The sequence below is a fragment of the Ferruginibacter lapsinanis genome (assembly GCF_020783315.1).
In the GTDB taxonomy this organism is placed as follows: Bacteria; Bacteroidota; Bacteroidia; order Chitinophagales; family Chitinophagaceae; genus Ferruginibacter; species Ferruginibacter lapsinanis.
This window is the reverse complement of the sequence record NZ_CP086063.1, coordinates 2,642,913-2,700,583: the sequence shown is the minus strand read 5'-3', so window position 1 is coordinate 2,700,583 and position 57,671 is coordinate 2,642,913. Positions and strand designations below refer to the sequence as shown.

Annotated in this window: 55 protein-coding genes and 1 tRNA gene (2 of these 56 cut by a window edge); 32 read left to right on the top strand and 24 right to left on the bottom strand. The window is 37.1% G+C overall.

Features of this window, described 5'->3' with window-relative positions; all coding sequences use genetic code 11:
- Positions 1-643: the 5' portion of a cation diffusion facilitator family transporter gene (locus LK994_RS11400; RefSeq protein WP_229760208.1), read on the bottom strand. 341 nt of this gene lie to the left of the window's left edge; 643 of the gene's 984 nt are visible here — the first part of the coding sequence; its start codon is at positions 641-643; its stop codon lies beyond the left edge, outside the window.
- A 105-nt stretch (positions 644-748) separates the two neighbouring features.
- Here LK994_RS11400 and LK994_RS11395 point away from each other — a divergent pair, with 105 nt between their 5' ends.
- The 3 genes from LK994_RS11395 (at position 749) to LK994_RS11385 (ending at position 4,582) form a co-directional block, all read left to right on the top strand.
- Positions 749-3,454, top strand: coding sequence for a valine--tRNA ligase (locus tag LK994_RS11395; RefSeq protein ID WP_229760207.1), 2,706 nt, complete (start codon positions 749-751; stop codon positions 3,452-3,454).
- A gap of 130 nt (positions 3,455-3,584) precedes the next feature.
- Positions 3,585-4,076: a hypothetical protein gene (locus LK994_RS11390; RefSeq protein WP_229760206.1), complete on the top strand. Its 492-nt coding sequence runs from the start codon at positions 3,585-3,587 to the stop codon at positions 4,074-4,076.
- A 5-nt stretch (positions 4,077-4,081) separates the two neighbouring features.
- On the top strand, positions 4,082-4,582 hold the full coding sequence (locus LK994_RS11385; protein ID WP_229760205.1) for a GNAT family N-acetyltransferase: 501 nt from the start codon (positions 4,082-4,084) through the stop codon (positions 4,580-4,582).
- A gap of 189 nt (positions 4,583-4,771) precedes the next feature.
- Here the strand turns inward: LK994_RS11385 and LK994_RS11380 are convergent, their stop codons facing one another.
- Together LK994_RS11380 and LK994_RS11375 are read right to left on the bottom strand one after the other, a co-directional pair.
- Positions 4,772-5,503 (bottom strand): SIMPL domain-containing protein, encoded by a 732-nt coding sequence (locus LK994_RS11380; protein ID WP_229760204.1) that lies wholly within the window; start codon positions 5,501-5,503, stop codon positions 4,772-4,774.
- Positions 5,504-5,675: 172 nt separating this feature from the next.
- A complete protein-coding gene (locus tag LK994_RS11375; RefSeq protein WP_229760203.1) occupies positions 5,676-6,176 on the bottom strand; it encodes an Lrp/AsnC family transcriptional regulator in 501 nt (166 codons plus the stop codon).
- Between the two features lie 119 nt (positions 6,177-6,295).
- Here LK994_RS11375 and ahcY point away from each other — a divergent pair, with 119 nt between their 5' ends.
- The 4 genes from ahcY (at position 6,296) to LK994_RS11355 (ending at position 10,432) form a co-directional block, all read left to right on the top strand.
- On the top strand, positions 6,296-7,624 hold the full coding sequence (ahcY, locus tag LK994_RS11370; RefSeq protein ID WP_229760202.1) for an adenosylhomocysteinase: 1,329 nt from the start codon (positions 6,296-6,298) through the stop codon (positions 7,622-7,624).
- A gap of 219 nt (positions 7,625-7,843) precedes the next feature.
- Positions 7,844-7,981: a hypothetical protein gene (locus LK994_RS11365; RefSeq protein ID WP_229760201.1), complete on the top strand. Its 138-nt coding sequence runs from the start codon at positions 7,844-7,846 to the stop codon at positions 7,979-7,981.
- Between the two features lie 54 nt (positions 7,982-8,035).
- Positions 8,036-9,384, top strand: a protein-coding gene (locus LK994_RS11360; protein ID WP_229759599.1) for an IS3 family transposase whose coding sequence is annotated in 2 segments (ribosomal slippage) — positions 8,036-8,371 and positions 8,374-9,384 — 1,347 coding nt in all. Because the reading frame shifts where the segments join, the coding sequence is not laid out codon by codon here.
- Between the two features lie 253 nt (positions 9,385-9,637).
- Positions 9,638-10,432: a hypothetical protein gene (locus LK994_RS11355; RefSeq protein ID WP_229760200.1), complete on the top strand. Its 795-nt coding sequence runs from the start codon at positions 9,638-9,640 to the stop codon at positions 10,430-10,432.
- Between the two features lie 642 nt (positions 10,433-11,074).
- Here LK994_RS11355 and LK994_RS11350 read toward each other — a convergent pair.
- Positions 11,075-12,061 carry a GlxA family transcriptional regulator gene (locus LK994_RS11350; RefSeq protein ID WP_229760199.1) on the bottom strand — a complete coding sequence of 329 codons (987 nt, stop codon included), beginning with the start codon at positions 12,059-12,061 and terminating at the stop codon, positions 11,075-11,077.
- A gap of 121 nt (positions 12,062-12,182) precedes the next feature.
- Between LK994_RS11350 and LK994_RS11345 the strand changes: the two genes are divergently transcribed.
- The 3 genes from LK994_RS11345 (at position 12,183) to LK994_RS11335 (ending at position 15,075) form a co-directional block, all read left to right on the top strand.
- Positions 12,183-12,662, top strand: a complete 480-nt coding sequence (locus LK994_RS11345; RefSeq protein WP_229760198.1) for a DinB family protein — start codon at positions 12,183-12,185, stop codon at positions 12,660-12,662.
- 17 nt (positions 12,663-12,679) lie between these two features.
- Positions 12,680-13,114, top strand: a complete 435-nt coding sequence (locus LK994_RS11340) for an SRPBCC family protein (RefSeq protein ID WP_229760197.1) — start codon at positions 12,680-12,682, stop codon at positions 13,112-13,114.
- Positions 13,115-13,719: 605 nt separating this feature from the next.
- A complete protein-coding gene (locus LK994_RS11335; protein ID WP_229760196.1) occupies positions 13,720-15,075 on the top strand; it encodes an SBBP repeat-containing protein in 1,356 nt (451 codons plus the stop codon).
- Positions 15,076-15,285: 210 nt separating this feature from the next.
- Here the strand turns inward: LK994_RS11335 and LK994_RS11330 are convergent, their stop codons facing one another.
- Together LK994_RS11330 and LK994_RS11325 are read right to left on the bottom strand one after the other, a co-directional pair.
- On the bottom strand, positions 15,286-16,083 hold the full coding sequence (locus LK994_RS11330) for a DUF481 domain-containing protein (protein ID WP_229760195.1): 798 nt from the start codon (positions 16,081-16,083) through the stop codon (positions 15,286-15,288).
- 121 nt (positions 16,084-16,204) lie between these two features.
- Positions 16,205-17,083 carry a DMT family transporter gene (locus tag LK994_RS11325; RefSeq protein WP_229760194.1) on the bottom strand — a complete coding sequence of 293 codons (879 nt, stop codon included), beginning with the start codon at positions 17,081-17,083 and terminating at the stop codon, positions 16,205-16,207.
- Between the two features lie 369 nt (positions 17,084-17,452).
- Here LK994_RS11325 and LK994_RS11320 point away from each other — a divergent pair, with 369 nt between their 5' ends.
- Entirely contained in the window at positions 17,453-19,843 is a 2,391-nt protein-coding gene (locus tag LK994_RS11320) for a right-handed parallel beta-helix repeat-containing protein (protein WP_229760193.1), read from the top strand.
- A gap of 63 nt (positions 19,844-19,906) precedes the next feature.
- Here LK994_RS11320 and LK994_RS11315 read toward each other — a convergent pair whose 3' ends face one another.
- Complete coding sequence (locus tag LK994_RS11315; RefSeq protein ID WP_262907805.1) at positions 19,907-23,017, bottom strand: FG-GAP-like repeat-containing protein; 3,111 nt, start codon at positions 23,015-23,017, stop codon at positions 19,907-19,909.
- A gap of 188 nt (positions 23,018-23,205) precedes the next feature.
- Between LK994_RS11315 and LK994_RS11310 the strand changes: the two genes are divergently transcribed.
- The 3 genes from LK994_RS11310 to LK994_RS11305 all read left to right on the top strand — a co-directional run bounded on the left by LK994_RS11310 (position 23,206) and on the right by LK994_RS11305 (position 27,344).
- The gene (locus tag LK994_RS11310) at positions 23,206-26,169 is read left to right on the top strand and encodes a fibronectin type III domain-containing protein (RefSeq protein WP_229760191.1); all 2,964 of its coding nucleotides are present in this window, start codon (positions 23,206-23,208) and stop codon (positions 26,167-26,169) included.
- Between the two features lie 257 nt (positions 26,170-26,426).
- Positions 26,427-26,549 (top strand): hypothetical protein, encoded by a 123-nt coding sequence (locus LK994_RS14550; RefSeq protein WP_262907803.1) that lies wholly within the window; start codon positions 26,427-26,429, stop codon positions 26,547-26,549.
- A gap of 351 nt (positions 26,550-26,900) precedes the next feature.
- Entirely contained in the window at positions 26,901-27,344 is a 444-nt protein-coding gene (locus LK994_RS11305) for a lipocalin family protein (protein ID WP_229760190.1), read from the top strand.
- Between the two features lie 129 nt (positions 27,345-27,473).
- On the opposite strand, the gene LK994_RS11300 is transcribed toward LK994_RS11305, so the two are convergent.
- A complete protein-coding gene (locus LK994_RS11300) occupies positions 27,474-27,620 on the bottom strand; it encodes a hypothetical protein (protein ID WP_229760189.1) in 147 nt (48 codons plus the stop codon).
- A 63-nt stretch (positions 27,621-27,683) separates the two neighbouring features.
- On the opposite strand from LK994_RS11300, the gene LK994_RS11295 reads away from it, so the two are divergent.
- From LK994_RS11295 to LK994_RS11240, 12 genes are all read left to right on the top strand, one after another.
- On the top strand, positions 27,684-28,226 hold the full coding sequence (locus LK994_RS11295; RefSeq protein WP_229760188.1) for an ester cyclase: 543 nt from the start codon (positions 27,684-27,686) through the stop codon (positions 28,224-28,226).
- A 166-nt stretch (positions 28,227-28,392) separates the two neighbouring features.
- Positions 28,393-28,605 (top strand): YtxH domain-containing protein, encoded by a 213-nt coding sequence (locus tag LK994_RS11290; RefSeq protein WP_229760187.1) that lies wholly within the window; start codon positions 28,393-28,395, stop codon positions 28,603-28,605.
- Positions 28,606-28,651: 46 nt separating this feature from the next.
- Complete coding sequence (locus tag LK994_RS11285) at positions 28,652-29,008, top strand: phage holin family protein (protein ID WP_229760186.1); 357 nt, start codon at positions 28,652-28,654, stop codon at positions 29,006-29,008.
- Positions 28,995-29,297 (top strand): hypothetical protein, encoded by a 303-nt coding sequence (locus LK994_RS11280; protein ID WP_229760185.1) that lies wholly within the window; start codon positions 28,995-28,997, stop codon positions 29,295-29,297. Before LK994_RS11285 ends, LK994_RS11280 begins: the two co-directional genes overlap by 14 nt.
- Before the next feature lie 241 nt (positions 29,298-29,538).
- Complete coding sequence (locus LK994_RS11275; RefSeq protein ID WP_229760184.1) at positions 29,539-30,873, top strand: alpha-amylase family glycosyl hydrolase; 1,335 nt, start codon at positions 29,539-29,541, stop codon at positions 30,871-30,873.
- 79 nt (positions 30,874-30,952) lie between these two features.
- Complete coding sequence (locus LK994_RS11270) at positions 30,953-31,867, top strand: hypothetical protein (RefSeq protein ID WP_229760183.1); 915 nt, start codon at positions 30,953-30,955, stop codon at positions 31,865-31,867.
- 118 nt (positions 31,868-31,985) lie between these two features.
- Positions 31,986-32,750: an SGNH/GDSL hydrolase family protein gene (locus LK994_RS11265; RefSeq protein WP_229760182.1), complete on the top strand. Its 765-nt coding sequence runs from the start codon at positions 31,986-31,988 to the stop codon at positions 32,748-32,750.
- A gap of 139 nt (positions 32,751-32,889) precedes the next feature.
- On the top strand, positions 32,890-33,438 hold the full coding sequence (locus LK994_RS11260) for a hypothetical protein (RefSeq protein WP_229760181.1): 549 nt from the start codon (positions 32,890-32,892) through the stop codon (positions 33,436-33,438).
- 551 nt (positions 33,439-33,989) lie between these two features.
- Positions 33,990-34,451, top strand: coding sequence for a hypothetical protein (locus LK994_RS11255; protein ID WP_229760180.1), 462 nt, complete (start codon positions 33,990-33,992; stop codon positions 34,449-34,451).
- Between the two features lie 93 nt (positions 34,452-34,544).
- Positions 34,545-36,125, top strand: a complete 1,581-nt coding sequence (locus LK994_RS11250; RefSeq protein WP_229760179.1) for a T9SS type A sorting domain-containing protein — start codon at positions 34,545-34,547, stop codon at positions 36,123-36,125.
- 267 nt (positions 36,126-36,392) lie between these two features.
- Complete coding sequence (locus LK994_RS11245; protein ID WP_229760178.1) at positions 36,393-36,809, top strand: DsrE family protein; 417 nt, start codon at positions 36,393-36,395, stop codon at positions 36,807-36,809.
- 14 nt (positions 36,810-36,823) lie between these two features.
- Positions 36,824-37,798, top strand: a complete 975-nt coding sequence (locus tag LK994_RS11240) for a c-type cytochrome (RefSeq protein WP_229760177.1) — start codon at positions 36,824-36,826, stop codon at positions 37,796-37,798.
- A 35-nt stretch (positions 37,799-37,833) separates the two neighbouring features.
- Here LK994_RS11240 and LK994_RS11235 read toward each other — a convergent pair whose 3' ends face one another.
- The 8 genes from LK994_RS11235 to LK994_RS11200 all read right to left on the bottom strand — a co-directional run bounded on the left by LK994_RS11235 (position 37,834) and on the right by LK994_RS11200 (position 44,099).
- Positions 37,834-38,547: a hypothetical protein gene (locus tag LK994_RS11235; RefSeq protein WP_229760176.1), complete on the bottom strand. Its 714-nt coding sequence runs from the start codon at positions 38,545-38,547 to the stop codon at positions 37,834-37,836.
- A 286-nt stretch (positions 38,548-38,833) separates the two neighbouring features.
- Entirely contained in the window at positions 38,834-39,430 is a 597-nt protein-coding gene (locus LK994_RS11230) for a PepSY-like domain-containing protein (RefSeq protein WP_229760175.1), read from the bottom strand.
- Positions 39,431-40,068: 638 nt separating this feature from the next.
- Complete coding sequence (locus tag LK994_RS11225) at positions 40,069-40,950, bottom strand: carboxypeptidase-like regulatory domain-containing protein (protein ID WP_229760174.1); 882 nt, start codon at positions 40,948-40,950, stop codon at positions 40,069-40,071.
- A 42-nt stretch (positions 40,951-40,992) separates the two neighbouring features.
- The gene (locus LK994_RS11220; protein ID WP_229760173.1) at positions 40,993-41,211 is read right to left on the bottom strand and encodes a hypothetical protein; all 219 of its coding nucleotides are present in this window, start codon (positions 41,209-41,211) and stop codon (positions 40,993-40,995) included.
- 613 nt (positions 41,212-41,824) lie between these two features.
- A tRNA-Leu gene (locus LK994_RS11215) sits at positions 41,825-41,908 on the bottom strand.
- A gap of 122 nt (positions 41,909-42,030) precedes the next feature.
- The gene (locus LK994_RS11210) at positions 42,031-42,534 is read right to left on the bottom strand and encodes a YqgE/AlgH family protein (protein WP_229760172.1); all 504 of its coding nucleotides are present in this window, start codon (positions 42,532-42,534) and stop codon (positions 42,031-42,033) included.
- Positions 42,535-42,692: 158 nt separating this feature from the next.
- A complete protein-coding gene (locus LK994_RS11205) occupies positions 42,693-43,142 on the bottom strand; it encodes a GldM family protein (protein WP_229760171.1) in 450 nt (149 codons plus the stop codon).
- A gap of 375 nt (positions 43,143-43,517) precedes the next feature.
- Complete coding sequence (locus tag LK994_RS11200) at positions 43,518-44,099, bottom strand: hypothetical protein (protein ID WP_229760170.1); 582 nt, start codon at positions 44,097-44,099, stop codon at positions 43,518-43,520.
- Positions 44,100-44,284: 185 nt separating this feature from the next.
- Here LK994_RS11200 and LK994_RS11195 point away from each other — a divergent pair, with 185 nt between their 5' ends.
- The 5 genes from LK994_RS11195 (at position 44,285) to queD (ending at position 47,337) form a co-directional block, all read left to right on the top strand.
- Positions 44,285-44,755, top strand: a complete 471-nt coding sequence (locus LK994_RS11195) for a hypothetical protein (RefSeq protein ID WP_229760169.1) — start codon at positions 44,285-44,287, stop codon at positions 44,753-44,755.
- A gap of 61 nt (positions 44,756-44,816) precedes the next feature.
- Entirely contained in the window at positions 44,817-45,782 is a 966-nt protein-coding gene (locus LK994_RS11190) for a methylenetetrahydrofolate reductase (RefSeq protein WP_229760168.1), read from the top strand.
- Positions 45,783-45,959: 177 nt separating this feature from the next.
- On the top strand, positions 45,960-46,277 hold the full coding sequence (locus LK994_RS11185) for a hypothetical protein (protein ID WP_229760167.1): 318 nt from the start codon (positions 45,960-45,962) through the stop codon (positions 46,275-46,277).
- A gap of 229 nt (positions 46,278-46,506) precedes the next feature.
- Positions 46,507-46,938 (top strand): pyridoxamine 5'-phosphate oxidase family protein, encoded by a 432-nt coding sequence (locus LK994_RS11180; protein ID WP_229760166.1) that lies wholly within the window; start codon positions 46,507-46,509, stop codon positions 46,936-46,938.
- A gap of 45 nt (positions 46,939-46,983) precedes the next feature.
- Positions 46,984-47,337: a 6-carboxytetrahydropterin synthase QueD gene (gene queD, locus LK994_RS11175; RefSeq protein ID WP_229760165.1), complete on the top strand. Its 354-nt coding sequence runs from the start codon at positions 46,984-46,986 to the stop codon at positions 47,335-47,337.
- A gap of 5 nt (positions 47,338-47,342) precedes the next feature.
- Here queD and LK994_RS11170 read toward each other — a convergent pair whose 3' ends face one another.
- Positions 47,343-47,630, bottom strand: a complete 288-nt coding sequence (locus tag LK994_RS11170) for a DUF3817 domain-containing protein (protein ID WP_229760164.1) — start codon at positions 47,628-47,630, stop codon at positions 47,343-47,345.
- A 206-nt stretch (positions 47,631-47,836) separates the two neighbouring features.
- On the opposite strand from LK994_RS11170, the gene LK994_RS11165 reads away from it, so the two are divergent.
- Positions 47,837-49,588: a tetratricopeptide repeat-containing sensor histidine kinase gene (locus LK994_RS11165; protein WP_229760163.1), complete on the top strand. Its 1,752-nt coding sequence runs from the start codon at positions 47,837-47,839 to the stop codon at positions 49,586-49,588.
- Between the two features lie 54 nt (positions 49,589-49,642).
- Here the strand turns inward: LK994_RS11165 and LK994_RS11160 are convergent, their stop codons facing one another.
- The 7 genes from LK994_RS11160 to rnr all read right to left on the bottom strand — a co-directional run.
- Entirely contained in the window at positions 49,643-50,356 is a 714-nt protein-coding gene (locus LK994_RS11160) for a hypothetical protein (protein WP_229760162.1), read from the bottom strand.
- Between the two features lie 113 nt (positions 50,357-50,469).
- Positions 50,470-51,099, bottom strand: coding sequence for a response regulator transcription factor (locus LK994_RS11155; protein WP_229760161.1), 630 nt, complete (start codon positions 51,097-51,099; stop codon positions 50,470-50,472).
- A gap of 69 nt (positions 51,100-51,168) precedes the next feature.
- The gene (locus LK994_RS11150; protein ID WP_317206735.1) at positions 51,169-52,725 is read right to left on the bottom strand and encodes a hypothetical protein; all 1,557 of its coding nucleotides are present in this window, start codon (positions 52,723-52,725) and stop codon (positions 51,169-51,171) included.
- Positions 52,726-53,095: 370 nt separating this feature from the next.
- A complete protein-coding gene (locus LK994_RS11145; protein ID WP_229760160.1) occupies positions 53,096-54,109 on the bottom strand; it encodes a Smr/MutS family protein in 1,014 nt (337 codons plus the stop codon).
- A gap of 99 nt (positions 54,110-54,208) precedes the next feature.
- The gene (locus LK994_RS11140) at positions 54,209-56,116 is read right to left on the bottom strand and encodes an amino acid permease (RefSeq protein WP_229760159.1); all 1,908 of its coding nucleotides are present in this window, start codon (positions 56,114-56,116) and stop codon (positions 54,209-54,211) included.
- Between the two features lie 83 nt (positions 56,117-56,199).
- Positions 56,200-57,165, bottom strand: coding sequence for a polyprenyl synthetase family protein (locus tag LK994_RS11135; RefSeq protein WP_229760158.1), 966 nt, complete (start codon positions 57,163-57,165; stop codon positions 56,200-56,202).
- A protein-coding gene (rnr, locus tag LK994_RS11130) for a ribonuclease R (protein WP_229760157.1) crosses the window boundary here: on the bottom strand, positions 57,165-57,671 show its final stretch. The gene runs 1,497 nt beyond the window's last position; 507 of the gene's 2,004 nt are visible here — the last part of the coding sequence; its start codon lies off the right edge, out of view — the gene reads right to left on this strand; it ends in the stop codon at positions 57,165-57,167. The genes LK994_RS11135 and rnr overlap by 1 nt, the downstream gene beginning before the upstream one ends.

Below are 57,671 nucleotides of genomic sequence, written 5' to 3'. Positions count from 1 at the left end.
TTTCCATCAGTGCTTCATCTGCCTCATCCATAATACCGGCTATAGAACTTCTTACAATTCTGTACCCGGTGAACATAATAATGAAAGCAAATAAAATGGCGACAGCACTATCTATCCAGCTATATTTTAAAATATATAGTAATATTAAGCCAATGATAATCCCAATAGTAGAATACGTATCTGTCTGAAGATGTTTACCGCTGGCGATCAATGCCAATGAGTTATTTTTCTTACCTGTATTCACACAATAAACACCAGCCACATAATTGATAACAGCTGTAATCGCTACCAGTATAATCCCGTAATCTAATTTTTGGATCTTATGTGGATGAATAAAATTATTAATGGCTTCATAGATGATGATCAAACCGGCTACACTGATCAAAGTACCCTCTACAGCAGCTGAAATAAACTCTGCCTTACCATGGCCATATGGATGATCCAGATCCTTCGGCTTTGCACTTACATATAAACTGTATACTCCAATCAATCCGGCTATCACATTTACAGTACTTTCCAACGCATCGGTTAGTATTGCCACAGACCCGGTCAAATACCAGGCAACCAGCTTCATAATGAAAAGGACAATAGCAACTGTAGTCACTATTTTTTGAAGACGCAGGTTTTGTAAGACTTTTTGCAAATGATAAAATTGAGGCAGCAAATATAAGATTACATAGTAAAGATAAAATTTTTGAATTTGTCATAAAAGATAGGGGTATCAAAAAATGTAACGCAATTCGTACATTTGCACTCATTAATAGCGATAGAAGGCCGCAGTAACGGCATCAAAAAGGATAAAATGGAACTGACCAAAAATTACATACCCAACGAAGTAGAAGTTAAATGGTATCAGCATTGGCTGGATAAGAATTATTTTAGCAGCATCCCCGATGGCAGAGAACCTTATACCATTGTAATGCCACCTCCTAATGTGACCGGTGTATTGCACATGGGACATTGCCTTAATAATACTATCCAGGATATTCTGATCCGTCGTGCCAGGATGGAAGGCAAAAATGCCTGCTGGGTTCCGGGTACAGATCATGCCTCTATCGCAACAGAAGCAAAAGTGGTGCAAATGCTCAGAGAAAGAGGCATCACTAAATCTTCTTTAACCAGGGATGAATTTTTAGGCTATGCCTGGGAATGGAAAGAAAAATACGGAGGCATCATCTTACAACAATTAAAAAAATTAGGGTGTAGCCTGGATTGGAACAGAACATCCTTTACAATGGATAAAGACTATTACGAAAGCGTAATAAAAGTTTTTATTGCATTACATAAAAAAGGCGTGATCTATCGTGGCAAACGAATGATCAACTGGGATGTAAAAGCAAAAACTGCGTTGAGTGATGAAGAAGTGATCCACAAAGAAATACAAAGCAAATTATACTATATCAATTATTTGATTGATGATGACAGAGAGCATGAAGACAGCATGACAATTGCCGACTATATCACCATTGCTACTGTAAGACCCGAAACTATTTTAGGAGATACCGCTATTTGTGTAAATCCTAACGATAAAAGGTATACGCATTTGCATGGCAAATTTGCTTTTGTGCCTTTGATCAACAGACGCATCCCTATCATTGCTGATGAATATGTTGCTACAGATTTTGGTACAGGTGCACTAAAAGTAACGCCGGCGCATGACATCAATGATTATCAGTTAGGATTAAAATACAACCTGGAGATCATTGACACTATGAATGATGACGGTACCTTAAGTGAAGCCGCTCAATTGTTTGTAGGTGAAGACAGAATGGATGTTCGTAAAAAGATCATTCCTTTATTACAGGAAGCAGGACATATAGCTAAGATAGAAGATTATACCAACCAGGTTGGTTTTAGCGAAAGAACCGATGCTGTTGTTGAACCAAGATTGAGTTTGCAATGGTGGGTGAGCATGAAAGAATTAAGTACCCCTGCATTAAAAACTGTAATGGAGGAAGAAATAAAATTCTATCCGCCTAAGTTTAAAAATTTATATCGCCATTGGATGGAGAACATCAAAGACTGGTGTATCAGTCGCCAGCTTTGGTGGGGACATAGAATACCAGCCTGGTACGATGCGGAAGGGAATTATGTGGTGGCTGAAACAAAGGAAGCTGCGATTGAACAATTCAATATCCAACATCCAACTTCTAACAGTAAAGACATCAAACAAGATGAAGATTGTCTTGACACCTGGTTCTCTTCATGGTTGTGGCCTTTCGAAGTGTTTAAAGGATTTAGTAATCCCGGAAACAACGAAATAAAATACTACTACCCTACCAATACATTGGTTACAGCTCCTGAGATCATTTTTTTCTGGGTAGCACGTATGATCATGGCAGGATTTGAATACATGGAAGAAAAGCCTTTCAGCGAAGTGTATTTTACTGGTATTGTTAGAGATAAGCAGGGAAGAAAAATGAGCAAGAGTTTAGGTAACTCACCTGATCTTTTAGGTTTGATCGACCAATATGGTGCTGATGCTGTAAGATTTGGTATCATGATCTCTTCTCCTGCTGGCAATGACCTATTATTTGATGAAAGTGCCTTAGAACAAGGACGAAATTTCAATAATAAATTGTGGAATGCCTTGAAGCTGTTGAAAATGTGGGAAGGGCGGCAATCGGCAACGAGCAATGAACAATCGACAAAAGACAACTTCGCTATCAATTGGTTTGAGAACAGATTGAAGCAGGTGGCTATTGAGGTAGACGACCTGATGAAACAGTTCAGATTAAGCGAAGCATTGAAAACGATCTACTCATTGATATGGGACGATTTCTGTAGTTGGTACCTGGAATGGATTAAACCGGGTTTTGAACAACCGATCGAAAAGGCAGTGTATGATAAAACTGTCTCTTTCTTTGAACAGCTAATGGAATTATTACATCCTTTCATGCCTTTCATTTCTGAAGAAATCTATCATTTATTGTCAGATAAAAAAGATGATCTCTGTATAAAAGAAACTACCACTAAAGGACAACCTGCAACAGCCATCTTAACACAGGGAGAATTATTGAAACAAGTGATCTCTGCATTGAGAGATGCCAGAAATAAAAACCAATTAAAGCCGAAAGAAACAGTAAAACTACATATTCAAACTGCTGATGCAGCAGCATATGCCGCTATTGAAAACATAGTAAGCAAGCAAGTAAATGCAGAAGCGATACATTATGTAAATGATACTGTTGCCAACACTATTGTTGTGGCAATTGAAAAAGACAAATTCTACATTGAAAGCGAAAAACAATTAGATAGTGCTACATTAAAAAATGATCTGCTGAAAGATCTTGAGCATCAGAAGAAATTTCTTGAAAGCATTGCCAAAAAACTCAGCAATGAAAAGTTTGTGCAGAATGCCAAACCCGAGGTATTGGCGCTAGAGCAAAAGAAGCAAGCAGATGCAGAAAACCGCATTAAAACCATTCAGGAAAGCCTGGCCGGACTGAATTAATACAACTCCGCAAAGTATACGCAGATTCTATTTGTGTACTTTGCGGACCTTTTCAACTGCATAAATAATCCCGTTAACAGTTTATTATGAGAATTCTGCTGTAAATTAGTGGTAGTTAAAATGTGTGTCTATGAAAAAAATATACTTTATACAATTTTGTGTAATTCTTGTAATAACAATATCAACAGCAGTTGCCGTTGCTCAGGTTCCGAATACTAAACCTACTCAGAAATCAACAGATAAATTCAATCCGTCTCACGTAAAATCTTTTTTAGGGAATTTTACAGGTAAATCTGCTGTAGCCACAGCTGCAGAAGGTAAACAGGTAATTGGTTTGCCATTAAGAATTGTAGATGAAAAAAATGTTACATACAAATTATTATCGTACCAATTTGCCTATACAAAATGGGGGGCTGTAGAAGATGAAGCCACGGGTAAGATCTCACAAAAAAGCACTTTATCTGCCGACAGATTTACAACAACTCCCCTACCAGAAATATGGCAAACAAATATCACAGAATTTTTACATAGCGGAGAAGAGTTATATTTCTACGACATCATCGCTTATGACAAAACAGGCAATCTGTTCTTTGCACCCGAAATTAAAATTACCATCCAATAGTTTTCATGATCAGTATTAAAAAGGTTGGCGAAGAAGCCATCCCTGCAATTCATTCGCTAGCCAGGTCTATCTGGCCAATTGCTTACAAAAATATCATCACTGATGAACAGATCGATTATATGTTAGAGTTGATGTACAGCCCCACATCCTTACAACAGCAAATACTCGAAAAGAAACATCAATTCATTATGGCGTATGAAAATGACCTGCCTGTTGGCTATTCATCTTACTCCATAAAAAGCGAGACAGAAATAAACACTTACAGACTGCATAAATTATATGTATCCGTTGATCAGCAGCGTAAGGGCATTGCTACACGGTTATTGAATTATATCATCAGCGACATACAACCAACCGGTGCTACCGCAATACAATTGAATGTAAATAAGATGAATCCCTCCGTTCTGTTTTATACAGCAAAAGGATTTACTGTTGCAGAAGAACAGATGCTGGATATCGGTAATGGATTTTTTATGGATGATTATATCATGCAATTAATGTGCTGATTCGATAATATGCAGATGTGCTAATGAAAACAGCCCCTACGTTTAAAATCCTCAAAGATCAAAAATAGAAGCTGTTTTTATTTTAATTAGATTGCGAAATCAAATTCAGCACATCAGCACATCAGCACATCAGCACATCAGCACATCAGCACATCAGCACATCAGCACATCAGCACATCAGCACATCAACTACTCAACCGCATAATCTATCTTAGTAGTAATAGAAGCCGTTTTGTTTTTTGAAGAAGTATTAAAAGTGCCGCCATAACTATAATCTTCATTGCTGTTCTTTCCGGTGATCTGAAAAATTCCCATTGTTGCTTTTTTTATCTTGCCTAATCCGCCACCAGAATTCTTTGCAATGGTTTCTGCCCGCTGTTTAGCATCTGCACTGGCTTTGGCCAGCAGGTCAACTTTCAATTCAGATAATTTTGTGTAATAATAAGATGGTGAAGATGAATTGAATTCTATACCACTTTCAATCAACTCAGTTACTTCTCTCGAAATTCTTTCTACTTTTTCAATGTCTTTAGAATCTACTGTAACATTTTGCTTCAGGTTGTATCCGGTAAACTCACTGCCGATCATTTTTCCGTTCTCATCATATTTGGTAGTAAAATCTTTATCAATAGATACTGCACTAAAAACCATCTCTGCCTCATTCACCCCTTTACCTTTTAAGTAAGTACGTATCTTACCTTCATCATCTTTCAACTCCTGGTAGGCTGTTTTAAGATCCATCGTTTTACGACTGTAATTACCTGTCCAAACGATTTGATCACTCACAAAATCTTTTTCCGCCAACCCCGTCACACTAATGGTTTCCTCCGCTCTGAATTTGTATTTATATGCATTCCCCAATATGGCAAATGCCACTATAACACCAAGAGCAATAATAGCAGCAGCAATATAATTTTTCATGTTTCAAATATTTTCATGTTAAGATAATCCGTTAATTGTTAAGAGTGTGCAAATAGTTAGAAGTTCAAAGTTGTGTTGCAGTATAACCCAATAGAAAACAGTTTATATGATTGACGCTTCCTACTTCCATCATCACCAAATCTTCAAATTTCCAAATCTTCAAATCAAATCTTTACCAAACTAATTGCTGCGTATTCTTCACCTCCCCCATCACAAATACACTCTGCACATGCCCCATGTTCTCAATCGGCGATAATTTATTTACGTGGAAATTGTAATACGCATTCATATCCGCACACATCACTTTCAATAAAAAATCAAACTCACCCGAAATACTGAAGCACTCCACCACTTCATTCAGTTCATGAATGGTTTTGATGAATTTATTACCGGCATTCTTACTATGCTCCTTTAAAGAGACATAACAAATGATCATCAGCCCTTTATTCACCGCATTCCTATCTACTATAGTAACATACTGTTTGATCACCCCGGCATCCTCCATCCGCTTGATACGCTCATGCACCGGCGTGGTACTTAAGTGTATCGCTGCAGAAATTTCCTTCACCGTTACACGGGCATTTTCCTGCAACATTTTCAGTATGGCCAGATCTTTACTGTCTGGTACAAATGTTGTGGTAGATAAATCTTCTTTTTGTGCCGCTTTTCCCATGATAAACTACTATTTTATTCTGTTAAACGATTGAAAAATGTAACAATATTCCAAATTTACTACAAGATACAGAAAATTACACTACAAAACTGTACTTTTGTGGTCTAAAAAAATCAAATATGTCAACAATAACAAAAACCAACATTGATTTCAGCTTGAAATACAAAGTAGCTGATATCAGTCTTGCAGAATGGGGCCGTAAAGAAATTATGTTAGCCGAAGCAGAAATGCCGGGCTTAATGGCTATCCGTGCAGAATACGGACCAAGCCAACCTTTAAAAGGCGCTCGTATTGCAGGTTGTTTACACATGACCATCCAAACAGCTGTATTGATCGAAACGTTAGTTGCGTTAGGTGCAGAAGTTAAATGGAGCTCATGTAATATCTTCTCTACACAAGATCAGGCTGCTGCTGCTATCGCTGCTGCAGGTATCGGTGTTTTTGCCTGGAAAGGACAAACACAAGCTGAAGCTGACTGGTGTATCGAACAAACTTTATTCTTCGGTGGTGCAGACCGTCCGTTGAACATGATCTTGGATGATGGTGGTGATTTAACTAACATGGTATTTGATACTTACCCTGAGTTGATCCAGCACGTTAAAGGTTTATCTGAAGAAACCACTACAGGTGTACACCGTTTATACGAAAGAATGGAAAAAGGTACGTTGCCTATTCCTGCTATCAACGTAAACGATTCAGTAACTAAATCTAAATTCGATAACAAATACGGTTGTAAAGAATCATTGGTAGATGCGATCCGTCGTGCTACTGACGTGATGATGGCCGGTAAAGTTGCAGTGGTTGGTTCTTACGGTGACGTAGGTAAAGGTTCTGCTGCTTCATTACAAGGTGCCGGTTGCCGTGTAATTGTTACTGAGATCGATCCTATCTGTGCATTACAAGCTGCAATGGATGGTTTTGAAGTAAAACCAATGATCGAAGCGGTTAAAGAAGCGGATATCATCGTTACTGCATCTGGTTGTAGAGACCTGATCACTGAAAAACATTTCCGTGTAATGAAAGATAAAGCGATCGTTTGTAACATCGGTCACTTTGATATTGAAATTGACATGGCATGGTTGAACGCTAACTATGGTAACACTAAAAATACCATCAAACCACAAGTTGATCTGTATACGATCGATGGTAAAGATGTGATCGTTTTAGCTGAAGGCCGTTTAGTGAACTTAGGTTGTGCTACAGGTCACCCATCATTTGTGATGAGTAACTCTTTCACCAACCAAACCCTGGCTCAAATTGAGTTGTGGACAAAAGGCGAAAAATACGAAAACAAAGTGTACGTTCTTCCAAAACATTTGGATGAAAAAGTAGCTCGTTTACACCTTGCAAAAATCGGTGTTCGTTTAGACGAATTAACTACAGAGCAAGCTGCGTACTTAGGAATTCCAAAAGAAGGCCCGTACAAAACTGATGCTTACCGTTATTAATATTCGCAAAAGCGTTATAATAAAAAGCCCCACAAAGTGGGGCTTTTTTATTTTTATGCCTGCCCCGACGAACGAAGTGGAACTCGGGGTAACAAGCAGTTGTGGTGCTATTGGGCTGCAGTGGCGTCGCACTCTTGTGCGCTATATCTTTATTGAACTTTTATCGAAGCGTAGTCAAGTTTATTCTTTTGTATATTTGATTTATTAATTGAATAGTATATGAAACCAGACGATATTAAAAGTATAGTTCCTCTAGATAAAGTATATGAGGATTCATTAAGTCCAGCCATGAAACAAATTGGCAAGTCACTTGAAAGTGTTGCAAAAACTGTAAATCGTCAGCTAAAACTGGACTAAAAATAAGTTAATTTTAGAGAGTATTTCCATTGTTCATCATTAAAATAGAATAACATGGAAAAGAAACAAAAACAGTCCACAGAAAACTTCATTAAAGACATCCGTCGCAGGACTAGGCGATTGTTCACCTCCGAACAAAAGATCCTTATAGTTATGGAAGCACTACGAGGTGAAAGCTCTACCGCAGAGATATGTCGTAAACATGGGATTAACCAGGCATTGTTTTACAAATGGAATAAAGAGTTCATGGAAGCAGGTAAGAAACGCCTTAATGGTGATACTACTCGTGAAGCTACTAGTGACGAAGTAACTGAACTACGTAAAGAGAATCAAAGGTTAAAAGAAATGGTAGCTGATCTGATGCTCCGCTATGACATTGTAAAAAAAAGCTTAACCATCTTGGAGTAAGCGAAAAATATCAACGTCGTATGAGATTATCAGTAGCAGAAAAGGAGGAAATCATTCAATTGGTTGAACGTTCAGAACTGGGAGTAAACAGAACTTTGGTACAGTTGGGGATCAACAAGAGTACGTTTTACAATTGGTACAAAGCTTATTTGGATAAGGGTGCTAATGGCCTTGAATCAAAACGTGCTACCCGGCAACGCTGGAATACGATACCACAGTCTGAAAAGAATCTTGTAGTGGAGATTGCGCTGGAATATGCCGAGTTATCACCCAGAGAATTATCCTGTAAACTCAGTGATGTAAAAGGAATATTCATATCAGAATCCAGCGTGTACCGGATTTTGAAGGCCAAAGGGTTAATCACCAGCCCTTCACATATTTTGTTAGCAGCAGGAAATGAATTTAGTCAAAAGACCTGCTTTGTTCATGAAATGTGGCAAACAGATTTTACTTACTTCAAGATATTGGGATGGGGATGGTATTATCTGAGTACAGTACTGGATGATTACAGCCGTTTTATTGTTCATTGGGAACTCTGTAAGACAATGAAAACAGAGGATGTACAACGAACAGTTAATAGAGCCCTGGAGGCTTCAGAGTTGCCAAATGAGTTCAGGCCAAAGTTATTATCGGACAATGGAGCTTGCTATATCGCATCAGAACTCAAAATCTTTTTACAAAACAAGAAAATGAAACTTTTACATGGCAGGCCCAATCATCCGCAAACACAAGGGAAAATTGAACGTTATCATCGGTCAATGAAAAACGTTGTTAAGTTGGATAATTACTACTGCCCTGAAGAACTGGAAGCATCATTAACGGCTTTTGTACACTACTATAATCATGAACGCTATCATGAGTCTCTTGGGAATGTCACACCGGCAGATGTTTATTACGGAAGGCAAGAAGAGATTTTTAAATACAGGCAAAGAATAAAAATGCTAACGCTTCAAAGAAGAAGGCAAAATTATTTAAGACAAAAAATAGCATCTTAATTTTAATCTGTACACTATAAAACTAAAAATAAAAAGTATCTTTAAATCACGAAACACTCTCTAAGAGAAAGTTCACTTTGATTTGACGACATACATGCAGATGTTGGTATTTTTCGCAATTACAGAATACCTACAAAGGTAAAAAGCGGGATGGTTAGCGTACAAAAACCAAAATTGATATTTTTAATTAACTTTTTTATATCTTAGATACAGTTTACCAAACTTATCCATTCATTAACTAAAATATGCTTACATGAAAAGTTCTTTTCCCATTACACTAGGCCTTACTATTTGCCTAAGTCTTTTTTGTATGGTATTACGCAGTCAGAATGTAGGAATTGGCTTTCCCGATCCTGCATATAAATTGGATGTGAATGGCAATTTGCATACAACCGGTAATGTTTACATTGATGCCAATCTAGGAATAGGCTATACTCTTTCTGATCTACTTAACTATAGAGTTACAGTAAAAAATGGCAGTTATGCCATTTATAATTCTACTGCCGATGTTACCTGGCGTATGAATTATGATGCAAGCAACAGTGGCCTGGCTTTCAGTTATGGTGCAGGAACATTAACTAATTCAACTCCCTTAAGTATTGCCAATACTACCGGCATTGTTACCGCTCACAACGGACTTAACGTAATAGGTAATGCGGCTATTAACGGTACATTGGCTATTACCGGTAATGCAACTATTAGCGGCAATGCGGTGGTAGGTGGCGATAAGCCGGTTGTCCGGGCAGGTACTGCTGCTGGTGGCAATATTAAGATTTATAACCAAAGTTATTCAGTTACTGCCATACTGAATGGTAGTGCACAATCGGCTGAGTTTTCTATAGTATGGCCAAATGGCATTTTCACCAACAGGCCCACCGTGTTTGTAGGAAATGAAATTTCAACAGGTGGTACCGTCGGTCAACTTTACAGGGTATTTGTAAAACTGTATGATTGCAATTCCACGAGTTGTAAAGCTCGGCTGATTAATACCAGCACCAGTGCCATTAACTACGATATTACTTTTGATGTAATGATGATTGGTGACTAAATAAGTTTGAAATATATTAGTTACCATATTGGCATAAGAAGCCAACAAAATTAATGCTCTTGGCGCAAGCATTTGCTTGTGCCCGAATTTAATACACTAACATTTTACTAAAGTATAATCCCCCCCTATTGGTCCAAGCTTGTAACAAATTTAAAAGTTTTTAGCGCAAGCGTCCGCTTGTGCTAGAATTTAAAAGAACTAACAGCATATTGAATAGATTTCATACCCCTCTGCCCTGATTCGTGGCACACGAAACAGCAAGTTTAAAACTGTAACGAAAACAGCAATTCAAATACTTCTTCCATAAAAGTTCAATAACGGTATACAGTACAAGTGAGTGACACAACGATGATGCCACGAAGCACAAATGTTCGTTTCAAAAAATTAGATACAACTCAAGCTTTGCCGTTTCGTGTGCCACGAACCGGGGCTATCGATTTATATCAGTTCATCCATCTGGCGTAAATATCCTCCGCCCTCCGCCCTGGTTCGTGGCACACGAAACAGCAAAATTTAAACTGTAACAAAATCATTAAAAAATATTTTTTTCCTTATAATAAATTATAGCCGATACAATGTTTTATATATTCGGTTGCTAGTCAGACTCGCTGTTTCGTGTGCCACGAACCAGGGCGGAGACAATCAGTTTTCCTTGTTGTACTTTGATTTATAATCTAAAGGTGACAAACCACTTACACGACTAAATACATCACGAAATGCTTTGACATCATTATAGCCTACTTCATACATAATTTCATTGACCGATTTTCGAGAAGTTTCTAATAACTTTTTGGAAACTTCTATTCTAACTCGTTGCAAATAATCAAGTGGTGTTATTCCAGTAGCTTTTATAAATCTTCTGTCAAAATTTCGTCTTCCAATATTCAATTTTGCAGACAACTTCTCCATAGAAATTTTATCTTGATAATTTTTTTCAAGAAATTGTTGTGCAGACAAAACTTCATCGTCATTGTGTTTTTTATGACCATTAAATATTGAAAATTCAGCTTGTAAGTTTCTATCTACATCTATCTGAAAATATTTTGCACAATGAATAGCAGTGGCTCTGTCATAAAATTTTTCTACTAAATAAAGTAATAAGTTTAAAAAAGAATATGCACCACCATTTGTATATATACCATTTTCATCAGTTATTAATTTATCTGTTTGCAAATTAACATCGGGGTGCAGGTTTTTAAAACTTTCTGACAATGCCCAATGAGTAGAACACGTTTTGCCAGTTAATAAACCAGTAGATGCCAACATAAAACTGCCGATACACATACTTGCCACTTCAGCACCTAGCTTGTATTGTTTGGTAATCCAATCTATCAATAATTTATTATTTTTAGTAGCAGTTTCATAGCTTTTTATTAATGAGGCAGGAATTATAATGAGTTGTGTATGGTCGATTTCAGCAATAGAACATTGAGGTTTTACAGATAGAAAATTATCATTCAAAAAATCAGTTTTTGTAGCACCCACCAAGGCAATTTCAAAGAGTGCTTTGTTGCCGTTTAATTCTCTAAATTTATTCGCCTCGCTAAATATTTGGTAAGTACCAACAATACAAGCAATTGTACTCATATTGGTTTGTTCGTCAGGAACTAAAATAGACAAGTGCCTCATTTGCTTTTTTTGGGGCAAAGATAAATAAAAGACTTGTCTAAATCAACCCTTTATATTGTCTAATTAACACACATATATATTATAAATTAGACATTATGTTTGCAAAATAAAATTTAATAAAATGACACAAACAGAAATCGCCATTAAAATGGTATTGGACAGATGGATTGGTTCTATCTTAAATTTCAACAAACACTTGAATGAATTGAGTGATGAGCAGTTGCAAAGAGAAATTGCGACAGGAAAAAACAGAGGAATTTATCTTTTAGGACACCTTATTGCAGTTCACGATGATATGTTGATATTATTGGGAATAGGTGAAAAGCTATTTCCTGAATTAAACGAACCATTTATTAAAGAAGCCGACAGAGTGGCTCCACAAATTCCTTCTGCATCTGAATTAAGAGTAATGTGGGTAAAGCATAACGAAATGCTACAAGAAAAGTTTGAAAAAGTAACTGCCGATGAGTGGTTTGCAAAACACACAGCAGTTTCCGAAGAAGATTTTTTGAAAGAACCACATCGCAATAAACTTAATATTATAATTACAAGAACATCACATTTACAATATCATACAGGACAATTAGTTTTACTAAAATAATTTTATAAAAAAATATTATGCAAGATTTTACAACAACAATTCAAGTAAGCAATTCAACGGAAGAAGTTTATAAAGCTATCAATAATGTAAGAGCTTGGTGGCAAGGCGAAATCATTGGACAGACAGATACACTAAACAATGAATTTACATACCAAATGAAGGATGTTCATTTTTCAAAGCAAAAAATTGTAGAGCTTATTCCAAACAAGAAAGTTGTGTGGAAGGTAACTGAAAGTAGTCTTAAATTTCCTATACCTACTGAATGGACAGGTTCAACAATTGAATTTCTTATTGAAAATGTAGATGGAAATACACAAGTGAAGTTCACTCATAAAGGGTTAGTTCCTGCTTTCGAATGTTATAATAATTGTTCTTGGGCTTGGGGCCAGCTAATACAAACTAGCCTCAAAAGTTTAATAGAGACAGGACAAGGAGTAAATGTGTTTAATTAAAATTATAAAAATTTTCCGCCGCCGTAGGTGTTTCTCCGCCCTGGTTCGTGGCTCCCATATTGGCGCAAGCATTTGCTTGCGCCCGAATTTATAAATGCTAACAGTAACTCACACCCTAAAAATGATCTTAACCTATCCTAATTAGGTCAATCAACGTATCCACGATAGGTTGGGTAACCTATCTTCATTAGCTTTAGAACGTATCCACGATAGGTTTGGTAACGTATCCACATTAGATTAAGAGAGTATCCACGATAGGTTGGGTAACCTATCTTCATTAGGTTAAGAACGTATCCACGATAGGTTGGGTGTCCTATCTTCATTAGGTTCAGAATATATCCACAATAGATTGGGTAACATATCCTCATTAGGTTAAGACCATATCCATGATAGGTTGAGCAATGTATCCTAATTAGGTTCAGAACATATCCACGATAGGTTTCTTCTTCCTAGCAACGTCTATCCCCGAGCCTTAGCAGAGCCGGAGACGTTGCTAGGAATAAAGAGTGGCCAAAAGTGCGGAAGCAACAGAGTTTGTTCTTATAACTACAATCGTTTACCTGATTACAAAAACTATAATCTATATTTGAAACTTAATTTTCAGCATGAAAAAAATTGCACCTCTTTTTTATATTGTTTTACTGATCATTACTCCTGCATATATTCATGCACAAGATGGCTGGACAACATTTGGCCCTGATTCTTCTATTATAAGTGAACAAACAGGAAGTGTTCAAGAGCTTATTGCTGATAACAATGGTAATTTTTACACAACGATAGCTTTTAAAAATTATAATAATCCTACGCTTTCCAAGTACTATGTAGCAAAATATGATGGCACTGCATGGGCAGAATTAGGAATAGGAGGAAATGCTCTGAATGCAAATGGTGAAATTACAATGCTTGCATGTGACAAGAAAAATAATATATATGCAGCAGGTTTTTTTACCAATGCAAATGGTCAATATTATGTAGCTAAGTGGAATGGTACTACATGGGCACAAGTGGGAGGAAATGCATTGAATGCATATGCAAATACCTATCAGTATATAAATTCCATTGCTCTGGATACTGCAGGAAACTTATATGTCACTGGATCATTTGTTAACGGTAGTGGTAAATATTATGTTGCTAAATGGGGTGGTGCTGTATGGACTGAAGTAGGAACAGGAGTAAATGCACTTAATCCTACCAAGTATATTAAAAAAATAAAATGCGACAATTCAAACAATCTTTATGCAGTAGATTATAAGAATGCTATAAATAAAAGATGTGCAGCTAAATGGAATGGTACTGCATGGACAGAATTAGGTGCTGGTGTAGATACATTTCCTTTAAAAAACAGTTGTGTAGCAATTGAAATTGATAAATCAGGAAACTTATATGTAGGGGAAGATTATGGTTATCCAAATGGTTTCGGCACATCTTCTGTAGGAGGATATGCCTATAAGTGGAATGGGGCCACATGGGCAAAAGTTGATAATTTTTATTCGGAGTGGGGCGTATTGGCTTTGGCTACAGATACTTCAGGCAATGTATATGCAACTACATACGTTGACTCTAGCATTACAATCACTACTGTTTATAAATGGAATGGACTTTCGTGGAAACAAGTTGGTAATGCTGGCATCGGCATCAATGCTACCGATGAGATATACACGCTTCTATATAATAAGGGAACTTTATATGCAGGAGGTTCTATTAAGAATGCTAAAGGCAAAAAATATATTGCTCAATATACACCCGCAAACTACATCACTTATATTTTTACCGGGGATGGAGCCTGGGAAAATGCTGCTAACTGGAATACAGGAAAAGTTCCGGATATAAATGCAGAGGTAATTATTGCAAGTGGTAAAACAGTTACAATAAATTCAAACCCTACAATAAGAAGTATAAAAATTGATCCTTCTGCAACAGTTACCGTTAGTTCAGGATATGAGCTTACAGTTTTGCATTAATTTTTCAGCCTTTCCGCCTCACATTGGCGCAAGCATTTGCTTGTGCCCGAATTTAATACACTAACAATCTTCTGAATGAAATGCAGTATGCTGCATAAGTAAATATTTGCGCTAAGAGTGAGCGTATTTAACAACTAAAACTTTTTATCCTTGGTCGGTACAACTATCATTACCGATCTATGAGGACACCGACCGACAAGAATGAATCACTCAAAATTTATACACGATCCCATTGGAAAAATTATAATAGAATTTTGTTATGGGCACCACCGGTTTTGAATCGTACAAACTGCTGAATGCAATGGCAAAATCAAAATGTTTTGCAAAGGCTACTTCAAACTTTGCACTTGTTGCAATACGATAAGTATCAAAAAAAGATTTGAAGGGGGCTTGGTAAAAAACAATAAAAGAAAGATCACTATTGGCGGATGTCTTTCCATCCAGTTTCACATAATTATTTGATTTAAGCAAACTGGTCATTTGATTGTTGGGCGCAAGCGGTTTTAATACCGTATCCACGCCATTATAATTCCAGGTTTCTGCTTCGTACATAACACCAGTGGCAATACTAAGCTCCCAATTCTTTTTATGCCAGAAGGTATAGCGTGCATTCTCTCCTATTAAAAACCTGTCCAGCATTCCTCTTGAACCATCCCATTGGTATTGCACAAATGTTTCAGGCTGCCAGGTGTTTTTATAATCATGCCTCCAGCGTAAATGGACAAATCCTGAGTTAAGAAAATTCTGGTCGCCGTCATTAGTAAAACGATAACTGGCTGCCAGAATCAGTAATTCTTTATAATGCTGCAGTTGAAAATTAAAAACATTGGTACCATCTAACAACAACGTTTTTTGTTTGTCACCTTCCAACCCCAACGAAAGACTCCCCTTGCAAACAGTTTTTTTTGCATAAGCTGCAGTGTCTGTAAGATCTACAGTAAGTATTTGTGCTTTCAGCGATTGACAACAACCTGCTATAATAATAAAGAAGAATATCTTTTTCAACACACATTGTAATTATAGGTCAAATATAATAAAGTACAGCAAGAGATATGGATAGCATACTTCCGGGCAACGTCTTCGGCACTGTACAAAAGACCACACGGCAAAAGCACACCAACCATTGTTTTTACTTCTTCTGCACAATATATAATCCTCCTATCACTAATGCAACTCCAATGAATGTATGGATGCTAATTGGTTCATGCAGCATTGCAGATGCTATGGCAAATCCAAACACCGGGCATAAGAATAACCAGAAAGATGCTTTTACCGGATTGTCTTTTAATAAATACAACCACAACTGTACAGCACCAATAGATACCGGAATGGCCAGCCATACAATCCCTCCAATGGATCTGATATCGTATACATTTTTATGGGCATCATAAAAAGCAAATAAGAAAGGAAGCAATAAAATACCGCCGAACAATGTTTGCCATCCATTGATAACAAGAATGTGCAGCCCATTCCATTTGTTGTTGGAAAAATAAACAGCTCCTGCAGAATATGCCAGCATACTGGTGAGTAATAAAGTTAATCCCATCGGTGTGGCATAACTGTTTTGCAGCAATGGCCATGCTGCTACTAATATACCGGCTGAACACAACAGCAAACTAATAATAGTGGCCCGTTTTATTTGTTGTTTTAACCAGATGGCTGAGATGATACTGATAATAACAGGGTTGGTGCCCACAGATAAAGTACCCAATCCGGCCGATACATTCATCATTGCAATTACATACAATCCCAAATAGATACTGATATTGAAAGTGCCATAAATAACCAATTGCCTCCACTCCTGTTTTTGTGGCACTCTTTTTTTTAATAAAACATGTGAAACAAACAGCATGATAACGGCAGCTATAAAAAAACGGGTAACCGCTATTACAAATGGCTGAGCTGATAGCAGGGCAATTTTTGTAGCCGCTGATGCCGATGCCCATAGTATGGCAAAACAAATTCCTGCAATGATCAATTTTATCCGGTACCCGCCCACTTTTTTCATAGGGGCAAAATTAAAGGCTTTTTCTTCCCTACAACGTCTCTCCTAACCTAAACAAAACTAAGAACGTTTCGGCCTATTACTAATACCACCAATTTTATAATTGTCGCAATGTGCCGAAGACATTACCCGTAAGAAATCACCTAAAAGTGATCACAAATTCCAACTTCTATCATTATATTCAACTATATACATCTTTTTTTTATTTGTTTTTATTGCAATGTAAATCAGCTACTTACGCAATGTAAATTCATTTTTTTGTTAATATTTCTTATACATATGTTATATAAACTACCAGGCCCCCGTTTCTTAATACCTTTATAAAAAGTTATACGCTCAGTAATCTCCGGAATTCTAATTGACTTGCCTGTTATGAACAACATTTTAGTAAAGTTTTCAATCATTACCCTCTTCTTTATAACCAATGCTGTAAATGTGCTTGCGCAACGTGGCTATTATGATGCACCGTATAAAAGATATGAAGCCAATGCAGGCGTTTTATCAAGTGGTGCATTTGCCACTGCTAAATCATACGCACAGGCAGATCTTCAATCGGAAGCATCTGACCAGATATGTGTAAATATGAGCGCCGCCAATGCAGCTGTTGAATGGACGGTGATTGAAGCAGCAGACGGATTGGTAATAAGGTATTCTATTCCTAACGGAGAAACAGATGTTATTGGCGTATATGTAGATAATGTTCGCATAACAGGGATCACCTTAACTACCAAATGGTCGTGGGAATCACTTTGGAATAACGGCAATCCGAATAATGGCGGGGTCTCAAATAAAAACCCTAAAATGAGGTTTGATGAAGTACGGTATAAACTGCCTGATAAAATAGCGGTGAATGGTAAATTGAAACTGGTAAGAGAAAGCGGCAATGTATCTATTGATTTTGCTGAACTGGAACCTGTACCGGCTGCAATAACAGCACCTGTAGGCGCTGCAGTTTATTCAGGTACCGGAAGTGATCTGCAAAGCTTTATCAATAGCAATGGTGGCAAAACGATCTTTGTACCGACGGGTATTTATAATATCAATAATTTAATTCAGTTCACTACTGCCAACACCAAATTGCAAGGTGCCGGCATGTGGTATACCCAACTCAATTTTACCAACGGAACATCTAATAATGGAGGACTTTGGGGATATGCCAGCAACATCAGTTATGATGGCCTTTACCTAACCACCAATAATGCATCAAGAAGTAATTCTTATAAAGGAATAAACGGCGTGTACACTTCGGGCTCTACTATCACAAATATATGGGCCGAGCATTTTGAATGTGGCGCATGGATCGCTAATTACTCCGGTACAGGGCCATCAGTTGCAGATGGATTTACTGTTTCTAATTGCCGCTTCCGTAATAATTATGCTGATGGCCTTAACCTTTGTAAGGGTACATTAAATTCAATTGTTGAACATAGTAATTTCAGGAATAACGGTGATGATGACATGGCGATCTGGAGTGCTAACGGGCAGGAATGTATCAATAATACTTTTCGTTACAACACCTCAGAAAATTGCTGGCGTGCCTCTGGGGTAGCTATCTACGGAGGTAAAAATAACCAGGCGTATAACATCATCGTAAAAGACAATCTGGAAGCCGGCCTCAGGGCAAACAATACTTTTCCCGGCGTTACCTTTAATGCTACAGGTCAGCATGTGTTTCATGATATTACATTAATTGCCTGCGGCACTTTTAACGATCTGTATAATAATCCTGTTGGAGCTATCGATCTTTTGTGCACCAGTGTTAGCGGCACACAAGTGAGGAACGTTAAGTTTTATAATATCGATATCATCGATTCTAAAAATGATGGCATCTATTTTAATAAGACCGCTGGCGATGGTTTTTATAATTTGATCTTTGAGAACATAACGATCACCAATACAGGAAAAGAATATCCTTATAACAATAACAATAATTCTGGTGCTAAAAGAGGAATGTTTGTGCGTTTCAATGGTTCTCCCAATGGCAATGGCACTTATTGCGGCATGAATTATTCGGGCCGAGGTGGTAATGCTGTGGTGGATGAAGACGTTAGCGGCAAAGGTGCTTTTGCATGGACGGCTTCATCAACTTGTCCTCCATTAATTAAATCATTTACACCTACAAATGCCATTACAGGTTCTATCATAACTATTAAAGGATCGAGTTTAACAGGAACAACGGCTGTAAGTTTTGGGGGAACTGCCGCAGCATCATTTACAGTTGTGTCAGATACAATGATAACAGCTGTTGTTGGTAACGGAACATTTGGTGCTGTTTCAGTAACAACAGCTAACGGAACAATAACGAAAACAGGATTTAATTATATGCTTTGTCCTGGTGGTGTCAATTCATCATTGGTCTCCAATATTACCGGCAGCAGTTATCAATGGCAGGTAAACACCGGTGGCGGTTTTACGAACGTAACTGATGGAATAAATTATAGTGGTGCTTCATCTTCTACGCTTCTGTTAAATAACATTCCATCATCCTGGTATGGCTATCAATACAGGTGTTATGTAAGCAACAGTACATACAGCAATACATTCACTTTAAAATTCACAGATACCTGGACTGGTGCCGGCGGCACTACTGCCTGGGAAAATCCGGCCAACTGGAGTTGTGGTGTAGTGCCTGATGCGAACACTGATGTGATCATTAATAGCGGTACTGTTATTTTAAATTCTACTACTTCGTGCAGAAGTCTTTCAGTTTCAAATTCAGCAAATTTTACGATCAATTCTGGATACACACTTACTTTGTTTTGATATGACCGGGATCTATAAAAATTAATTACGGCAAGCTTGCAGAACATGTACCAAAGCAAAGGATCAATGCGTCACTGTAAGTGTATGACCGCTGGTTACTGTAACCTTCGCTCCTGCTTTTACCGTCAGACTTCGTACAGTTTTATCAGAATTTAGAGATACGGTTCCGTTAATAATTACAACATCTGTATTTGCATCAGGGGGATAATTACAACTCCAGTTACTACCATCTTCCCATGCAGCACCCGATGCACCTGTCCATGTGTCAGCAAATTTCAACTCATAGGGAACAGTATAATTTCCATCAACTTTACATCTGTATAAATAACCATAAAAACTGGTGGGTATATTATTTAATGATAGCGAAGAGGTATTTACCAGGGTATAATTACCGCCATTGGGAATATTTACAAACCCGGTACTGTCTTTTTTTACCTGCCATTGATAGGTGCTTCCTGATAAGGTGGAATGAATACTTGTATATATGTTATATGGATTATAACATAGGGCAACTCCATAGGTAAATCCGGCTAAACTTGAAGTACCTGAAGGGGTTACTACTGTTACAATTCCCGAAGCACCATTACCTACTATTGCAGTAATTTGTGAAGCTACATTTACACTCCATGAAGCGGCCGGCACTCCTCCAAATGTTACGCTTGATGCATTTTCAACATTCAATCCATAGATAGTAACTGCATCACCTGTTTTTGCAGTAGTGGGATAAAATGCAGTAAGTGGTGTATTGGAAATATAAGTAAACCCGACTGGGTTAGAATAAACACCATCGGTTGTTTTTACTAATATGCTTCCTGATACTGTAACACCAACCACAGCTTTTATCATGGTATCATTTATTACAGTAAATGATGCCGCATTATAATTGATCGTTCCTATCTTAACTACTGTTGCATTGGTGAAACTACTGCCTATGATAGTGATTGTATCGTCGGTTGCACCTGAGGTAGGATAAATTCTTTTTATATAAGCTGTGGTATGTGTAAAGCCACTTTTGGTAGCTGAACCACCATATGTACTTACAGTAACATCACCTGAGCTACCAAAATTAACAACAGCAGTAGCAGCATTATCATTTACTAAAGTAAATGAAGAAGCACTGATATCTCCAAACCTAACACCGATAAGCCCGGTAAAGCGCTGCCCGTATATCTGAATAACATCTCCCTTTTTTGCTGTAGTGGGAGTAAAAGAACTGATAGCAGGTCCATTAAAAAAACTGAACCCCGAAATATCACCATAGCCTGCAGGTGAGGATACATAGATCTTACCAGTTGAGCCTGTATCTACTACCGCAAGTATATGTGCAGAATCTTTTACAATAAAAGAACGGCAATTGGTGTTGCCAAATTTCACTACAGTTGTTCCTGTAAAATTTTTACCTGTAATGGTTATGGTATCTCCACGTCCTGCTTTATTCGGAGTAAAGGATGTGATCATTGGCCCGGTATATGTAAAGCCTGTCATTCCACTATAACTAATGGCAGATCTGATTACTACAGAATCGGTTTTAAGTCCGCCGGGCACAACAACAGTAATAGTTTGCGGATCTATTATTTTAAATGAATCCAACAGCACACCCCCAAGTGATACAACTGTGGTTTTATTCATATTGTACCCCTTTAGTGTTAGTACAATACCCGAATCACCCGATGCCGGAGAAAATGATTTTAATGTTGGATCAGCTGTTTGATTTCTCCTTACCCTTACAGAACTGGACGCATAATCCCCGGAAATATAATCACATGCATTGTCCCCATCTATATCACCTAAGGCAATACCGGGAGTCCAGACATTGTCGTATCGTGCCGGGATAGCAAAAGCTATATTTCCAGGTGTGCTTATATTTTTTGCCACAAAGAATGAACGTGTTTCCGGATAATCGAGATCAGGGTCAACTCCTGCTGTTACAATATCGAGTTTACCATCCCCATTCATATCATCCACGGCAATCGGATCCGGATCCTGATAATATGCATACTGGTTTATAAAAGTAAAGGCAGAATCAAATTGTATGATATCATCAGTAATGGTATTACGGAAAATGGAAATGCTATTAAGGCTGCTTGCACAAATTTCAAGCCTTCCGTCCTGGTCAACATCTCCCATAGCAATACGCCTTGTGCGGCTGTCGGCTTTAAAATTCACTCTAGGCAAAAGAGAAATTATTCCGGGGCTACTATTATTTTTAAACACAGAAACTTTTGCTACACTGTCATACCCAACAATTATTTCCGGTTTTTGATCATTATTAAGATCGGCTACTTTTACATCCCAGGGCTTAGCCTCTGTTGCAAAACTTAGTTTACTATCAAACGACAAATTACCTGCAGTACTTGTATTTCTATAGATCAATATTTTAGAGGAATAACATTCAGATATAATGATATCCAGCTTACCATCTCCATCTATATCCCCATTGGCTATACTAAAAGATATAGTGTCAAATGCCATATCAAACTGGTTGGCAAATGATACGTTGCCCGGAGTACTTGTATTTCTTAAAATACTGAATTTATGATTATTCGCATCATTAACTGCTATATCTATTTTACCATCTCCATCAAAATCCCCTGTGGTCATATCTATCTTTAATGCTGAGATTGGTATCGGCACATAACTCGAAAAGTTTATTGATCCCGGTGTGCTTGTATTCAACAATACTGCTACAGTAGAAACATTACTATTCATAGCAACAATATCCGCTTTGCTGTCTCCATCTATATCAGTGTAGAGGATTTTCCTGGGAGAACTGTAAGTCGTGCCTGCGGCATATATGCCGGTGAGATATGCACTATAAAAGCTAAAGGAAGCATTATCAAAATCCTGCCCGGCGCCATCATATTTTACCTGGAAATATTGAGAGGAATACCCCGTTAAGCCATTCACCAAAACACTAATGGGAGCATAAGTAGCTTGTGCAGGAACGCTTACTGACAAAGCCGTTGCAGCAGCTGAATTAACAGTTGCCCTGGTAGCGCCAAAATATACAATATTGCTTGCAGGATTGGTACTAAAGTTACTACCGGTGATAGTTACAATTGTACCGATTTTACCAGTCACAGGACTAAAAGAATTTATCACAGGAACTTGCGCATACACGTTATGTATACATAAAACAAGTACAATTAAAAGCAACTCCTTTTTAAAACCCATGACATGTTATTCTAGCCGTTATAATTTGATCATTGTGGCGTTAAAGTTAATCATTTTTATTTTGCCCTTATCCCCAACTGCCGGAGGTATTCCCTATCCTATCTGCAAGCCAGCAATTCCAACTATTAAAAGACAAAAAAGTCTTTTTTAACTCAATGCAGCTATTTTTGCGAAAATTTAAATTTTACATGCATTTAATTCGTTCCGCTGCCTACCTCATCTTTGTTATAATACCAGGTCTTTGTTTTTCTCAAATATGCAATGTTCCAACTAATATAAAGATCACTTCATTAACTACAACTTCTATTGGTGTTCAGTGGAATATACCTGCAGGTAATGCAGGTGCTACATATGATTGGGAGGCACGTACAAGCGGATTAGCCGCAGGTTCAGGCAATACAGGTCTTATCAATAGTGGCAATACAGCAGATACGTTCATTAACGTCAGCAGCCTTACCGCCGCCACTACATACGATATATATGTAAGAACTGCATGTACATCATCCACCAGTGCATGGGCAGGGCCGGTAAGTATTAAAACAGCCTGCACTATAAACAGCATTCCTTTTTCAGAAAATTTTGATGGTGTAACTGCTCCGGCATTACCCAACTGTTTCACCGTTCAAAATATTAATGGTGGCAATACCTTTACTAATACCAGTTTATCAGGTTCTTTTGCCCCTTACTCCTCTCCTAATGCAATCATTTACGCTACAGAACAAGCCAATGCTGCTAATGACTGGATATACACTCCTGCTATTAATTTAACACAGGGGGTTTACTACAGAATGCAATTTTGGTACAGGGTACTTTTTGCAGGCTTCCCCAATCAAATTGAAATTAAATTTGGTAAAGCACCGGTAGCATCTGCCATGACCAGCGGTGTCATTTACAGTAACAGTCTTAATAACACAAGTTTACAACAGGCTTCATTTTCTTATACCGTTCCGCAAACAGGCATTTATTATATCGGTATACATAATTATACCCCTGCTGGTGCGTATAATTTTCAGATGCTGTTAGATAATTTATTCATTGATATCGGCCCCGATCCGAATTGTGGCATCGCAACAAATTTTACCGCCGATAGTATTGGTACCAACAAAGCTACTATCAGATGGACCTCACCTTCATCGGGTACCCCTGTCAGTTATGATTGGGAAGTAAGAACAAGTGGTCTTCCTGGCTCTGGCTTCTCCGGTTTATATAACTCCGGAAATATAGCAGCAGCCGACTCCATCAATTTATCAGGATTAGCAATGGGTACTACCTATAAGTTCTATCTTAAAACAAATTGTACCAGTCCTTCTTACGGAGTATGGAGTGGTGCAACAACATTTACTACTAATACCACTGCTTGCGGAAGCATTGCAAATTTAAGTTATTCCAATGTGCGTAAAGATGGATTCCTGTTGTATTGGGGTGCACCGAGTGTCAGTAGCCCTTCGGTGGGATACGATTGGGAAGTGCGGCTATCCGGAGCCGGAGGAAGTGGAGCGACAGGGTTGGTTACCAGCGGAACTACCACCAATACTTTTGCAGATGTTACCGGCCTTCAGCCGCTCACTTATTATAGCGTGTATGTAAGGAACCGTTGTGCATCAGGTAACAGCAGTAGCTGGGTCAAATATACCGGTAGTATCTCTACGGGCATCATCAATGAAGTCTGCTCCGATGCCGTTGAATTGATAGTGGGCAAAGGATTTTGTACAAGCATTAAAACCATAGACCTAAGCAGAGCAGTTCCTACTACCGGATTATCCAGCAGTTGTGCATTGATCAATAATGGAAGCGGTACAACCAACCCTCTCAACGATGCCTGGTACAAGGTAACGGTACCGGCTACGGGCAATGTGGTGGTACAAACATTTAATGTACCATTAAATGCATCAAATACTGGTATCAGCGCTTATAATAGTATGTTGATAGCATATAGCGGAGACTGCGGCAACCTTACGGAAATAGCCTGCGACAGAGATGGTGGCCCCGACGATCCTTACTGGGCTTCGGAAGGGTACCAGGCAAAAATTTCGTTAACGGGAAGAACTCCAGGCGAAACGATCTATTTCAGAATGTTACCTGATGCACTTAACAGTCAATATGTCTTTTTTACCGCAGGCCGCCTGGGTATTGGTGCCAAAGACACTACTGCCAGCGTACTACCTCCCATATCAGCCGGAGGTAATTGTGTAAGCAACCCTTCTATAACGGTGAGCAGTACTGTAAATTTAGATGACATGTATAGATGGTTGCCCATATTTGATACTGAAGGAAAAATTGTAGCAGAGATATTCCCGAATAACCTTTTAGGAGCTATCAATACAAAGGTGTATACTCATTCTTCAGATTCATCTTTACGCTCTACACCAACCGGCAATTATTTACTTAACAGGAATGTTTCATTTACCAGTCAAAACAATCTGTCTTCGGGGAGCAGCTATGTATATATCAGAATATATTTCACTAAAAAAGAACTGCAACTATTGAAACAGGCCGACGCTTCGGTTGAATATAATTTATTACAGGTGTTAAATACCAATACTGCCTGCAGTGGTGTATATGCCGGAACGGAGCTTGTATTTCCTCCCACTGCTTTCGGAAAATATGGAGAAGATTATTATATAGAAGTTCAACCCAGCGCATTAAATAATTTTTTTATCAGCGGTGGCAGCCTTGTTTCAAAAATATGTCCCGGCACTAACACTACATTTGTTTCTAACGCCGATGAGTACCAGGCCACTTATCAATGGCAGGTAAATACCGGCAGCGGCTTTACAAATATTTCTAATAACAGTACCTATGCAGGTGCTACAACAAAAACATTACAATTAACAAATATACCGGACACATATAACGGTTACCAATATCGCTGCTTGCTAAACTATGTTGCTAATACCGTAAGTACTTTCAAATACAGTCATACTTTTAGCATTGAAATGGTAAACACCTGGACAGGTGCTGTTAATAATAATTGGAATGTTCCGGGCAACTGGAGTTGCGGCACTATTCCAACTATCAATACAGATGTAAAAATAAACAGCGGAAATGTAGTGGTTAACATAACCGATGCTGTTTGTAATAGTTTAAATATAAGAACCGCAGCAGCCACCATAACAGTTTCAGAAGGCAATAAATTAACCATTGTGCATTAGAGAATAAATTCTTGGAAAGAACAAATCATTGTGCCAACAGCTGAAAGTAAATCAAACACGTTGATAATTTCATCTGCTGCAAACGACACTGTTATTTTACTTTCTACTATCCTCAATTTCTAATACAGGTAACTACCACTATAACTTTTCCTTTCTATATTATTTCAGAAAAAATCTGGTAAAAATTTGAAAAACCAAATGTGAAATATTATTTTTAAAGCTATCGTGTAAGTTTCAAAAACTATAAACCTATTTTCATGAGACCTCTATACGCATCTGTTACTGCATTATTTTTGTTACTAAGTACAATTCTTACAGCGCAAAGTGTTGGTATCGGCACTACTACACCTGCCGACAGTGCCTTAGTCCATGCGCCTTGAAATTAATTTTAAGAGGGCTTTTGTAGAATAAATTCTACTTCTTCCGATAATTACAAAAAAAGACAATATAAACTAATACTATACGTTTGCTACTTAGAATATTTTAGTAATAACCGGGCTTTCATTTCTATGATGAGCCCTTTTTTATTATCCCTTATTTTAACGAATTTCTCTACCACGATTTGTGTCCCTGCAAATGATACATATAGATACAAAACAAAATGAAGAATATCTAAACCTAACTGTTACAAATATCCTACAATCCTATTTTAATAATATATTTGCTTTAGCATAAAGTAAACAAACGTATATCACTTCATTTCTTTATGCTACTCTTATAAAAATCAATACATGAAAAAAGTATTCCTGTTTTTATCTCTGGCAGCAATTACAATAATATCCTGTAAAAAAGAAGCTACTAAAAGCTGCCCGACCTCCATGGCTGACCTTGCCGGGACTTATAGTTTTGTAAAAGTTGAAAGTGGCGGAGGTGGTACTTACTCAGATGTTACCAGCTATTATACAGAAGCCTGTGAAAGAGATAATAAACTTACCTTAAATGCTAACGGCACTTATACCTATACTGATGCAGGCACTGTTTGTACTACTGATGAAAGCAGTACCGGTAATTGGGATATTGATATTACCGGTCATTTGAATATCGGATCTGTAGGGCCCTTCAATCTTGATGACCTCACTATCATTTCTTTTGATTGTAGCACACTTGTAGCAGAAGCAGATTTTGGCACCGTTGGTAGTACTCCTATAAAAGTAAGATTCACTTTCAGAAAATAGTCAGCCATCATAGCATAGCAAAAGCAACGTCTACACATCTGTGTTTGTAAATAAGTAAGCATGTAGAATAAATTCTACTTCTTATGATAATTACAGAAAAAGACAATAGAGTTTAATACTATACGTTTACTATGTAGAATATTTTAGTAATAACCGGGCTTTCATTTCTATGATGAGCCCTTTTTTATTACCTATTGTTTCAACGGCTATTCCGGCTATCTGTCTTCCCTCCTTTTGATCTTCAACATATTGTACAATCACAAAAAAATCCGGCACAAAACCATTGCATTTTTCGAGGTCAATATTTACTTTTATCCGTTCATTTTAAAACTAAGGCATATGAAAAAAATTATTGTATTTCTGCTAGTAGCAGCAGGTATCTATTCCTGCAAAAACAGCCCAGCCGGCAGTGATATGGCCGGCACCGAAGCTCATAACAAAATGAGGATGCAGCAATTTTATGACCAGGTATTCAATGCACATGCTCCTGCAATGATCGATTCATTTTGTGTATCCGATTTTGTTGACCACAATCCCGATCCCGGCCATTCAGGAAAAGGCACCGATGACCTGAAGGCTCAGTTCACTGATATGATGACCGGAATACCGGATGTGAAAGTAACAACTAAATTCATGGTGGCTGAAGGCGATACGGTAGTAGCGTATGTTACCATTAATGGAACAAATACCGGTCCGATGGGAAAAATGCCGGCAACCAATAAATCATTTACTATGGATGGCATTGACATCGTTGTTATCAAAGGAGATAAAGCTGTTGAACGCTGGGGTATTTTTGACAATATGAGTATGATGGCACAAATGGGAATGATGGGAGGAGCACCTCCTGCAGATTCAACAAAGATGGCTCCTAAAAAAATGTAGCATCTCAAAATACGTTCGATCAATAATCAATAAACCACTGGTTTACAGGCAGTGGTTTATTATCATTGATCACATGTGAAATTTAAAAAAAATAATAGCTCCATTGCTGGCATTTACAAATTATTTTATTTAAATTTAAGTAACACATCACCTTAAATTTTACATCATGAATACTAATCGTAAATTACTGACAGCATTAGCTGTCGGCGCAGCTATCGGCGGTATATTAGGCGTATTGTATGCTCCTGATAAAGGAGTAGAAACCAGGAAAAAGATAAGCGACAGAACAAAAAAAATTACTGATGCCGCTAAAGAAAAACTGGAACAATTAAGACATCATGGTAACGGCGCAAAAGACAGAAAAAGTGAATTTGCGTAGAGAGCAATTGATCAGACAGGCATAGCATCAATGAAGCGTAAAAATAATGAGAGAAACATTCGCCAAAGTCGAAGAGATGATTGGCACTGTAAAGGAATATGTAAATGTCAGGATCGAGTCTGTTAAACTTGATGTAGCAGAGATATGTTCAGATATCATCTCAAGCGCCATCGCAATCTTTATAGCCGCTTCTTTGTTCTTGTTTTTTATTTTGTTCGCCAGTATTGCTTTATCCATTTACTTAAATGAATACACCCGAAGTTCCTGGTCGGGGTTCCTGATTGTAGGCTGCCTGCATCTGTTACTTGCGATCATTATATGGATCGCAAGAGAGAGACTCATACGCTTACCCGTAATGAATGCTTTGATCAAAAAAATATTCAACGATCATGAAGAAGATTAAAAGTATAAAGCATTTACAAAAGGAAAAAAGACGTCTTCTGTTGCGCCAGCTGGAACTGGAAGAAGAATTACAATATAACTGGGATCAGTTTAAAGATTGCTTACACCCTGTAAGCATTGCAAAAGACCTTTTCAATACAGCATTTACCCAAAAGCCGGAAGAGGGACTGAGTATTCGCAGCATTGTAAAAAATGCTTTTGTTTTCGGCGTATCATTTCTTGCAAAGAAAATGGCAAACAAATTTGATGAAAAGCTGTTTGCAGATCATCTGTCAAAAGCAGAAAGATAGATTACGGTATCGGCATTACCCTCTCCTATTTAATACAGCACAAATACATAAGATCTTTCCCTCTTATTTTCAGCTATAAATTGATGAACAGTAGTTGAAAAAATCAACTTTTAATTATACATTTAGGTTAAGTCTTGAGCAAACAGTCAATCAATTCCTGAACACACAAAACTATATTCGTTTTACACAAGCAATGGCTTTTGCTTAAAGTAAACCTTACCTGCTTACTAAAATTTTCATGATGAAAAAAATATTATCTATCCTTCTGTTTCAGTTGATTGCTGTTGTTGGTTTCTGTCAGATAAATGTATCAGGCACCAACAGCCATCCTTCCTGGATAATGCAAGGCAATATTTATGAGGTAAATGTTAGACAGTATACACCGGAAGGTACATTAGCTGCATTTTCAAAACATGTAGACCGTTTAAAAAAGATGGGTGTACAAACGATCTGGTTCATGCCCATTAACCCTATCAGTAAGGTAGATAGAAAAGGCTCTTTAGGAAGCTATTATGCTGTATCCGATTACACAGCCCTTAATCCTGAATTTGGTTCGATCGCTGCATTCAAACAGCTGGTTCGGTCAATACATAATAAGGGAATGAAAGTGATCATTGATTGGGTTCCCAATCACACAGGTGCAGATAACAGATGGCTTACAGAACACCCCGATTTCTTTGTAAAAGATAGCAATGGTAATGCAGCTATGGCTGCCGACTGGGCAGACACCAGGCAATTGAATTATAAAAACCCTGTAATGCAGGATAGTATGATAGCGGCTATGAAATTCTGGGTCTCCACTACAGATATAGATGGTTTCAGATGCGATGTAGCCTGGAATATCCCTGCTTCTTTTTGGCATAAATGTATCCCTCAATTAAAAAAGATGAAAAGTATTTTCATGCTTGCAGAAGGTGATAGTGCTTATCTTCCTGAAAGTGGTTTTGATGCTGTTTATCCATGGCATATGTTTAAAATGATGGAAAAGATTGCAAAGGGTGAAAGACCTGCATTTGGTTTAGATAGCATTAAGCAGGAAAATGACAAGATGTATCCTGCCAATACTATTCAAATGTACTTTACAAGCAACCATGATGAAAACAGCTGGAACAAAGCAGACTATGGAACCTTCCCCGGCAACGTACATCAGCCTTTTGCTGTATTTACACAAACAATGATCAACAGTGTTCCATTAATTTATAGCGGGCAGGAAGAACCGGTATTGAGAGCACTAAAGTTTTTCGATAAAGACCCGATGACTTTTAATAAACTTCAAAGAGCTGCATTTTATAAAACTTTGCTTGATCTTCGTAAAAGAAATGTAGCTCTTTCTGCCGATGCCTCATTTAAAAAATTAAGCACAGGAAACGACGGAGCGATTTATGCATTTGTAAGAGAAAAAGCAGGAAAAAAGATATTGGTAATTCTAAATTTTTCTGCTCATCAGCAACCTGTGGTTATAAAAGATAAAACATTATATGGCAAAGCATACAATGTTTTTAAGGGCTCAAAAGTAATGATAACCAATAAAAAATGGAATATGCCACCATGGGGATATGTGGTGTATGAGTTATAGAACGGCAAATAACAAGTGAGCAATAAAACTAAAATATATTTGACACTAAAGTAATATTTAACATTTATCACAAGCATTTATGACAAGCAAATACCTCTACCTGGCAACCCTGTTTTTCTGCCTCCTCGTAAATACAACTAACGCTCAAAAAACAAAACTGATAGAAGGCAAATGGAAATTTAAAGATGTTGCTGATAAAGAAAAACTCGACTCTATGACTTTGAAACAGGCGAACGTCATTTTTCGTAATACAGAAATGGATTTTGCTGCTGATGGAAAATATTTATACAATTCTCTCAAGGGCACATGGAAATTTAACAAGGAAGAAAATAAAGTGATCGTTACGATGAACAATCCTTTAAGACCCGATGACAAGTCAATATCTGAATGGGAAATAAAAGGACTGACAAATAAAGAATTAAAACTGAATATGGGTAAAGCTGTTATCATTCTCAACAGGCCTCCGCAACAGATAACAACTACTGCCCCTCCCAAACAGCCCATTAATAAAAACGTTGAAGTAGTTGAAGTTGATAAAAAAGCAAAACAACTATTTGATATGTATACACAACAGGATGCCATTCATCGCCCCAAAATAAAAACGCTCTTAAAATACCTGGAGGGAAGCATGAAAATGGATGGACAAGGCAATTTCAACCGTAGCGCATGGCCTTATTATTCATCACAGATCAAAGACACCCATTGCAAGGGGCTATTCGAGAATATTAAAAGTTATCAAAACGAATTAGCCTCCCTGGGGCTTACCCGTGGACAAAACGAACTGTATGACAGTTTAACAACATACCTCTCCGCTGCAAATAGTTTTGTAACATCTTGCAGCGTTTGGGCAGATAACATTAGTCAAATCGATACAGATAATGAGACAATATTGAGCATGCTTGAAATACTCGAAAGAAATTCCAACAAGATGGTAAAAGAAGACAATTGGATCCTTGTATTTATAAGTCAATACAAACAACGGAATCATCTATAGGATAAATACAAATATTTTGAGTAAGTGATTCAAAAATTGGATTGATCAATTTGTTGATCATTGAGTTGCTTTCTGATGTGCCAGATACTGCAAATAAAAAAATGTCATCATATACAAAGTGAAAAAACAAACTTTCATCAATCGAATACTGATCTCTTCCGGTCTCATACTCTTAGTTTGTTTTTTTGTTGCCTGTAGCAACAAAAAAACACCAGCTGTGGTTCATAACCGTATTGATAGCAGTAAGATCGGGAAAATAAAAACAGTACTGATCTTAGGCAACAGTATCGTCAGGCTTCCTCCTGATCCTGCTGTTGAATGGTATGGCGACTGGGGAATGGCCGCATCAACGAAGGATAGTGATTTTGTGCATTTACTTATCCGTAATATTAACCTTAAAGACAGCACTGTTGTTGTTCATTTCAAAAACATATCTGACTTTGAACGAAACTTTACTTCTTACAATTTTTCAAAACTTGATTCTTTAAAGAACCCTGATCTTTTGATCCTGAAAATATCTGAAAATGTGGATGTTAAAAAAGCAGAGGACAGCAACTTCATAGCGCATTACGACAAACTCATCAATTATGTAGATCCAAACAAAAAAGCGGAAAGAGTAATTGCCGACGGTTTTTGGCCAAAAGGATATAAGTATACAAGGTACCACCTATGGACAGTTGAAGGTGGTGATGTAAACGATATGATCAGGCAATATGCCATCAAAAACAACTACCCCTTTATAACCACAACAAATTTATCGCAGGACTCTACAAATATGGCCGGAAAGAGATTTAAAGATGCTTCCGTTGCATCACATCCATCAGACAAAGGAATGAGGATGATCGCTGATCTGATTTGGGACTATATCAAAAATTATTTTTGATATAGAAAACTACTGTAATTTATTTTATTCAATACTTTCACCTGCCATTAACGCTACGCTTAGCCCTTGATATGGAATTGCATTTTATTCCATTTACAAAGTAATTAGTAGTAAGTTTATACAATATAAAATAAAAGACATGAAACATCTGGTATTATCTCTTATTACTTTTTTTGCTTTCATCACTTGTGTCATTGCTCAAAATGTAGGTATCGGTGTAGCAACCCCGGAAGCCAAATTAGATGTAGGAGGTAATATAAAAATTACAGATGGTACACAAAAGGCCGGCTATGTATTAACCAGCGACAACAGTGGTTTGGCAACCTGGGAAAGTAGAAAAAAAACAAGAGTAATACGTGTTACTGATCCCGTTACTACCTGTCCTGCTCCCTATCATACTCCTATTTATAATTATTCATTCACACTTACAGACTCTGCAGCAATAACAGTTACTGGTAAATCTATCAGACTTGCTTTAGGCAGGCATGATATAAATCTAACCATCGATGGAATACTGGTTCAAGCAGTACTTTGTGTTACAACAAACACTGAATGGGCAGAAGCTTACTTCACTTACGGAGGAATGCTGCAAGCAGGTGCACACACCATCCAGGTTGTTCCTGCCGATAATACAGGTTGGGGTTGCGGAAATGTTTGGGGTAACATGATCGTTACGATCTTTGATTAAGATACTCATTCATTCTGCATAGCTTAATCAACAATCATTTAACTACTACATTGATATGCATGGTAATAGCTATATAGAAATGGATAATCACCTTTTGTTTCTGCGGCTATTTATTACCATCCCACAAATATTTCCGAGTTAAAATTCTTCTCAAAAAAGTAAAAGATGTATTTCAAGGCAACTGTTATAGTACTAAATACTTGATTATTACCTGTTTTGTACATGCTGAATCAAAGATTTTCCGACTCATCTTCCAATCATAAAAAAAATTATCAAAAAAAGACTACAAAATAACGTATAAACGCAGTTTTTGGGTACATCCTGAGCATCAGTAATTTACGGCTCTCCGAGAACGTTTCCGTAAATAAACATACGTTATACATTAAAAAATATGTAAAACGTACACTACTTTTGTGTCCGATTGTTGAACGCCTCCCCCCTGTTAAAACGTAACCTTAATTTTATCTGATACTAAATAAGCAAAAGACAACTTGACTTTTGTAATGAAACGATTTCAAGTTTTTCTATTAAGTATTATATAAAAAATTAACGTGAAAAGACGCCTTGCCATTTTAAATGTAGTACTGTTTAGTTGTATAACAGTTACAAGTGTTGCACAAAGCAACCAATTAGTTAAAGTCCCGCTTTTTAAATCAATGCCTAGAACGATCACTTGCACCTCTCTTGATCTGAACAATTTTTTTGCGTTTCCCAAAGGACAGCAAAAAATGCAAACCTCTATTTCGGGTCAGCTGGATATCAGCGGCACAGTTATTAGTAATACAGCTAAATACAATAAGCTGTTTACTATGGCCATTAAGCTATCTGCTTACAATGATGCTATCTTCTCAATTTCAAAAAGAATTGATGAAAATAACAAACCAGTCTTTACCGGACATATTTTTCAGCAAAACTCTGCAGACGGGTATGAACTGAAAAAGAATGCAGATGATACTTATCAATTTGTAAAAATAAATATGGACGAAATATTACCAGCTTGCACTCAATTATAATGAGACAAGAAATACACGAATCTTTAGCATATATGTCAGACAAAAAAATATTTACAATTGCGCCAACTTGTTATTCTTTATAAATCCAATATCATGAACAAGCTATTAACATTCCTTGTGTTATTACTCATTTCGTTAAATGGTTACTGCATCCCAAAGTTGAATAGCTGGCCGACGGCTGCAGCGACCATTTATCTTGATTTCGACGGGTACTATGTAGACAATCCCGTGTGGAATAATGCAGTGCCATTCAACTGTGCGCCTTCACCAATGACAGATGCAGAAATAACAGAAATTTTTAACAGGGTATCGGAAGATTACAGACCTTTCAACATCAACATTACAACCGACAGCACTGTTTATTTAGCAGCTCCGTTAACACAAAGAATAAGAGTTGTAGTTACTCCTACCAGCAGCTGGTATCCCGGCGTTGGAGGTGTTACTTACAAGAACTCATTTACCTGGGGAGATGATACACCTTGTTTTGTTTTTTGCGACAAACTAGGCCCCAATAGTCCAAAAATGGTTGCTGAATGTTGTTCACACGAAAGTGGCCATTCATTAGGCTTGGATCACCAATCAAGTTATGATAACTCATGCAACAGAACTGCAGTCTATAATCAAGGACAAGGCACCGGAGAAATTGGCTGGGCTCCTATTATGGGTAACAGTTATTACAGAAATATGAGTAGCTGGAACAATGGCCCCACTCCACTGAGCTGTTCCTTAAAACAGGATAATCTTTCTATTATTACTTCTTCAAATGGATTCTCTTACAGAACAGATGATCATTCTGATGATATTAATGTATCACCAACTTTGCTTGACCCGATCAATATTAATGCAGATGGTTTGATCTCTACTTCTACAGATAAGGATGCATTTAAATTTAAGATAGCTAAGAACGCCAATTTTCATTTGGAAGCAGCTCCTTTTAGCGTTGGCCCGGATAATAATGGTGCTGATGTTGATCTTAGAGTGCAATTGTATGATGCCTCAAAAAAACTTATAGGAACATTTGATCAACCTACTATCCTGAGCGTTACAATAGATACGGTTTTAAATTCAGGAGATTATTACCTGGTGGTAAATGGTTCTGACAATGCAAACGCAACCCAATATAACAGCCTCGGATCATACCGCTTAAGAGGAGCTACATCTGTATTGTTACCCATACGCAGCATTGTGTTGTCTGGAAAAAAAGATAATAACAAGCATGACCTTAACTGGAATATCATTGCTGATGAGCCTTTAAGATCAGTAACTATAGAAGCATCAATAGATGGCGTCACTTTTAAACCTGTACATAGTTTCCCTGTTGCTGAGAAAAGTTATTCATATACCCCATCTGCAAACAGCAATAATATTTATTATCGATTAACAGCTACTTCAACAACCGGCGAAACTGTTTTTTCAAATGTCATCGCTTTAAAGAACAGTGAAGTAACATCAAAAGCATTTACTGTTTCTACGTTTGTGTACAATGATATTACTGTACGTGGCCTGGCAAAATTCCAATATCGGTTAAATGATATGAGCGGCAAAGTAATTATGACGGGAAATGGTACAGAAGGTGTAAATGACATAAATGTAAATGGCTTGTCTAAAGGAGTATACATATTGCAATTGATGAGCAACGATCAAAGACAAGTAGAAAGAATTATAAAGCAATAACCCTAGCTGGCTCACTGGTGCAAGTCTTCCGCTTTAGGGCGGATGACTTGATACCTACCAGTGCATCGCTCATTTTTATCTATAACAAATTATTTTACACGATACTATACGTAGTAAAAAATCTCTTTTCTTTCTCTGTTGTTCCACACACTATCCTGCACTACTATATTCATTGATATATGTATGGATACATATTTCCCTCTGCATTATTTATCTCTTGCAATTGGCTAAAAGTATTTGTACTTTCAGCAGTTAAATTTTACTGTCATGAAAGCAAATATTTTATTCATCATGTTGCAGTTGTTGCTATACTCCACTGCATATACACAACTACCCAACTATAAAGTTGTCTTTGATATCAGCAGTAAAGATTCTGTAAGCCAACAGGCAGTAGTTCGTGAAGTGGAGCTGATAAAAAACGCAAACCCGGATGCTTCACTTGAAGTGGTTGTGTACGGGCAGGCAATTAATCTTGTTGTAAACAACCAATCTAAACAACTGGCAGCAATACAGCAATTACTAACAAAAAAGAACGTGAATTTTAAAGTATGCGCTGTTACTATGAAACGTAACAATATTACCGCCGATCAGTTGATAGCCGGTATTGAAGTGGTGCCCGATGGTATTTATGAGATCATTACAAAGGAACATGAAGGCTGGGGATACATTAAAGTTGCACATTAACAACAGTAAGGGGTATGAAAAAAAACAGGCTCATTGCATATTATGTACCACTCTCCTGGCTGATACTTTTTGTGTTATCTTCTGTTTTGTATTATTCGGCTTCAATATCTACGGCAGAAACTATTAAAACAAATGAGTGGGCTGCGCCCAATTTTTATCTGTTACCGGATGGAAAAGAGGGTGACCTTATCCGTTATGGAAAAGAACTGATTGCCAACACATCGAAATATTTTGGCCCTAAAGGAACTATTGCTGTTATCAGCAATGGGATGAACTGCCAGAATTGTCATCTGGATGCCGGCACAAGACTGAATGCAAATTGTTTTGCAATGGTTGCCTCCACTTATCCTAAATTCCGAAACAGAAGCGGCAGAATAGAGTCTGTTGAATTTCGTGTAAATGAGTGTATGGAAAGAAGCATGAACGGAAAAAAAATAGACAGCCTCAGTAAAGAAATGTCTGCAATTGTTTGTTATATAAACTGGGTGGGTAAAGATATTCCGAAAGGATCAAAACCTTCTGCAGGAACAGATTTTAAAGCATTGCCCTATTTGAAAAAAGCCGCCGATCCGGAACATGGCAGATCAATATTTATAACAAAATGTGCACGTTGCCATGGTGTAGATGGCGAAGGAACTGCAAAAATTGATTCCGGTGGGTATATATATCCTCCTTTGTGGGGGCAACATAGTTACAACGTTAGTGCAGGAATGTATCGCATAACAAAGCTGGCTGCTTTTGTAAAAAATAACATGCCTTATAAAAATACTCCTGCCGAGCCAGAACTTACAGATGAAGAAGCGTGGGATGTGGCTGCATTCATTCTTTCCAAACAAAGGCCTGTTGTATTCTTTAATTACGATTGGCCGGAAATAGCCAATAAACCCGTTGACTATCCTTTTGGTCCTTATGCCGACAGTTTTTCAGCACAGCAACATAAATACGGTCCATTTGAAGAGATAGCAAAGGCAAATAAAAAGCCGTTATAACAATGATAACGGCTTTAATAAAAAATGCAACCTGCTTAAGCTACCGCACAATAAGCACAACCGTGTTCCTGCGCTCTGCCAACTGCCCACACTCCGGAAGGAACTACTTTTACTTTTGGTAATAAACCGGATAGCCAATCTTTTTTAACTTCAGCTGCGGTCATCTTCATTTTGTCTGCAACTACAGCACTATACACTGTAATAGCAACATCGCATACACAAAACATTACGCCGCTATCCTGCAATTCATTAATGCCAATAGGCACTTCACCAAATCCGGGAACTTTAAAGTCTCCTTTCTTAGGTTTCCAAAATGGATTACGAATAGCTGGTGCTTTTGTTGCAGGATCATCTGCCTTGAATATTTCACCAAAATTATATTTTTCCCAAAGCCTGTTTTCAAATGCATAAGGAATTCCATCATGCCTCAATACAACTACTACACCACAATCCTTTGCAGTAGCGCCTGTCTTTTCATTGGTAATGAGAAAGACCCGTGGCCATACAAAGGGCATTATTTCTTTTGGGTGAGTTACATCAAACATAATACGATGCTTACCTTTTATTTTGGCAAACCAGGCTTCAGGGTCATCGGGTAAATTATCTTCTTCATCGGATAAAGGAAGGCTGGCAGCTCCCAAATGTAAAGGTGCAGCAAGTGTGGTTAAACCAAAAGCTGCTACCCCTGTGGCAAGCGTTCCTAAAAATTCCCTGCGTTGTGATGGCAGATTCAAATTATGCTTTTTCATTTTAGTAAAATTTAAAAAGTAAAAAATTGAAAAAAGGGAAACTAAATTACTACTTGAGAATGTGAGATGCAATAGTAATTTTTAAATGAAGCCTTTGCAGATCGCAAGTTATATTCTATCGGCTCTTACATTAATAATCGTAATACATTGCAATCAATGCGTCAATTCATTGCATTGTGTGTGCATTTATAACTACCATATGTGGGAATACTTTGATAGTGATAAAACACAAATGCACAGGCATAAACCTGTGCATTTGTAAAATGTATTTACTTAAAGTATACGCTTACAAATTCTTTTCTTTTATCTTCTGTCCGTCTACTTTGCCTTTCTTTTTCATTATGTTTCCTTTTTCATCTATCAAAGCAGTCATTTTATCTTCACCATTTTCCATTTTTACCTGGTAAGCTGTTCTGTTTTTATCATTTTCCTTTTTTATAGATGTAATAGTATAAGTTGGAAATTGACTTTGAAGTGTTTTGTTTACTGCATCAGGTAATTCTGCACTATAGATGGTAGATACTGTATATATCCAATCGCCCTGAGATGTATACCAACTCCAGAAACTGGTGGTATCGATCTTATAATTAGCGGCATAATCCATCGTATCTAATGGAGCCTGGCCGGTAAGATCCCAATCAACTACTGTTTCAGGCACATCCTGGTAATTCACCCATTGTACATCTGTTGCAGCAGGATATCTTTCAACAAATTTTGTTCGTACTATCGGAGCTACTTCTACTGTTTTGTATACGGTAGTCACTTCTTTAGTTTTTTCCTGTACAACTACAGTGTCTTTGTCATCTGTTTTAGTTTCAGCACTATTACAACTGATCAATATTGTCATAACAATTGCCGTAAAACCGATTAGTTTCTTTTTCATAAATTTTTAGTTTGATATATATTATTTGTTAAGAAGCGAATTAAGTGCCTGTTACAACAAGCAGTGAAAAATAAAAAGGAGCAGATAGAGATCCGCTCCGATTAAATTTTTATTAACCTTACGAAAACCAATGCGAATGTAGATTGAAGATGCTTAGCGATTGTTACATCATTTCAATAAAAAGTTGCATAATTCACATCTTGCATAGTTAATGGAAGTTGCATCGATTTCGTAAACGGATGGTACCAGGTTATTTTGTGCCGGAGGCGTAGCTATACTATTTTAGTGCTGGTTGGAAACCAGGCAACGGCCCCTAGGGGCTTCCTGAAAATTAAACGAAACACCGACAACGGAAGAAGTATTATTCTTACTTTTTTTGCGAAAAAAAAGTAACTCCCAAAATAATCGGGACAGGCGCCAAAGCCGCCAGAAAAGCATTACATCCGCTTTTCTGGTGAGTTCCCTGATTAAGCTTTTATACTTCCCGAGACTACGCTCGGGATTTTCAAACTGTAAACTGGACATTTGGAATTCTACATTATGTTATGATTTGACTCGAAATAGTTGTTTGTTTGATATGTGCTGATTTATTGATGTGAAAAAATACCACTCTTTACTTTACTGTCAGGCTGACAGCTTTAATTATTTGTTGATAGAAGCATGGAAATATTGAGGGTGAGTGTTTGGCCGAGTTTTACTTTGATGAGGTTGAGGGTTTGGGTTTGGTAGCCTGCTTTGGTGATGATGATGGAATAGTGTCCGCTTTTTAGAGGTTTTAGGGTGTAGTTGCCTTCGGCATCGGATATGTCGGTGGTTGAACGACCGATGACCTGAATGGCTGCGCCGGCGATGGGCTTTGTAGTTTGAGAATTGGTGATAGTGCCTTTTATCTGGGTGTGTGCTGTAGGTGGATCGATGATGACCCTATTGGCAATGTAAGTTGTGACAAAATCGGGATGGGTGGATCTGAAGGCTAGTATTATTTTGTCTACCTGATCGGTGAGTAATGCGGAGGCTTCTTGTAATTGCATTTTTAAATTGGCGATGTATGTCTTTTTTTGTGCGGTTGCGTTTCTTGTGTTGGGAACTTTTGACTGATAGTTGTTTATTGTTTGTTGTAAATGATCGATCTGCATTTGTGTGATGCCGTAAGGTGCTAATGCTGCGATGTTATTTTGTGCGGCGGCATGAATATTTTGTGAGCGTGGGGCTAAGAGGTCGTCTTTTGTTTTGAGTAATGTGCTGTAGGTAATGTTTACTGATTGTAATAATTCATTGTTGCCGATGGCGGCTGCGTAGGCGGCGATGATACCGGCTATTGCGGCGGCTTCGGTGCTGAGTTCTTTTTTGGCAGCGGTCTTATCTGCTGCGATGCCTGTTGTTATTACAACTTCGTTTTGGACAGTATCGATAATGGCCTGAATTTTTGTGCTTAACACCTGAACTGATGCCTGGAATGCGGGTATTGTGGCGACAATGCTGCTGTTATCGTTGAGATGTGTTTCTACTGCTCTGAGCATGTTTAGTTTTGCTTCTTGTTTTGCATTCATTTTCTTAGTTTTTTATTTGATTGCGTTGGAATAGTTGGGGTTTTCTTTGAAGGAGTTGGTTATTTCTTTGGCGTAGTTCACCATTTCTTTATTATAGTTGGGCATTTCTCGATTATAGTTGATCGTTTCTTTTGAACAGTTTGTTATTTCTTCTTGATAGTTTATCATTTCTTTTGAGCAGTTGGTTATTTCTTCTTGATAGTTTATCATTTCTTTTGAACAGTTGGTCATTTCTTCTTAATAGTTTATCATTTCTTTTGAATAGTTGGTCATTTCTCGCTTGTAGTTAATCGTTTCTTTTGAATAGTTTGTTATTTACCGTTAGTAGTTGCTTATTTCTTTTAAATAGTTTATCATTTCTTTGAAATAGTTGGTTATAGACTGTTGGTTATTAATTGTTTATTTTAGATAGACGGGAATTGATGGGGAATGGTTGCAGGGCAGGGTTCTGTAAGAGAATTAAAACTCTTTTCAGTATGTTTCTTGCTGCAGTATTTGCTATTTTTCTTTTTTGCCCCGAAATAATCGGGATTTACAACTTCTCCAAAAAGAAACAAAAAAGAGCCCGACAAACGATTACGGCACGTTTGTCGGATGGTTCCCTGATTTAACTTTTGTACTTCCCGAGACTACGCTCGGGATTTTCAAACTGTAAAATCAACATTGGTAATTCTACATTGTATTATTATTTAGGCGGACGGGTGAGCACAGAAAGAATAGTATATTGAAGAGAACAAAGTGAAACCTCGCTGGGAGAAAAAATCTTTTATTTTTTAATATTCCGAAAAAAAATAAAAAAATAAAAAAGGCAATTCTAAAGAGAATTGCCTTACATCCAGTTTTGTGCCCGGGACTGGATTCGAACCAGCACATCCTTTCGAACGCTGCCACCTGAAGGCAGTGCGTCTACCAATTTCGCCACCCGGGCATTTTTGCATTAAGAAAACGCAAGATAATGTTTTATGTAAATTGAACCTAAATAATAAACCAGTACCTGGTAAAGAAATATAAAGCGTGATCGCTAAAACTTCTACTAACAGATCGTAGAAATTATTTATTATATTTTTGATATTGTTGCTGCCAAAGATCTTGAACCGGCTGAACAAAAACAGTTTGAATAGATGCATCAGATAATAACCAACTCCCCTCCTGCACTTCTTCCTCTAATTGCCCATGATCCCAACCACAATACCCGATGAACAATTTAATATCATTTTCATTGATGGTTTTGAGATTGATATGCATCACTGCCTTTTTAAAATCTCCTCCTAAATAAATTGTATCAATAACATGTATACCCTCATCTATTAAACCAGGCCGCTGATGCAAAAAGAAAAGGCTTTCATTTGCAACAGGCCCTCCTTCATATAGAGGGAAGGCCTGAGATGTTTTAAATTCTTCCAATTCATTCAGTGTTCTTGGGAATAATTTATTGATGACAAAACCCATTGCTCCCTTATCATTATATTCTGCGATAAAAAGAACGGATCTCTCAAAGATACTTCCATCCAGAGAAGGCGTGCTGATAAGCAATGTGCCGGCGTTAATGTTCATTTGTTTAAACCAGGTGTTTGAAGAATGAAAGTACTGATTGATTTCAACAAACACAATAATCTTAGCCTGATATTAGTCATCATACTCTTGCTGATCGCAAGACTCCAAATGCTATCAAACTATTTTACCGGCTGCCGCTTCCAGCTGGAATCAGATCATTAATACAATATGTATGTAGCGCCGGGAATAGTACGTAATTTTTTATCCGGGCCTATCACTTTTACATCATCAAAAACAACTATAGAACCAGGCACACAACGCAACATAAGTTCTTTGATAGGTTTTAAACTGCTGCTGGTGATAGTACCTTTTTCCAGGTTCTTAAAATTAGCACCGGAAAAATAAACTGTAGCACCTACCACACTGAAATGAGCATCGAAATCAAAACGTTCTAACTCTGCACGACAATACTCCTGATTTTTAAATACTACTGCAGACATCCGTCCTCCATCAGTACCAAGTTGTAATACCCGGTCAGGATCTTCTTCAGGATTGTTAGTAGTAGATGAAAAATAATTTACGGACTCAGGCTTTTCAACATAAGCTAATTGACTATCTGCCTGTACTGTACAAAAGGATACCACGGAGAAAAGAAGTAAGGTTTTCATTGTTTAAAGTTTTTGCAAGCGTGAATGATGTTTTAAAAATAATGCATCATACGTGAAAAAAATGTTACAGTTTATTTTAACCACGTGAATGCAACCCTATCATTGTGTCGCATCATTTTTTTGAAACGTCTACTAATTTGTTCGTATTTTTTCAGGCATCTCTAAACAATAAAACGAGATAATGATTTTATTCATATCTCCATTAACGTGAGTATTTATGCCCACAAAGCAATATTGTAATTGTTGAAAACGATTGGGTAAGGATCACTATAATTCAAAAGAATGGCTTCAAATCTGAGCTGACCAATGCCAGGCAATTTGACCTTAATAATATGAAGACAAATTGCATACAAATATAAAAGCAGGGAAAAATAATTATTGAGTTTTGATCTCTTTATCTGTGACCGGTGTAGAAAAAGCGCTACCTAAACTTTGCATCAAGCTGGATATGGGGCCTTCCATTTTGTTGGTACTATCATCCAGCGAATCATTATGTAGTAATACTCCCATATTTAATACTGCAGGTAAATATAAAAGTATAGTATTCCTTTGGTTACTAAAGAACAGTTTTATGTCTTTTATCGCTGCCGCATCAGTTAAATTTTCTTTTACCACTTTTACCGCTTCATTGGCAATATTATTCATCGTAGCAACAACTATTTCGTCAGATACGTTTGCATAGCCGGCAATTTTTTGAATCGCTTCAATTTTATTTTCAGTAAATATTTCACTGGTCCAATTTATTGAACCGTTATTTCTCAAAAAGGCTATAGCTCCTTCATCCGATTGCACATACATGTACAACCCTGCCAGCATAGAAGGAATTGCAGCCTGACTTAACCTGTCCTCATCCGGAGTTTTTTCATCTAAGACAATTTCTTCTGTATTGGGGTCAATTTTTTGCAACACAGGATATCCTAAATTTTGTTGGATCTTTTCTAATAAGTTAATAGACATAGCGATGAGTTTTATGTTAATACTTTCTGTAATGTAGGGCTATAACACCACAGATCAACTACATGTGTGAATTATGCAATGAAACACAGATATTATACAACAACCACTTTTTGCCCATATTTATTCTTACATACGATGAAACATACTAAAGATGTAAAAAAAACGTTGTGTAAGTACCAATCCCTATGAACCAGACTATTCAAATATTATTTGAAGGCATCGGGCAATGCAGCCCGGAAGAAAAAGCCAATAGATTAGCTGCCATAGGAAGGTATATGCGATCGGGAGCCGATAACACCCACAATGAAGAAATAGCACAAACCGTTCAGGAATTGGTAAACTTATTACCACTTGAAGACAATCTGATAATAAGAAAATTGTTATTCAGGAATATTTCTGCTGCTTATACTCAAACCTCCGGTTTGGCAGATATACAGCTTACGCCTATCCTTGAAATGCTGAATGAAAGCGGGCCTGTCTTTATTTGCAACACATTACACTTATTATCACTGACTTATAACATAAAATACTCCCCTGTTATTTCCAGGTACCTGTACTATGCTGACGATAAAGTAAGAGAAGTGGCTATAAATGCCTTAACCTTTATGCAGCATAAGCCATCACAAAAGCGCAGCTGGGATTACTCATTCAACTGATCGTTGGCTTATTTAACCGCAATTGCTTACCTTTGCAACCTTTATAAAATAATACTGCTATATGTTTTTAAGGAAGATAAAGGAAAAAGAATCGGGCATTTTATTATACGGAATTACTCCTCCAAAAATACAGACCGCTCCAGAAAAGGTTATAACAATAGCAGAGAAAACACTGGAACGTATTTACCCTTTAGATATTGATGCCCTGGTGGTGTACGATGTTCAGGATGAATCGGCCAGAACTTCTGAAGTAAGGCCTTTCCCGTTTACCGGCGCACTGGATCCATTTGAATTTACTACCACGCATTTACAGTCGCTTTCTATTCCCAAGATCATTTACAGACCGGCAGGAAAATTTACCAAAGAAGAATTAGCGCAATGGTTACAAGACCTTACTGATAATAAGTGTTACCCTGTACTTGTAGGACTTCCAGCTCCGGATTATAAAGTAAAAACAAGTCTTAAGGAAGCTTATGAAATATGGAGTAAACATAAAAACGACTCTGTAATTGGTGCCGTTACTATTCCTGAAAGACATGCCACTCTCGGAGATGAAGACATCAGAATGATGGACAAAATGGAATCAGGTGTGTCATTTTTTGTATCGCAATGTATATTCAATATTGATTATGCCAGAGAAACACTGGAAGCACTAGCTGCAACCTGTAAATATAAAAAACAGGAAATGCCTACGGTTATTTTCACCTTGACTGTATGTGGTTCGGTTAAAACACTTGAGTTTATGGAATGGCTGGGCATACATATTCCGGATTCATTAAAGAATGAACTGATAACAACTGATAACACGGTAGAACAATCTGTAAAAATTGCACTGGATATTGCTGATGAACTGATCAATTATTGTTCGGAGAAATCAATACCTTTTGGATTTAATATTGAGAGCGTAGCTATACGCAAAGAAGAAATTGATGCCTCGATCTTCCTGGTTAATAAGATCGGCGAAATGCTGAAAGCAAAAGGATTAAGAAAAAAATCCGGCGAAATTGCTGAGCAATCGAGAGCATAAGAAATAATAATTTTAAAGCCACTCCTGCCCTTTCCTGTAATTTATTATCATATCAACAAGGGCCCAATACGCTACATAGCAATAATGTAAGCATTGCATATAATTGTGTAACAATTTATCCTATCAGGAAACGCATCTTTGTGTTACGATAATTCATTCGTAACTAAAGCGCACAAAATGGAAACTACTCATAATAATTTACCAACGACCAACAATCAACCTGATACAAAAACTAACAAAGAGTACAATCAAAGTAAACAGGATCCAACAGATCCAAATGAAACAAAACAACAACCCTATATTGAAGTACCCAATATCAGAGGAAACGAAAAAATTGTTACTGAAGAAGAAATAACAGATGAAACAAATGATATTTTAAAAACATTTTCTTTGTTTGCTTCTCTTGGTCAATGTTGGAATGAATCTGCCAATCATTTTCTTGCAGACCATCCGGCAATGGGCAAGGTTTCTACCCTGGGTAAGTTTGCCGCTTAACATCACAACCACTATAGATAAAAAGACGGTTTGCAATTATTTGCAAACCGTTTTTAATACAGGCCATCTTTTATTTAATATGGCGTTGTTTAGAGAAAAATACTCAACCAAACAAAAATTGTTGCTATGATTTTAATCATAGGTGCAAAACATCAAAACCATTTACTTTGCCGCAGAAATTTATTTAGCCAGGTATCATATACTGTAAACATATCCATGATCACACTACATGCAAGAAGGAATAATTAATTTTATAAAAGAAAACAAAATAGCCACCATTTGCTGCACTGACAAAGACAATACCCCATATTGTTTTCATTGTTTTTATGCTTTTGATGAGCGTAATCATTTATTGTTTTTCAAATCTTCTTCTCAAACCCTGCACTCTACTTTGCTTGCAGAGAACCCAATAATAGCCGGAAGTATTTTACCCGACAAAAATGAACTACTCTCCTTAAAAGGAATACAGCTGACCGGCAAAGTTCTTTATGGCGGATTTCCGGAATACATTAAACCTGAAACATTTTATCATAAAAAATTTCCTTTTGCATTGGCAAAGCCGGGTGATGTATGGTGCATAGAATTAACTATGGTAAAAATGACGGACAATACGAATATTTTCGGCAAGAAATTGAAATGGGAGAAATATGAACATGCATAATTTCTTTTTATCACACACAAAACACACATCAACGAAGTATAGATTATGATCATTTACAAGAAGTTCTCTTTTGATTCTGCACACTTTTTACCAAACGTACCAGCCGGACACAAATGCGGAAAAATTCACGGGCATACTTATTTTTTTACTGTATTTATTGAAGGAGATATTATTCCGGAACTCGGTTGGATCATTGATTATACCGATCTGAAAAAAGGAATACTGCCAATCATAGAATTGCTGGATCATCAGTTATTAAATGAAGTACAAGGATTAGAAAACCCTACCAGCGAAATATTGACCATATGGCTTTGGAATAGAATAAAACCAATCTTCCCCGGATTAAAAAGAATAGAGCTGAATGAAACACCTTCTTCCGGGGTGATCTATGAAGGATAGATTGATCATACCAATCGTTTCAGAAAAAAAGTACCAAAGGGTAATAATGATAACAAAAAAGCAATGGCTGCCTTTTTAAAAGACATCTTTACTTTAAGTAACATCAATAGCTGCAGCACCATAAATAACACAAACAGTATTCCGTGCACCGTTCCAAATAGCCGAACATATTTTGGTTCGTTTAAAATATACTTCAGTGGCATTGCTATCCCCAATAAGATCAAATAACTATACCCCTCGATCTTTCCAATCAGCAAGAACCATTTAGTAATAAAAGATGTTGTCAGTTTCATAGACACAAATAGTAAGATTATGGCCAAAGATAGTGGCTTGCATGATCTAAAGTAGTTATAAATTAATTCTTCTCAGTTGATGGCAACGATTACAAACCTGCTATCATATATAAAATTCCTTACTCATATCAATAAATCAAAGTCAAATTGATATGTTGGTTAACCAAATTAGTATTGCTATATTTGGTTAAACCTTATTCGTTAACATGTATAGATTCTATTGCCTTGCATTGGCTGCCCTATTACTGGCTACTCAATTACATGCCCAAAGCAACAGTGCCCTGATCTCTAAGGGTACTGAGTTATATAACAGGGCTTCATACGACAGTTCTTTAGTGATTTTTGAAAAATGTGAGCGTACGGCATTACAAACGAATGACAAAAAACAACTGCTTACCATTTACAATCATATTGGCCATATTTATTCTCAAACAGGGAAAAGAGTTGAGGCGATGAAGTATTATGAAAAACTGGCTGTATTGGCTGAGGAAACAGGGAATAGAAGTGCTGAGGCCCGGGCCTTAATAAATATGGGTGCATTGTATGAAGAGCAGAAAAATTACAATTCGGCGCTTAATATATATAGTAAGGCAGAAGAAATGGCTATTACTATTAAAGATTCTTCTATTATTGCCGACTGCGCCAATAACAGAGGAGTGGTATACGAACAGTACCTTCAAAAATACCCCGAAGCATTAAAAGAATACAATACAGCATTAGCGATTTATATCAAAATGAATGACAGGCGCAGGATGGCGATGTCATACAATAATACTGGTATAGTGTATAAATTTCTGGGTAATTACCCAATGGCAATCGAATTATATAAAAAATCCTTACAAATAGCCGAAGAACTGGGAGATCAGTTTTTTATAGCCGTAAACATGACCAATATCGGTAATGTATATGCTAAAATGAAAGATTATAATAAGGCCATTGACTATAATATGAAAGGGCTTAATATTGCTCTCAAACTAAATGCGATGAATGTTGTGGTTGAAGCAGCCTCAAGCATATCGGATGACTATGCAGGACTGAAGGATTACAAAAAAGCATTTGAATGGCATCAAAAATATTCTGCCTATAGTGAAAGCCTGTACAATACAGAGCAAACCAGGCAAACTACCGAACTGGAGAGCAAATATCAATCAGCGAAAAAAGAAAAAGAAATCATACTGTTAAAACAACAGCAGGAGATCGATAAGCTTACTGCCAGTAAACAAAAACTTTTGTTACAAAAAAGAAAATATCAGTTTATTGGTGTTGGAATTGTTGTTGCACTGTTAGGTATTGTAGCCTTTTTATTGTACAACCGCAAACTGCTTAAGCAAAGGCAATTGCATGAAAAAGCTATGCTGGCTGCGGAATATAAAGAGAGAAAACGTATCAGCAGTGAAATGCATGATGATATTGGCGCTGGTCTTACACAAATTACTTTGATAAGCGAACATGCTTTGCGGAAACAGCCAACAGGGAATAATGAATTTGCAGAAATTGCAGAGACCAGTCATAAGCTCATTAGTAATATGAGTGAGATAGTATGGAGTTTAAATCCTGAAAATAAAACACTGGATCTGTTATTTGCCTATTTGAGAGAACAATTGAACAAATTGCTTGAATACTCCGGCATTATATTCACTATTGATTTTCCGGAAACAACTTCTGTGGTTATACTTAGCAACGAACAACGAAGAGCCCTTTTACTGATCACAAAAGAAATTGTACATAATGCTGTAAAATATAGCAAGGCAAAAAGAATAGATATAAAAGCTGTATTAGTTGGACAACAATTAACTTTTACAGTTAAAGATGATGGAATTGGGTTTGACACTACGCAGCATTTTAGCGGTAATGGAATGAAGAATATTAAACACAGGATACAGGAAGTAAATGGAACACTTACTATTGATTCTGCAATAAATGAAGGAAGTTCATTTACTTATGCTATTACGATATAAAAAAAGTCCGACCATTCTGATTGAATGGTCGGACTTAAATAAAAGGTATTTAATTTATAAAGTTCTTTTACCGTAAATAGTAATAGTAGTATTATTACCATCTACAAAAGTACCATTGATCTCATCTCCTGACAAAGTACCCACCTGAGTATTATTGTCATCGATAATTTTTCCATTCACTATTGTACCATTAATATCATCGCTAACTGTAGTGCCGTTTTCTCTGGCAACACCACCCCATTTACCCAAAACTCTTGACAATAATATATTGAATGTACCTTTTTCATTTTGTGATGTTGAATACGTTCCTTCAAAACCTTCTACCAATGCAGTAGATGTTTCTTTCACTAAAGTAAATTCGATTGATGGATGTCCCGGAACTGATGCAGTTGTGATCGTTGGAGATCCTCCGTTATTATCTACACTAAAGGTGATACTGACTGGAGAACCATTTAATGTTCCTGTAAAAGGCGCTATATAAGGCTGGCCTGATACCCATGTGACAGATGATGTAAGATTTACAGTAACTCCATCAATTACCATTACGGCAGTGATATCAGTTCCATTGTTCATTACATCAAATTTAATAGTTCCTGAAGAACCGATCAATACGCCTATATATACACCTTTACTGCTTGCATCATTTGCTGCAGCAGCTCTTGGTGTACTGGTACAGGTTGCACAAGTGTATGACTTGTCAGATTTTTTACAAGAACCAAATGTTAAAGCACCAATAAGTGCCAGCAGAAAAAGCATGTTTTTTTTCATAATACAATTTTTAGAATGTTACTTAATGGATGATTGATTTGATACAGTAAAAGTAAACTGAATAGCTACGCAGCACAATGTGAAAAAAGTAGTAATTCGGTAGGGAGGTATAATTATAACAGTCCTGTTTTTTTCAATGCTTCGATACGGCAATTGACCTGTAACTTTTCGTATACATTGCGTATATGCGTACGTACAGTTTCAACACTTAAAAAAAGTTTATCTGCAATTTCTTTATAACGAAATCCTTTACTCAGCAATTCAAGCATCTCCTGCTCTCTCCTGCTTAATTCCTGAAAATATTCGTTTACTTTTTCCTTTACAGTAAATGCTTCGATCACCTTTCTGGCTATTTGACTACTGATAGGAGAACCGCCGGAATGCAATTCTGCAATTGCTTCGATGATCTTTTCGGGTGGGGTACTTTTTAGCATGTAACTACTTGCGCCTGCTTTTAATGCACTGAAAATTGTTTCAGTATCATCATAAACGGTCAGCATCATAATCTGCATACGGGGATGTACCATTTTCAATCTTTTGGTACATTCTATTCCATCTATTCCTGGTAATTGAACATCAAACATGGCGATATCCACAGCATTCTTGGTTAATGCAGACAAAGCAGCCTCTCCATCCGAAAATGACAAGACCTGAGGGATATTGGTATATGCCTGAATTTGTTCCGTAAGATAATTACGAACCTTTTCATCGTCTTCAATAATTGCAAGCGACTGGATGTTCATTGAACGAATATCTGTAATATTTTACAAAAAAGAGATGTGAAAAAAGTAGTAGCAGTTAAATGCGGCATTCTAATAGTTGCGTTTCTTCCCTGCAAGATATTTTTCTCTGATAATGGTGGCCATTGGTTTTTTATACACTTTACTTTCTACCCATGAAATAATATCCAGATAAGCGAAAGAACGGGTTTGAAAACGATTTTTCTCCAACTGTTTGATCGTATGCAAAAACTTCTCTAACTCCGGTTGCAATTTAGAACGATGTACTTTAAATGAATTACGCAGGAATTTAAACATCTCCTCTTCCACTATAGTAAGATTTTGCATCTTAGCCATAAAACGGTAAACCGATTTAGTTAATGAATCTATCAACTCCAAATTACCCATTTCATAATGAGCCATTAAATGCATTAACCTTGAGTAACATTGCAGGTCGCCTCTGAAATCAACATTATCATTGATGATCTTCTGCAGATAATCTATGCAGGTATTATAATCTCCATTACCAAAATAAAGAGATGCTATCTTATAATTGAAGACCAATATCCGGTGTGTATCCAGATACAAAGAATACTCTTCCAGTTTCTCTTCAATATAAGGCACCAGCTCGAGGCCTTTAGAGAATGTTCCGAGCATAAAATGCTGATTGATCTTTGCGCTGTTAATGTATATAAATGTCTGGATACGGTGATTGTCATGCCTGTTTGCCAGATCCGTTTTAGAAAAAGCTTCGAAGTCTTTTAGGGTTGTTTCAAATTTTTGATAATTGCGCAGATCAAAATGGGCATTCAGCAAATTGTGCATCCCCTTAATGTAATAACCTGTTTCAACTTTTATCATCAATGGATGATCATTAAACAAATCGATCCATTTTTGAGAATAACGATAATACTGTATAAAATCCTGGCGAATAAAAGCATACCAGCAATAACATTGATACAGATACATCCGCTCATAAAAACCGATTTGTTCAAATGCTTCGGATGGTAAATTGTTTTTGAAGAATTCCTTTACACCTTGTTCGTCTTTTTCATTTCGGGCATGACCGTTCTTTATAAACCAGCTGTAAAGCTGTATCGATAAATTAGACAGCCGGGCAACCATCTGTACCCTATCATTTACTTCTATTGCCTCAGCAGACAGCAACTCTCCTCTGCTTTGCATCCCTCTGGCAATATGCAATGCTTCAATCTTTTTTTCCCAGGAAATTACCTGTGTCAGAAAATTATATTTATAGTGATGTTTCGCTGTTTCCTTTAGTTTCTCTAATATTTTCAAACTTTGCTGATACAGCCCTTTGTTATATAATATCCTGGCAAAATCCAACTGCTCATTTAACTGCATATCAATACTTTCCGTACTCTTCAATAATCGTAAACTACTCAATAATTGTTTGTAGAGATGCACTTTTACATTAGACAGTTGTGGTTTTTTGATGGAAGAGAGTCTTTTTAGCAAAACTGCCTCATCATATTCAGGCAATTTGTCCATTGCATCAAATAATTCAACAATTTTCAGGTTCTCATTGTGTGAACTTCTTTTGATATAGAGCTTAAAATTCCGCTTTTCTGCCTTTTCTAATGACTTTATCAGTTGAAATAATATATCTGTAAATCTGTTGGACATCATAAATTAAATTTAGCCAAATGCAATACCAATAAGGACTTTGCATTTTTTTTAACGTTCTTAGCGTAATAAAAGCTTTATCAAGTTGATTTATCACACATACAGAACCTTCTTACTTTTGTGTAAGAAGGTTGGGAAATAAAGTTCATAAGCAAGCAATCGTTAAAATGACATCCAATCGTTGAGGCGCATTATTCATGCGGAGATAAAAATACTGAAATCCAGTTTCAGTCAAAAATTACTTTAAGAATTTTTCATATGGCAAGCAATCGTTAAAAGTTCTTCCGTTTCTACGGAAGGACTTATTTTTTGCTAAGTACGGTAAAAAAACATTACCAACATCACATTTCTCTAACTTTTTTTTAACATTTACTTAATATTCAAAATAAATCTCTGTTGCCCCATAGCCAAATCTATGATGGTATTGATTGGCAAAGGATTTCACATGCTTTTTAGCCTTTAATATCTCATGGATCTCATTCTTTAGTTTCCCGGTTCCTACACCGTGTATTATGATTAAACTTGGCTGAAAATGACTGATAGCCAGGTCGTAATACTTTTCAAATGCTTTTAATTGGATGGTCAGGATATCGTAATTGCTCAGGTGCTTCCAGTCATCTGTCAGCTTCTCTATATGCAGATCTACTACAGATTGTGCCGACGGCATATTTTGTCTTATTTCATGAGCTCCGTATATCCTGAAACCGGCATTGCCCAACTTTGACAGATCAACCTTTTCCGTCTCTATTCTATCCGGATATTCCTGAAACAACAGATAAGAAAATGAAGGTTCATTCTTTATCTGCATCTCTTCGATACGCTTAAATAATTGTTTTGCCTTGATTTTTAAGGATGATTCAAAATACTCCGCTTTCTTTTTATCAGGTTTTGTAAGAGAAAATTCAAAATCAAAACGGGGATTATCACTTAACAATTCAAATTGTACATCATGCAGGTAAAAATCATTCAACGGAAGTATGCTATTCTTTAATTCAAAATCGTTTACCCCGTTAAGCAATAAAGTATAAGTGAAATCCAATTCCGTATCTGTTTGATTGATCAGGTACAGTTTAAATTTTTCAACCACCGCATCGTCAAAAATATCTTTCTCAAATACCGGTACAAAAGAAATGAAAACCCCATCGGCTACTTTTTGTTTACTGCTACCCTTTTCTTTTTTAACATCCTCGGCATATACCTTCTGTTTTGGTACAGTTTTCTTTTGTGAGAACATTTTAAAATAAGGGAAATCGATCTGGTCAGTATAAGCAGGGAATTTTACCCCCTTTACTTCAATCATCACCATCTTCTCATTCATGATATCTACCACCACTCCTTCTTCATCAGTAAGATTCACCACTATTTTATCGCCAACTTCGTATTTCATTTGTTATTTATAGGACTGCAAAGTTACACATAGAACACTGATAACGCAGATTTGACTTTAAAAAACTGATCTCATTCTGTAAAAAACACCGGATCATTATTATTTGGCCAGTTTGCTTTTCTTGTAACCATACATAAAATAAACTATCAAGCCGAGTAATAACCAACCTCCAAACCACAACCAGTTGGCTTTGGTCATTCCTGTAAGCAAGTAAAGACAAGTACTGACACCCATTAATGGTATCAAAGAATAATTTTTCACTATCGTAATGATAGCTAACCCAATCATTAATAGCCAGAATATAACTGTAGACACTTTTTGTGTACGACTTTGTTCTGTATCGGAAGAAGCAATGAATTTATTGGCCACCGAAATTTTTTCAGCTGCGGATTGTTTTACAGCAATCGAATCTGATAAGCCTGTAAATAATTCATCGTGATCTGCTGCTATTGATAAATGTTGTTGCAATTGTTGTAATACCATCACTGTATCAAAATTGTGTTTAGGTATAACCGCAGCAAAAGCATCAATTTTTTTCTCTTCAGTAAAATCTATTTTATCGGTAAAATATTTCGGTATCATATATACCAATACAGCTATCGATCCGATAATAATGAAAGGAAAAATTATTTTACCATTGATATAAGGAATATTGAACTTACCGGATTGTTTTTCTTTACGTGGTATCAATAATACGCCACCACAAACCAACACAAATGCAAATAATGTTGCAATACTGGTAAAGTCTAACACAAAGGTCTTATCTGTAAATAATATAGGAATACCTACGACCAAACCGGTTACAATTGTTGCAAACGAAGGTGTTTTATATGTTGGATGGATCTTTTGAAATACAGATGGCAAAAGCCCATCACGGCTCATACTCATCCATATACGAGGTTGTCCCATTTGGAATACTAACAACACACTTGTCATCGCTACCACCGCAGCAACTGCAACAAATAATTGCATCCAGCCAACATTCAGATTCTGTTTTTCAAATATAAAAGCCAGGGGATCGCCTACTCCATCAAAATTCCGATAGTTAACTGCACCTGTTAAAACCAATGTTAAGAGTATATAGACAATAGTACAAATAACCAAAGAATAGATCATCCCTCTTGGCAGATCCCGTTGGGGATTCTTACTTTCTTCTGCTAACACACTCACCGCATCAAAACCTATGTACGCAAAAAACACTCCCGCAACCGCCGCCATCACTCCACTAAAACCGTTTGGCATAAAAGACCTCACCCCTGCGTCATTAGCTGGTGTCCAGTTAAAAGTCAATCCATTCGCAAACACCAAATATCCGCCAACTACGATCACCATCCCTACAACCACCATTTTAAGTATCACCATTACATTGCTGAAATTGCGGCTTTCTTTTATTCCTCTATAAACAAGATAAGTGATCAGGAAATTGATGATCACCGCAGGCAGGTCAAAGATTATTCTCAAGCCACCAATAACCGGAGCTGTTTTCCATGCTTCAAACTGATCTCCGGTTAAAGCACCATCTCTTACCGCATGCTGAGCTTCTTTATAACTTGTGGCTAACCAGGTGGGCAAATCGACACCACATTTAGACAAGAAAGAAGTAAAGTAATCGCTCCAGCTAAAAGCAACATAAATGTTACCAATACTGTATTCCATTATCAAAGCCCATCCAATGATCCAGGCAAACAATTCTCCAAAACTTGCATAAGCATAGGTATAGGCACTACCTGCCACGGGTATTCGACTGGCAAATTCACTATAACAAAATGCGGTAAATGCACAAGCAACTGCGGTTATCAAAAACAATATCACTACCCCAGGCCCGCCATTAAAAACTGCGCCACCTAAGCTACTGAAACTACCTGCTCCCAAAATGGCAGCAATTCCAAAGAAAGTAAGATCACGAACTGTCAACACTCTTTTTAATCCGTCACCCCCATGAGGGTCATCGCCGCCCTCTGCTAAAATATTTTCAATTTTTTTTGTGCGGAACAAAGAATTTGACATACAAGATTATTTTGTAGAGGTAAATTATGAAAATTTGTTTGAAGTGAGATTTTTTAGAATATGTTATAAAAATCCATTTTCAATCAATGCTCTCTTTGTATTAAATACGCCGCCAGATCGGCCAGTGATTGTTTACGAGAAGAAACCACAGGAGTATCTTCTAAATTTTTCAAGGCTGTTTGCAGGTATTTTTCTTTTAACTCTTTTGCCCAATCATCTACTTTGCAATCCTTAAATATCTTCAATACTTTTTCAACTTTATCTGCAGGGTTATTGGCAACTAATGAATTCAACTCAGCCAACTGCTCAGGAGAAGCAGTATCCATAGCATGGATCATTAAAAATGTTTTTTTGTTGGCAAGAATATCGCCGCCGATCTGTTTGCCAAATTTTTCCGGATCGCCAAATGCGTCAAGATAGTCATCCTGCACCTGGAAGGCGATTCCGAGATTTTTACCAAACTCGTATAAATATTGCTGACTACCTTCTCTTGCACCTCCAAGAATTGCTCCTAACTGCAAACTTGCAGCCAGCAGCACAGAAGTTTTTAAGGTGATCATGTTTACATATTCTTCCAAACTAACATTACTTCTGGATTCGAAATCCATATCCAGTTGCTGACCTTCACAAACTTCTTTAGCAGTTTTATTAAATAGCTGCATCACTTTTTGTAAATGATACGCATCGATCTTATTAATATATTCATATGCCTGGATCAACATCACATCTCCGGCCAGCAATGCAGTAGAGTCTCCGTATTTTTTATGCACTGTTTCCATCCCCCTCCGCAAGGGAGCTTTATCCATAATATCGTCATGGATCAAACTGAAGTTGTGAAACAGTTCGATGGCAGCTGCCACATGAAAAGCATCCGGATTGATCTCATCGAATAATTCATTACCCATCAAAACCGCAACGGGCCTTATTCTTTTACCTCCCAGTTGTAAAATATATTGTGCCGGGTCATACAAGGTTTTTGTATGATCAGGAAAATGCCTTACAGCAAATCTTTCTTCAAATATTTTAGACAATTCTGTAAAAGATTTCATTACTTCTTTTTAGACTTTTGATTTAATTTAGATTTTTGGGCATCTAATTTTTCATTCCCCACTACCCACTCGTAATCTAATTGTCGTTTTTCTAAATTAGCGGCCACTACTTTTATCATCACTTTATCTCCCATGCGGAATTTCTTACCGGTACGCAAACCAACCAATGCATAATCGGTTTCATCTAATCTGAAATCATCATAGGCACTGAGATCTCTCACAGTAACCATTCCTTCACATTTATGCAAAACAGTTTCTACAAAGAAACCAAATGCCGCAACACCACTAATAATACCTTCGAATTCTTCTCCAAGATACTGTTGCATGAACTCAACCTGTTTGTATTTATTACCGGCTCTCTCACATTCCATTGCTTTACGCTCTCTGTCGCTGCAATGTTTACATTTTTCCTCCATTTTTTTATCCAGCTTCAAATTCTTATCCAGGCATTCCTGTAAAATTCGATGCACCATTACATCCGGATAACGACGTATCGGAGAAGTAAA

Coding starts and splice junctions, on each gene's coding strand:
- LK994_RS11390 (WP_229760206.1), top strand. CDS start 3,585: ATGAAAAAAATATACTTTATACAATTTTGTGTAATTCTTGTAATAACA.
- LK994_RS11385 (WP_229760205.1), top strand. CDS start 4,082: ATGATCAGTATTAAAAAGGTTGGCGAAGAAGCCATCCCTGCAATTCAT.
- LK994_RS11380 (WP_229760204.1), bottom strand. CDS start 5,503: ATGAAAAATTATATTGCTGCTGCTATTATTGCTCTTGGTGTTATAGTG.
- LK994_RS11375 (WP_229760203.1), bottom strand. CDS start 6,176: ATGGGAAAAGCGGCACAAAAAGAAGATTTATCTACCACAACATTTGTA.
- ahcY (WP_229760202.1), top strand. CDS start 6,296: ATGTCAACAATAACAAAAACCAACATTGATTTCAGCTTGAAATACAAA.
- LK994_RS11365 (WP_229760201.1), top strand. CDS start 7,844: ATGAAACCAGACGATATTAAAAGTATAGTTCCTCTAGATAAAGTATAT.
- LK994_RS11355 (WP_229760200.1), top strand. CDS start 9,638: ATGAAAAGTTCTTTTCCCATTACACTAGGCCTTACTATTTGCCTAAGT.
- LK994_RS11350 (WP_229760199.1), bottom strand. CDS start 12,061: ATGAGGCACTTGTCTATTTTAGTTCCTGACGAACAAACCAATATGAGT.
- LK994_RS11345 (WP_229760198.1), top strand. CDS start 12,183: ATGACACAAACAGAAATCGCCATTAAAATGGTATTGGACAGATGGATT.
- LK994_RS11340 (WP_229760197.1), top strand. CDS start 12,680: ATGCAAGATTTTACAACAACAATTCAAGTAAGCAATTCAACGGAAGAA.
- LK994_RS11335 (WP_229760196.1), top strand. CDS start 13,720: ATGAAAAAAATTGCACCTCTTTTTTATATTGTTTTACTGATCATTACT.
- LK994_RS11325 (WP_229760194.1), bottom strand. CDS start 17,083: ATGAAAAAAGTGGGCGGGTACCGGATAAAATTGATCATTGCAGGAATT.
- LK994_RS11320 (WP_229760193.1), top strand. CDS start 17,453: ATGAACAACATTTTAGTAAAGTTTTCAATCATTACCCTCTTCTTTATA.
- LK994_RS11315 (WP_262907805.1), bottom strand. CDS start 23,017: ATGGGTTTTAAAAAGGAGTTGCTTTTAATTGTACTTGTTTTATGTATA.
- LK994_RS11310 (WP_229760191.1), top strand. CDS start 23,206: ATGCATTTAATTCGTTCCGCTGCCTACCTCATCTTTGTTATAATACCA.
- LK994_RS14550 (WP_262907803.1), top strand. CDS start 26,427: ATGAGACCTCTATACGCATCTGTTACTGCATTATTTTTGTTACTAAGT.
- LK994_RS11305 (WP_229760190.1), top strand. CDS start 26,901: ATGAAAAAAGTATTCCTGTTTTTATCTCTGGCAGCAATTACAATAATA.
- LK994_RS11295 (WP_229760188.1), top strand. CDS start 27,684: ATGAAAAAAATTATTGTATTTCTGCTAGTAGCAGCAGGTATCTATTCC.
- LK994_RS11290 (WP_229760187.1), top strand. CDS start 28,393: ATGAATACTAATCGTAAATTACTGACAGCATTAGCTGTCGGCGCAGCT.
- LK994_RS11285 (WP_229760186.1), top strand. CDS start 28,652: ATGAGAGAAACATTCGCCAAAGTCGAAGAGATGATTGGCACTGTAAAG.
- LK994_RS11280 (WP_229760185.1), top strand. CDS start 28,995: ATGAAGAAGATTAAAAGTATAAAGCATTTACAAAAGGAAAAAAGACGT.
- LK994_RS11275 (WP_229760184.1), top strand. CDS start 29,539: ATGAAAAAAATATTATCTATCCTTCTGTTTCAGTTGATTGCTGTTGTT.
- LK994_RS11270 (WP_229760183.1), top strand. CDS start 30,953: ATGACAAGCAAATACCTCTACCTGGCAACCCTGTTTTTCTGCCTCCTC.
- LK994_RS11260 (WP_229760181.1), top strand. CDS start 32,890: ATGAAACATCTGGTATTATCTCTTATTACTTTTTTTGCTTTCATCACT.
- LK994_RS11250 (WP_229760179.1), top strand. CDS start 34,545: ATGAACAAGCTATTAACATTCCTTGTGTTATTACTCATTTCGTTAAAT.
- LK994_RS11245 (WP_229760178.1), top strand. CDS start 36,393: ATGAAAGCAAATATTTTATTCATCATGTTGCAGTTGTTGCTATACTCC.
- LK994_RS11240 (WP_229760177.1), top strand. CDS start 36,824: ATGAAAAAAAACAGGCTCATTGCATATTATGTACCACTCTCCTGGCTG.
- LK994_RS11235 (WP_229760176.1), bottom strand. CDS start 38,547: ATGAAAAAGCATAATTTGAATCTGCCATCACAACGCAGGGAATTTTTA.
- LK994_RS11230 (WP_229760175.1), bottom strand. CDS start 39,430: ATGAAAAAGAAACTAATCGGTTTTACGGCAATTGTTATGACAATATTG.
- LK994_RS11225 (WP_229760174.1), bottom strand. CDS start 40,950: ATGCTCAGAGCAGTAGAAACACATCTCAACGATAACAGCAGCATTGTC.
- LK994_RS11220 (WP_229760173.1), bottom strand. CDS start 41,211: ATGACCAACTGTTCAAAAGAAATGATAAACTATCAAGAAGAAATAACC.
- LK994_RS11210 (WP_229760172.1), bottom strand. CDS start 42,534: ATGAACATTAACGCCGGCACATTGCTTATCAGCACGCCTTCTCTGGAT.
- LK994_RS11205 (WP_229760171.1), bottom strand. CDS start 43,142: ATGAAAACCTTACTTCTTTTCTCCGTGGTATCCTTTTGTACAGTACAG.
- LK994_RS11200 (WP_229760170.1), bottom strand. CDS start 44,099: ATGTCTATTAACTTATTAGAAAAGATCCAACAAAATTTAGGATATCCT.
- LK994_RS11195 (WP_229760169.1), top strand. CDS start 44,285: ATGAACCAGACTATTCAAATATTATTTGAAGGCATCGGGCAATGCAGC.
- LK994_RS11190 (WP_229760168.1), top strand. CDS start 44,817: ATGTTTTTAAGGAAGATAAAGGAAAAAGAATCGGGCATTTTATTATAC.
- LK994_RS11185 (WP_229760167.1), top strand. CDS start 45,960: ATGGAAACTACTCATAATAATTTACCAACGACCAACAATCAACCTGAT.
- LK994_RS11180 (WP_229760166.1), top strand. CDS start 46,507: ATGCAAGAAGGAATAATTAATTTTATAAAAGAAAACAAAATAGCCACC.
- queD (WP_229760165.1), top strand. CDS start 46,984: ATGATCATTTACAAGAAGTTCTCTTTTGATTCTGCACACTTTTTACCA.
- LK994_RS11170 (WP_229760164.1), bottom strand. CDS start 47,630: ATGAAACTGACAACATCTTTTATTACTAAATGGTTCTTGCTGATTGGA.
- LK994_RS11165 (WP_229760163.1), top strand. CDS start 47,837: ATGTATAGATTCTATTGCCTTGCATTGGCTGCCCTATTACTGGCTACT.
- LK994_RS11160 (WP_229760162.1), bottom strand. CDS start 50,356: ATGAAAAAAAACATGCTTTTTCTGCTGGCACTTATTGGTGCTTTAACA.
- LK994_RS11155 (WP_229760161.1), bottom strand. CDS start 51,099: ATGAACATCCAGTCGCTTGCAATTATTGAAGACGATGAAAAGGTTCGT.
- LK994_RS11150 (WP_317206735.1), bottom strand. CDS start 52,725: ATGATGTCCAACAGATTTACAGATATATTATTTCAACTGATAAAGTCA.
- LK994_RS11145 (WP_229760160.1), bottom strand. CDS start 54,109: ATGAAATACGAAGTTGGCGATAAAATAGTGGTGAATCTTACTGATGAA.
- LK994_RS11140 (WP_229760159.1), bottom strand. CDS start 56,116: ATGTCAAATTCTTTGTTCCGCACAAAAAAAATTGAAAATATTTTAGCA.
- LK994_RS11135 (WP_229760158.1), bottom strand. CDS start 57,165: ATGAAATCTTTTACAGAATTGTCTAAAATATTTGAAGAAAGATTTGCT.